Source organism: Actinotalea soli, from assembly GCF_017565425.1.
GTDB classification, from domain to species: Bacteria; Actinomycetota; Actinomycetes; order Actinomycetales; family Cellulomonadaceae; genus Actinotalea; species Actinotalea soli.
The window spans coordinates 1-57,250 of record NZ_JAGEMK010000003.1; the positions used below are offsets into that span (position 1 = coordinate 1).

Here is a 57,250-nt window from a genome sequence, read left to right on the forward strand (position 1 = left end):
GCGGCCGCCGGGGCGGCGGGGGCCGGGGCCGAGGGCGTGGGTGCCGACGGGACCGGGGTCGACGGCGCGGGGGCCGCCGGGGTGGGCTCCTGCGGCGCGGCGGGAGCTGGCGTCGCCGCCTGCTCGGGCGCGGCGGGGGCGCTCGGACGGGCCGCGGGCTTGCGCGCGGCGGGCTTCTTGGGGGACGCCTCGGCGGCCGGCGCGGAGCCGACCGGGTAGGCGTCACGCAGCTTGCGGACGACGGGCGGCTCGATGGTCGACGATGCCGACCGGACGAACTCCCCCATCTCGTTGAGCTTGGCCATGATGGCCTTGCTCTCGACCCCGAGCTCCTTTGCGAGCTCGTAGACGCGGACCTTTGCCACAACTCTCCTGTCTCGGCCCGCCCGGACAGGGTGGACCGTCGTTAGTGCTGGGTACTCATCGCCGGGTACTCATCGGGTGCCCATCGGCTTCCAACCCGCTTTCCTTCTCGATGAACGACGGACAGGCACGGTCAGTCGACCGGGCCTTCCTCGACGTACTGCCGGACGGCGGCGATGTCGAGCGGACCTGCGCGCAGGGCACGCGGGAGAGCACGACGCCGTTCGGCGAGGTCGAGGCACTGCGGGTCGGGGTGCAACCAGGCTCCCCGACCAGGACGGTCACGGCCCGGGTCCACCACGGCGAGATCTCTCTCCCCGAGGACGACACGGACGACCCGCAGCAGGGCGGACCGCTGGCCGCGTTCCCGGCACCCCACGCACGTGCGCACGGGACCCTCGGGAGGATCCGTGACGAAGCCGGTGTCGGCCGCGCCCTGTGGTGCACGTTCTGGGGGCCGGACGCGCGGTCCAGCCCCAGAGAGTCTAGCGCCCTTGGTCACGGCGTGGGACCGGAAGGCTCCTCGGTCCCGCCCTCCGGGGTCCTCGCGGCCTCGGTCGGGGCGTCCTCGGCACCGGGGGTGTCGGGCCGGATGTCGATCCGCCAGCCGGTCAGCTTGGCGGCCAGCCGGGCGTTCTGGCCCTCCTTGCCGATCGCGAGGGAGAGCTGGAAGTCGGGCACCACCACGCGCGCGGCCCGGGCTGCGGCGTCGACCACCGTGACCGAGGTCACGTGGGCCGGCGAGAGGGCGTGGGCCACCATCTGGGCGGGGTCGTCGCTGTGGTCGACGATGTCGATCTTCTCGCCGTGCAGCTCGGCCATGACCGCGCGGACCCGCGAGCCCATCGGACCGATGCAGGCCCCCTTGGCGTTGAGCCCCGCGACCGAGGTCCGGACGGCGATCTTCGTCCGGTGCCCGGCCTCGCGGGCGATCGCGGTGATCTCGACCGACCCGTCGGCGACCTCGGGGACCTCGAGCTCGAAGAGCTTGCGGACCAGTCCCGGGTGGGTGCGAGACAGCGTGATCGACGGGCCCTTCGCCCCCCGCGAGACGTCCAGGACGTACGCCCGCAGCCGTTCGCCGTGCACGTACCTCTCGGTCGGCACCTGCTCGTGCGCCGGCAGGACAGCCTCCGTGCCCCGGACCGCCACGAGGACGGTCCGCGGGTCCCGACCCTGCTGGATGACCCCGGCGAGGACCTCGCCCTCGGTGCCCCGGAAGGCACCGAGCACCTGCTCGTCCTCGGCATCGCGCAAGCGCTGGACGATGACCTGGCGCGCGGTCGCCGTGGCGACCCGACCGAACCCCTCGGGGGTGTGGTCGAACTCGGGCCCCGTGCTCGGCGTGTCAGGGGTGACCTGGCCCTCCTCCGCCGGAGGCTGCTCGACCGGCTCGCGGGCCCACACGGTCACGTGGCCCGACCGTCGGTCGATCTCGACCCTCGCCTCGGTCAACGCCCCCGGCGTGCGGTGGTAGGCCGACAGCAGCGCCTGCTCGATCGCTGACAGGAGCGTGTCGAGGCTGACGTCCCGCTCGTGCTCGACCAGACGCAGCGCGGTCATGTCGATGTCCATCAGGCGTCGCCCTCCTCGTCGTCCTCGGCCCGTCGGAGCTCGACGCGGACCTCACCCCGGACCACGTGGTCCAGGGGTACCTGCTGGGTGCTGCCGGTGCCGGTCTCGAGGACCAGCCCGTCCTCGCCCGCGTCGAGGAGTCGCCCCTCGAGGGTCGACCCGTCCCGCGTGGTGAGAGCGACGAGTCGGGTCCGGGCCCGACGGAAGTGACGCAGCTCGGTGAGCGGACGGTCGGTGCCCGGGGTGGAGACCTCGAGGACGTGCTCGCCCCGCACGGGGTCGGCGGCATCCATCGCGGCCGAGACCGCGCGGGAGACCTCTCCGAGCGTGTCGAGGTCGAGGCTGCCGACGGCGTGCTCGTCCAGGTCGAGGACCACGCGGACGACGGAGCGCCGTCCGGCGGAGCTGACCGTGACCTCCTCGAGGTGCAGGCCCGCTGTCTCGACGACCGGCCGGACCACCTCGCGGACTCGATCTGCTGGACCAGAGCCTGCGGACGTGACCATGTTCGCCTCCCGTGGGTCGGTGCGGGCTACCCGACGTGGATACGACCCTCTTGACTTGTCGCGGCCCAGCCTAACGACTCTCGCGGCCCCCGGCGTGGCAGGATCGCCCGCGATGCCCCCTGCACAGCGCCCGCAGAGCCCCACGTCGCCCTCCCCCGGCCCCGGGCTGCGTCTGGGCGCCCTCCTGGCCGTCGGGCTCCTGCTGGCAGGTTGCGGCCTGCGCCTGGAGACCCCGCACCCGGATCCCCTCGAGCCCGACGCCGTCGAGACCGTGCGGCAGCGCACGACGGCGGACGCCGTGGCCCTCGGCGCCCTCGCGCGGCGGACGGACCCCGAGGGCGAGGCTGCGGCGGAGACCGCGCTCGAGCAGGTCGTCGAGGACTCCCAGGCCCATGTCGAGGCCCTCGGCGGCGTCTACGACCCAGGCCCCGGCTACGCGCCGACGGCCCTGCCCCCGGGAGGCGTCGACCAGGACGGGGCCGTGGACCAGGACGGCACCGGGGCGCAGAACGGGACCGAGGGGGGCGGTGACACGGAGGACGCCGAGGACGTCGAGGACGTACCCGAGGCTCTCCCCGGCACCCTCGAGGACCTGACGGCGCTGCTGTCCCAGACAGCCGCGACCGCACGCGCCGACGTCCTCGAGGTCGAGGACGGTGACCTCGCGCGGCTCCTCGCGTCGATCGCGACCTCACGTCTGCTGCTGGCCGAGGCCCTGGCCGGGGCGGCGCCCGCGGCCGACGGCCCGCCCCCTGGCGCCGAGGAGCTCGAGCCGTTCGCCGTCCCCGAGGAGCTGCCCTCGGGGCTCACCGCCGCCGACGTGACGGTCCTGGTCCGCTCCGAGGACGCCGCCGGCTACGCCTGGGAGGTCCTCGCGGCACGGTCGAGCGAGGCGGCACGCAGCACAGCAGCCCGTCGGGCAGCGCTGCACCGGGAGCGGGCCGAGGCCTGGGCCCAGGCCGGGGCCCTGAGCGGGACGGGCATCGACCCACGCCGCAACGTCTACGCGCTGCCGGAGACCCTCACCGCGACCGAGGACCTCACCGCGGCCCGGGCTGCGCTCGGGCAGGTCGAGGAGGGGCTGAGCCGGACCTACGCGACCCTGGTGGCCACCGTGGGCCTCGAGGACCGCCCGGCGATGCTCGCCGGGCTCACCGACGCCGCGCGGGCGTCCACCGCCGCCGGCACGACGGCGCCGACCTTCCCGGGCCTGGACGGGTCCGAGGCCTGACCCGGCGCGCTCGGTCGCCGGGTCAGGGCGCCAGCAGACCCGCGACGAGCTCCGCCACGTGACCGGCGGCCTCACCGACGGGGACCTGGACCGCCTCGGGACGGCCCTCCTGGGGGACGGCGGCGTCCGCACCACGTCGCAGCCGCACCTCGACCACTCCCTCGGCCAGCCCGCGTCCGACGACGACGACCACGGGGGCGCCGAGCAGCTCGGCGTCGGCGAACTTGACCCCCGGCGAGACCTTCGGCCGGTCGTCGACGAGCACCTCGACCCCACGGCCGTCGAGGTCCGCCGCGAGCTCCTCGCACGCGGCGAAGACCGCGGGGTCCTTGCCCGTCGCGACCAGGTGCACGTGCACCGGGGCCACCTGGGCGGGCCACGCGAGCCCGGCCTCGTCGTGGTTGGTCTCGGCGAGGGCGGCGACCGCACGCGAGACACCGATCCCGTACGAGCCCATCGTCACCGTCACGGCCTTGCCGTTCTCGTTGAGCACCTTCAGCCCGAGGGACTCCGCGTACTTGCGCCCGAGCGCGAAGATGTGGCCGATCTCGATGCCGCGGGCCAGCTCGAGAGGTCCGGAGCCGTCAGGGGCCGGGTCACCGGCCCGCACCGTGGCGGCCTCGATGGTGCCGTCACCGACGAAGTCGCGGCCCGCGACGAGGTCGAAGACGTGCTTGCCGGGCGCGTCGGCCCCGGTGATCCACCGTGTCCCCGCGACCACGCGCGGGTCGAGCAGGTAGCGCACGGCGTCCTCGCGGCCGGTGTTCGTCCGCCCGAGGACCCCGGGGCCGATGTAGCCCTTGACCAGCTCAGGTCGCGTCGCGAAGTCGGCGTCGCCCGCGGCGCTCACGGCGGCCGGCGCCACGGCCGCCTCGAGTCGCTTGAGGTCGACGTCGCGGTCCCCCGGGACGCCGACCACCACGACCTCGTGCTCGCCGTCCGGGTGGTCGAGGACCACGACGACGTTCTTGAGGGTGTCAGCCGCGGACCACGCCCGGTCCGGTCGGGGGAAGCGCTCGTTCGCGACAGCCACGAGGGTGTCGATGGTGGGCGTGTCCGGGGTGTCCTCGACGTGGGCAGCAGGGGCGTCGTCGACCGGCAGGGCGTCGGGCACCGGGGTGGTGACCGCCTCGACGTTGGCCGCATACCCGCCGGCCGAGCGGACGAAGGTGTCCTCGCCGATGGCGGTCGGCATGAGGAACTCCTCGCTGTGCGAACCGCCCATCGCCCCCGAGGTCGCCGACACGATCACGAAGTCGATCCCCAGGCGCGTGAAGATGCGCTGGTACGCCTCACGCTGACGCTGGTACGCACGCTCGAGCCCGGCGTCGTCGACGTCGAAGGAGTACGCGTCCTTCATGATGAACTCGCGGCCACGGAGCAGACCGGCACGCGGACGGGCCTCGTCGCGGTACTTGGTCTGGATCTGGTAGAGCGCGAGCGGCAGGTCCTTGTACGACGAGTACAGGTCCTTGACGAGGAGGGTGAACATCTCCTCGTGGGTCGGGGCGAGGAGGTAGTCCGCGTCCTTGCGGTCCTTGAGGCGGAAGAGGTTCGGGCCGTACTCGGTCCAGCGACCGGTGGCCTCGTAGGGCTCGCGCGGGAGCAGCGCGGGGAAGTGGACCTCCTGCGCGTCGATCGCCGCCATCTCCTCGCGCACGACGCGCTCGACCTTGGCCAGCACGCGGAGCCCGAGGGGCAGCCACGAGTAGACCCCCGGGGCCGCGCGGCGGATGTAGCCCGCCCGGACGAGGAGGCGGTGGCTGGGGACCTCGGCGTCGGCCGGGTCCTCGCGCAGGGTCCGCACGAACAAGGTCGACATCCGCAGCAGCATGAGGGCCAGCCTACTGGCGGGCCAGGCCCCTCCTGACGCCGCGGGGTGTCGCGCGCGACCGTCCTGGTCCACCATGGACGCGTGCCCGAGCTGCCCGAGGTCGAGGCGCTCAGCCGGTTCCTCGGCGAGCGCACCGCAGGGCGTGCCGTGGCCGGGGTCGAGGTCGTGGCGATCAGTGCTCTCAAGACGTTCTCCCCCGCGCCCGAGGACCTCGTCGGCCGGCCGGTGCTCGACGTCGGACGCCACGGCAAGTGGATCGACCTGAGGACGGGCCCCGAGGCCGCGCCCGTCCACCTGGTCACCCACCTCTCCCGCGCAGGATGGCTGCGGTGGTACGACGAGCTGCCCACGACCCCGGCCCGCCCGGGGAGGTCGGCCCTGGCCCTGCGCGTCCGGCTCGACGACGGATCGGGGTTCGCCCTGACCGAGGCCGGGACGCGCAAGCGGCTCGCGGTCCACCTGGTGACCGACCCCGGCGAGGTGGCGGCGATCGCCTCCCTCGGCGTGGACCCCCTCGGGCCGGAGTTCACCGTCGAGCGCCTCACCGAGCTCGCGGCGGCCCGCAACCAGCAGGTCAAGGGTCTGCTGCGCGACCAGTCGCAGATCGCGGGCATCGGGAACGCCTACTCCGACGAGATCCTGCACACGGCGCGGACGAGCCCCTTCGCACTGACCCGATCCCTCGACCGGACGGACCTCGAGCGACTGCACACCGCGACGCTCGAGGTGCTGCGCCAGGCCGTCGAGGCCTCTGCGGGGCGACCGGCGACCGAGCTCAAGGACGCCAAGCGCCGCGGGATGCACGTCCACGGACGGGCCGGGGAGGCCTGCCCGGTGTGCGGCGACACCGTGCGGGAGGTCGCCTTCGCCGACCGCTCCCTGCAGTACTGCCCGACGTGCCAGACCGGCGGCAAGCCGCTCGCGGACCGGCGGATGTCGCGCCTGCTGCGGTGAGCCGCGACGCGGGCCCGGCGGCCAGGGCGCTCGGTCTCAGAAGAGGACGGTCGCGTAGGTGCCGACCTGCTCGAAGCCGACCCGGCGGTAGGTCGCCAGCGCCCGCTCGTTGTAGCGGTTCACGTAGAGGGAGACGGTAGGCGTCGCAGCCAGCGCCGCCGCCACCACGGCCGCCATGCCGGGGGCGGCGAGGCCGCGCCCTCGCAGCGAGGGGGCCACCCAGACCCCCTGGACCTGGGCCACGGCGCGGGTGACGGCCCCGAGCTCGGCCTTGAACGCGACCTCGGGACCCAGGTCCCCGTGCATCATCCGCAGGTAGGACCGCCGGTCTCGGACCAGGGACCGGACCCGGGCCTCGTAGGCGCCGGGGGCTCCGGTCAGCGGCGAGTACCCGACCTCCTCGACGAACATCTCGACGCAGGCAGGCAGGAGCACCCCGAGCTCGTCCGGGGCCGTCAGCCGCACCTGCGGGTCGGGCTCGACCGCGGGCGGAGCCGAGATGGCGAGGGAGGGCTGGTCGGCCCGGACCTCGCGGGCGGGTCCCCAGCTCGCGCTGAGCCGCTCCCACAGGCCCAGGACTGCCCCCGCCTCCCCGACGATCGAGGAGCAGCGCCGTCCCTGACGCAGGGCCGTCGCCGCGAACGCGTCGAGGGCCGCAGCGTCCTCCGGGGAGCACACCGGCACCAGGTTGGCCCCCGCCCAGCACAGCGCCTCGAGCCGGCCCTCGCGCTCGACCCCCCACAACGCGCTCCCGCCGCGGGTACCGCCGCCGGCTAGGAGTGACTCGATCCGGGAGGCGGCGAGCACCGAGGCCACGGGGTCCCGCTCGCACAACCGGGCGGCCGCGCGCAGGTCGACGTCCGTCACGACCGACCTCGCGGCTCCTACGGCGCTCCGGCGTCCCATGGGGCGATTGTGCACCACGGCCGACCAGCGCGGGCTCACCCCTCGCCCTGCCCTCGCGGTCAGCTGACCGAGATGACCGGGGCCCCGCCCTCGGCGGGCTCCATGGTCTCGGCCAGACGCATGGCCTCCTCGATCAGGGTCTCCACGATCTGCGACTCCGGGACCGTCTTGATGACCTCGCCCTTGACGAAGATCTGCCCCTTGCCGTTGCCCGAGGCGACGCCGAGGTCGGCCTCGCGGGCCTCCCCGGGGCCGTTGACGACGCAGCCCATGACGGCGACCCGCAGGGGCACCTCCATGCCCTCGAGGCCCGCGGTCACGCGCTCGGCGAGGGAGTAGACGTCGACCTGCGCCCTGCCGCAGGAGGGGCACGAGACGATCTCGAGCTTGCGGGGCCGCAGGTTGAGGGACTGCAGGATCTGGATGCCCACCTTGACCTCCTCGACCGGCGGGGCCGAGAGGGAGACCCGGATGGTGTCGCCGATGCCCTGGCTCAGCAGCGCGCCGAAGGCCGTCGCGGACTTGATGGTGCCCTGGAAGGCCGGGCCTGCCTCGGTCACCCCGAGGTGTAGGGGCCAGTCCCCCCGCTGCGAGAGCATCTCGTACGCCCGGACCATGATGACGGGGTCGTTGTGCTTGACCGAGATCTTGAAGTCGTGGAAGTCGTGCTCCTCGAAGAGGGAAGCCTCCCAGACGGCCGACTCGACCAGGGCCTCAGGGGTCGCCTTGCCGTACTTCTCGAGGAGACGCTTGTCGAGGGAGCCGGCGTTGACGCCGATCCGGATCGAGACCCCGGCCTCGCGGGCGGCCTTGGCGATCGCTCCGACCTGGTCGTCGAACTTCCGGATGTTGCCCGGGTTCACGCGCACCGCGGCGCACCCGGCGTCGATCGCGGCGAAGACGTACTTCGGCTGGAAGTGGATGTCGGCGATGACCGGGATCTGCGACTTCCTCGCGATGATCGGCAGCGCCGCGGCGTCCTCCTCGGTCGGGCACGCGACGCGGACGATGTCGCAGCCCGAGGCGGTGAGCTCGGCGATCTGCTGGAGGGTCGCGTTGATGTCCGTCGTCTTGGTGGTCGTCATCGACTGCACGGAGACAGGGGCGTCTCCGCCGACGTCCACCGAGCCGACCTTGATCTTGCGGGTCGGTCGTCGGGGGGCCAGGACGGGCGGTGGGGCTTCTGGCATTCCGAGGCTGATGGGGAGGCTCACCGGTCCAGTATCCCCCGCGGGCGGCCTCGTGCCGAACCGTCAGAGGGTGATCGGCCGCACGAGGTCGGCGTAGAGCAGCACCACCCCCACCACGATGAGCGCGATGAAGACGCCGTAGGCGAGCGGCATCATCCGCGCGACGTCCGAGGGAGCAGGTCGGGACCGTCCTCGCAGCCGGGCGACCTGCCGCCGGGCCCCCTCCCACAGGGCCCCCGCGACGTGACCGCCGTCGAGCGGCAGCAGCGGGATGAGGTTGAAGGCGAAGAGCGCGATGTTCAGGGCCGCCACGAGCGAGACGAGACTCACCATCCGGTCGGCGACGCTGACGCCCTCGGCGGCGGCGACCTCGCCGGCGAAACGTCCGACCCCTACCGGGCCCACCACCCCGCTCGCGTCGCGCTCGCCGTCGCCGACCACCGCGCCGACGATGCCGACCAGCTGCACCGGCAGGGTCACGATCGCCCCGAGGGTCTGCCAGGTGGCGTCCCCGACCGCGGGCAGCACGGCCGAGGCCGGCTGCCGCTCGCGGGCGGTCGCAGGGGTCAGCCCGACGAAGGGGGTCTCGCGCAGGACGGGATCACCGTCCGCGTCGAGCACCAGAGCGCCCTCCTCGTCGAAGACCGGACGCTCGGCCAGCACGGGGTCGATCTGGAGGACCACCTCGGCACCGTCCCGCTCGACCACGAGCTGGGTCGGCGACCCTCCCCCGGCACGCACGGCCTGCTGGAAGTCCGCCCAGGTCGGCGTGGGGGTCCCGGCGAAGGTCAGCAGCTCGTCGCCGGGCTCGAGCCCCGCGGCTGCTGCCGGGGCCGGTGGGTCGCTCTCCGTGCAGACCCGGTCCGCCGGCGCATCGGCGGGCAGGACGCAGGCCGAGACGCTCGAGACCGTCGTGCTCGCCCCGGCAGGCAGGCCGTACCCCATCAGCACGGCGCCCAGCAGGACCACCGCGATGAGCAGGTTCATCAACGGCCCGCCCAGCATGACCACGACCTTCTTGGGGGTGCTCAGGCGGTAGAACGCCCGGTGCTCCTCGCCCGGGTGGATCTCCTCGGCCGAGGCCGCGCGGACCTCGCTGACGAGCTCGCCCACCCGCCCCGCACGGGGCCGGGCACCCACGACCTCCGCGGGCGGGAACATGCCGACCAGGCGGACGTACCCGCCCAGCGGGATCGCCTTGAGGCCGTACTCGGTCTCGCCACGGGTCCGGGACCACAGCGTCGGGCCGAAACCGACCATGTAGGCGCTCACACGCACCCCGAAGCGCTTGGCGGGCACCATGTGCCCGACCTCGTGCAGCGCGATCGAGACGAGCAGCCCGAGCAGCATGACGACCAGGCCGAGCGCGTAGGCCATGACTTCCCGTCCCTCCACCGCGAACCCCTCGCGGACTGGGCTCCATCTTCCCCCGGCGGACCGGGTGCTCGTGCCGATGCCTCCTGACCTGCCGACGGCCCTCAGACCGGAGAGGTCGTCACCCTGTCCCGCCCGCCGACCTTGGCGTGGTACATGAGGGCGTCGACCCGGGTGAGCACCGCGACGGCGGGCTCGGCCGGGTGCAGGGCCACGACGCCGAAGCTGGCCGTGATGCGGGTGCCCACCGCGAGGCCGACCTCCTCCGGCAGCACCTCGCGCAACCGTTCGGCCACCTGGACGGCGCGGTCGTGGCTGGTCCCGGGGGCCACGATGACGAACTCCTCGCCGCCCACGCGGGCCACGAGGTCCCCCTGGCGCACGACACGGCTCGCGACCTCCGCGACGGTCGTCAGGACCTGGTCCCCGACCGCGTGACCGTGCTCGTCGTTGACCTGCTTGAAGTGGTCGAGGTCGAAGTACAGGACGGCCACCGGGTGCGCCGGGCTGACGTGCTGGGCCTGGAAGGTGAGCTCCTCGACCAGGCGGCGACGGTTCGCCACCCCGGTCAGCGGGTCGAGGTAGGCCATGTCGCGCATCTCGTGCGCCTCGGCCGTCGCCTGCTGGGCCACCGCGAGGGCGAGGCCGAGCCGGGCCTTGGCGCGGGCCAGCACGTGGAGGAGCAGCGCGACGATGCACAGGTACACCGCGTACCGGAGCAGGTCCACGAGGTACGCGTCGCCACCGTCGACCGACAGCAGGGCGATCGCCCCGCAGACGGTCACCACCGCGATCACGGTGGCGGCGTTGACCAGCGCCCGACGCGTGTCGTGGACGAGGTACCCGACGAGCACGAAGATGACCAGGCCCATGAACGTGGTCGGGAAGAGGCTCGCCCACCCCGCCGCGGCGTCCGGGGCCGAGCGCAGGCGGTAGACCATGACGACGACCCAGACCGCCTGGATCAAGGCCAGGGTGAGCCTCGAGAAGGCCACCGCGCGCGTGGGTCGGCGCATCAGCACCCACGCGTACACCGCGAGGTAGACGACGAGCGGCGGGTAGACCCGGCCGACGAGCGGGTCGGTGGGCCCGGTCACGACGATCACGGCCACGATGGTCGGCAGGCCGAGGAGCAGACCGATCACGAGCACCTTGCGGAGCAGGTCCGTGAGGTTCTCCTGGTAGATCGCGTCGAGCCGCGGGTCCGACGGGCCGACGACGGGCACAGGGCCCGGCCCGGTGCTCCGTCCACGCTCCGTCACGGGCCGAAACTAGACCCTTTGGCACGATTCGTCGACACCCGTCCGGGTGACCCACGACGGGCCGGACCGGGGGGCTCGTTGCGCCGCGGGGCCTCGCCGGGGAGCATCGCGTCATGACGTCCCCTCGCAGCGCCCCAGGCCTCGACGCGACCTCCACCGCGATCATCGACCAGCTCCGCCAGGACGGGCGCAGGCCCTACGCGGCGATCGGCAAGGCCGTCGGGCTCTCCGAGGCGGCCGTCCGGCAGCGGGTCCAGCGCCTGGTCGAGTCGGGGGTCGTGCAGGTCGTGGCCGTGACCGACCCGGCCCGCCTCGGCTTCGCCCGGCAGGCGATGATCGGCATCAAGGCCGAGGGGGATCTCGAACCCCTGGGTGACGCCCTCGCGAGGACCCCCGAGGTCGACGACGTGGTGGTCACCGCGGGGGCCTTCGACCTGCTGGTGACGGTGGTGTGCGTGGACGACGAGCACCTGCTCGAGGTGCTCAACCAGCGGATCCGCACCCTGCCCGGCGTGCGCACCACCGAGACCTTCGTGCACCTCAAGCAGCGGACCGGCCTGCACGACTGGAGGTCGCGCCCCACGGGTCCCGGAGCTGTCAGCGACGGCTGAGCACCTGCTCGGCCCGCTCCCGCGCCCAGCTCTCGGCCGCGAGCACCTCCTCGAGGGTCAGGTCACCAGCCACCTGGGGATCGTGCTCGCCGAGCACCCGCTCGACCGTGTCCACGACGTCGAGGAAGGCGATCCGTCCGGCCAGGAAGGCCGCGACGCACTCCTCGTTCGCCGCGTTGTAGACGGCCGGGTGGGTCGCCGAGGCCGCGACGGCCTCGCGGGCGAGACGCAGCGCCGGGAAGACGGCGTCGTCGAGAGGCTCGAAGGTCCAGCTCGTCGCGAGGTCCCAGGCGCAGGGGGGCGTGACCGGGGCCAGGCGCTCGGGCCAGGACAGCCCGAGCGCGATGGGCAGGCGCATGTCGGGCGGAGAGGCCTGCGCGATGGTCGATCCGTCCACGAACTCGACCATCGAGTGCACGACCGACTGCGGGTGGACGACGACCGTGATGTCCTCGACCGGGACGTCGAACAGCAGGTGCGCCTCGATGAGCTCGAGGCCCTTGTTCATCAGCGTCGAGGAGTTGATCGTCACGACAGGCCCCATCGACCAGGTCGGGTGGGCCAGCGCCTCCTGGGGCCCGACCTTCCTGAGGTCCTCCCGAGCCCATCCTCGGAAGGGTCCGCCGGAGGCGGTCAGGATCAGCCGACGCACCTCGGGCCGACTCCCGGACCGCAGGCACTGGGCGATGGCCGAGTGCTCGGAGTCGACCGGCACCACCTGGTCGGGGCGCTGCTGGGCACGACGCACCAGGGCCCCGCCGACCACGAGAGACTCCTTGTTGGCCAGGGCCAGGCTGCTGCCGGCCTCGAGGGCAGCCAACGTCGGGCCGAGCCCCACCGAACCAGTGATGCCGTTGAGCACGACGTCGGCACCACGTCCGGCGAGCTCGCTCGCCGCCTCCGGACCGGTGAGCAGCTCGACCCCGACGTGGGGCAGGCCCCGTGCGGCCGCGAGGTGCGTGACCTGCTCCAGCACGGCGATCCCTGCGGTGACGTCCGCGACGGCGACGGTCTGCGCGCCGGTCTCGAGCACCTGCTCGGCGACCAGCCGAGGGTGACCGCCCCCCGCAGCGAGACCCGTGACCCGGAAGCGGTCCGGGTGCTGACGCACCACGTCGAGAGCTTGGGTCCCGATCGATCCGGTCGAGCCGAGGACGGTCACGCTGCGCTGTGTCACCGGCCCATTCTCGCCGACGTCACCCGGCCCCGGGCGCCCCGACGCGCGAGCGACGGGTCTGCTGCGCCCCTCACTCGACCCCGAGAAGCACCTCAACGGCACGGTCGCAGAAGGCGTCGACCGAGGCCTCCGCGTAGGCGTGACGACCCGAGCGACGCCCGAAGGTCGCGTGGCGCACCTCGTCCGAGGCGAGGGTCTGCCCGTTGTCGAAGTAGTCGACGAGCCGGTGGCACAGGTCGTCGACGTCGTCGGGGTCGTACCCCTGCTCGCCCCGCCGGGCAGGGGCGAACCGCTCGCCGTCGGGCCGGGTCAGGCGCGGGTACAGGCTGCGGGCCTGGGTGGCGAGGTGCTCCATCCACGCCTGCTGACCGTGGGTCGCCACGAACTCGGTGCGCTGACGAGCCACGAGGGCACGCTCGAGCCGGTCCATCGCGCCGTCCACCGCCGAGGTCACGTACCCCCCACGCACCAGGTCGAAGGCCGTCTGGCGGACGTCCCGGCCCGTCATGGGCTCGGTCCGATCGCCGTCGTACACCCGCCGCGCATGCTCGAAGAAGGTGTCGACCTGGTCCGGGTCGTAGCCGGTCTGCAGCCGACCGACGGTCCGGAACATCTGCGTCATGGGGTCTCCTCCGCCGCGAGCTGCCCGCAGGCACCGTCGATGTCGCTGCCGCGCGTGTCCCGCACCGTCGTGGGGATCCCGTGGCCGCGCAGCCGAGCCACGAACTCGTCCTCGACCTCGCGCTCGCTCGCCGTCCAGATCGAGCCGGGGGTCGGGTTGAGCGGGATGGGGTTGACGTGCACCCAGCCACGTCCCCGCGCCGTGAGCTTCTCGCCGAGCAGGTCGGCGCGCCACGCGTGGTCGTTCATGTCCTTGATGAGCGCGTACTCGATGCTCACGCGGCGGCCGGTGACCTCGAAGTAGCCCCGGGCCGCGTCGAGGGTCTCGTCCACCGACCACCGCGTGTTGATCGGGACCAGCTCGTTGCGCAGCTCGTCGTCAGGGGCGTGCAGGGACAGGGCGAGGGTCACGGGGATGCCCTCGCCGGCGAGCCGTCGCATCGCGGGCACGAGCCCGACCGTCGACACGGTGACGTTGCGTGCCGAGATGCCGAGCCCCTCCGGGGCGGGGGCGACGAACCGACGCACGGCGTTGAGCACCGTCCGGTAGTTGGCGAGGGGTTCGCCCATGCCCATGAAGACGACGTTCGAGAGCCGCCCGGGGCCGCCCGCGATCTCGCCGTCGGCCAAGGACCGGGCAGCGGACCGTACCTGCTCGACGACCTCGGCGGTCGAGAGGTTCCGGGTCAGGCCGAGCTGCCCTGTCGCGCAGAACGGGCAGGCCATGCCGCACCCCGCCTGGCTCGAGACGCACAGGGTCGCGCGGCCGGGATAGCGCATGAGCACCGACTCGACCTTCACCCCGTCGTACAGGTGCCACAGGGTCTTGACCGTCGTGCCAGCGTCGGCCTCGAGGGTGCGCACCGGCGTCAGCAGCGGAGGGAAGAGCCCCGCGACGAGCGCGTCCCGGGATGCCTGGGGCAGGTCCGTCATCTCGGCGGCGTCGACGCTGAGATGGCTGTAATAGTGCGTCGCGAGCTGCTTGGCGCGGAAGGGCTTCTCCCCGAGCTCCGTGACGGCGGCGACCTGCTCCTCGGGGGCGAGGTCGGCGAAGTGACGCGGCGGCTTGCCGCGCTTCGTGGGTGTGGACGTCAGAGCCAACGGGACGCGGCCCGGGGGCAGCTCGTCGGCAGGTCTCACCTCAACCATGGCACTGGAACCCTTCCATGCGTCTCAGTCCCCCACGACGGGCAGGGCGACGAGCAGCACGAGGTAGACGAGAGGGGCGGTCAGGAGCATCGAGTCGAGCCGGTCGAGGACGCCGCCGTGGCCGGGGAGCAGGCTTCCCATGTCCTTGAGCTCGAGGTCACGCTTGATCAGGGACTCCGCAAGGTCCCCGAGGGTGGCGGTGAGGACGGCAGCCACACCGATCGCCACACCCACGAGCGGCGAGGCCTGGAAGGCCCAGACCATGCCCACGGCCCCGATCACCGAGGCCAGCAGGAGCGACCCGGCCAGCCCCTCCCAGGACTTCTTGGGGCTGACCGACGGAGCGAGTGGGTGCCGGCCCGCGAGGACCCCGGCCACGTAGCCGCCCACGTCGTTCGAGACGGCGAGCAGGATGAAGAGCCCGACCCGGCGCGCTCCGTCAGGCTCGGCGAGCATGAGCATCACGAAGCCACCCATGAACGGCACGTACGCGGCCGCGAAGGTCGCCGCCGCCGCGTCGCGCAGCGCGGCAGGACCGCTGCCGTCCAGCACCCGCCAGACGACCACGCCCCCCGCCGTGAGCATGAAGGCCACGACGAGGGCCTCCGAGCCGGCCGTGTACGAGGACACGAGGATCCCGACCGTCCCGACCAGGAGGGGCAGCACAGGCAGGTGGATCCCCCGGCGGCGGAAGGCCTGCGCGAGCTCCCACAGGGCAGCGCCGCACGCCAGGACGGCGAGCAGGAGGAAGAGCTCCTTGCGCCACAGCAGCGACCCCGCGACCACCGCGAGGAGCGCGAGACCGACCGCGATGGCGATCGGGAGGTTGCGTCCGGCCCGCGGCGCCCCAGCGGGGCCGCGGGTCGCGGCGTCGGATCCGGCGAGCTCAGTCATTCAGACCTCGAGAAGCTCGCTCTCCTTGGCGGCGAGCACCTGGTCGACCATCTCGACGTGGCGCTTCGTCACCGCCTCGAGCTCCTTCTCGGCCCGCGCCCCCTCGTCCTCCCCTGCCTCACCGTCCCGGACGATGCGGTCGAGCTCCTCCTTGGCGCGACGACGCACGTTGCGGATGGAGACGCGGGCGTCCTCGGCCTTGTGCCGGGCGAGCTTGACGTAGTCCCGGCGGCGCTCCTCGGTCAGCTGGGGCAGCACCACCCGGATGATCTTGCCGTCGTTGCTCGGGTTCACGCCGAGGTCGGAGTCCCGCAGGGCCCGCTCGATGCCACCCAGGGACCCCTGGTCGAAGGGGGTGATCAGGATCGTGCGCGCCTCGGGGGTCGTGAAGGAGGCGAGCTGCTGGAGCGGGGTCGGCGCACCGTAGTACTCCACGGTCACCTTGGTGAACATCGCGGGATTCGCACGCCCGGTCCGGATCGTCGCGAAGTCCTCCTTGGCGACCTCGATCGCCTTGTCCATCTTCTCCTCGGCCTCGAGGAGGGTGTCGTCGATCACCCGCTGCTCCTTCGTCTCGTCGGCTCACGCACCTGGCGCGCGGGCCGTGGTGCCCGTGCCCAGGGTTCTTGCTCGTCCGGCCTGCCCGTCGGAGCTGCTCAGCCCTCGCTGAGCAGCGTCCCGATCCTCTCACCTCGGAGGGCACGGGTGACGTTGCCCGCCGCTCCCATGCCGAACACCCGCATGCGGACCCGGTTGTCGCGGCACAGGCTCAGGGCGGTGGCATCCATGACCTCGAGCCCGCCGACGAGCGCGTCGGTGTACGTCAGCTCGTCGAGGCGGACGGCCTCGGGTGAGGTGCGCGGGTCCGCCGTGTAGACGCCGTCGACACCGTTCTTCCCCATGACGACCTCGTCGCAGTGGGTCTCGAGGGCGCGCTGGACGGCCACGGTGTCGGTCGAGAAGAAGGGCATCCCGGCCCCGGCGCCGAAGATCACGACGCGGCCCTTCTCGAGGTGACGGATCGCCCGCAGGGGGATGTAGGGCTCGGCGACCTGGCCCATCGTGATGGCGGTCTGGACCCGGGTGCTCACCCCGGCCTGCTCGAGGAAGTCCTGCAGGGCCAGGCAGTTCATCACGGTACCGAGCATGCCCATGTAGTCGGCGCGGGCCCGGTCCAGGCCCCGCTGCGAGAGCTCGGCCCCCCGGAAGAAGTTGCCCCCGCCGACGACGATCGCGACCTGCACGCCCTCGCGGACCGCCTCGGCGATCTCCCCCGCCACGCGCTGCACCACGTCGGGGGCGAGCCCGACACCGCCTCCCCCGAAGGTCTCCCCCGACAGCTTGAGCAGCACCCGGCGGGGCGAGCCCGCCTCGCTCCCCTGGTCCCCCGACTCGACGGTCACGTCCTGCCCCACGGTTCCTCCAGTGTCAGGTGCACCGGGGCGCGCCCCCGGTCCGGTGCTGATGCGCGACGGCGGCCCAGGCCCACGACAGGCCCGGGCCGCCGGCGCGGCACGTCTGGTTCAGGCGCCGACGCGGAAGCGTGCGAAGGCGGTGAGGGTGCCCCCGGCCTCCTCGACGACCTTGCCGACGGTCTTCTTGTTGTCCTTGGCGAAGGCCTGGTCGACCAGGACGCTCTCCTTGAAGAAGCCCGTCAGACGCCCCTCGATGATCTTGGGCAGGGCGGCCTCGGGCTTGCCCTCGTTGCGCGAGGTCTCCTCGGCGATCCGGCGCTCGGACTCGACCGTCTCGGACGGGACGTCCTCGCGGGTCAGGTACGACGGCGAGAACGCGGCGACGTGCATCGCGACGTCCTTGGCGACCTCGGCGGCCGCGGAGTCCGTGCCGACCAGCACGCCGACCTGCGGGGGCAGGTCCTTGTTGACCTTGTGCAGGTACACGGTGACCTTCTCGGCAGAGATCCGCGCCACCCGGCGCAGCACGAGCTTCTCCCCGAGGGTGGCGGCAGTCTCGTCGATCGTGCGCTGCACGCTCGTGCCGTCGACCTCGGAGGCCAGCACGGCGGCGACGTCCTCGGTCCCGGCCGCGACGGCGGCCGCGAGCACCTTGTCCGCGAGCTCGACGAAGGTCGCGTTCTTCGCGACGAAGTCGGTCTCGGAGTTGAGCTCGATGAGCACCCCGGTCTGGCCGGCGGCGTCGTCCGCCACGTGGGCGGCGACCAGGCCGTCCGAGGCCGCGCGACCCTCGCGCTTGCTCACGCCCTTGAGTCCCTTGACGCGGATGATCTCGAGAGCCTTCTCGGCGTTGCCGTCGGCCTCGTCGAGGGCCTTCTTGACGTCGAGCATGCCCGCGCCGGTGCGCTCACGGAGCGCCTTGATGTCTGCGGCGGTGTAGTTCGCCATCCCAGATGTCCTTGTCTGTCGCACGGTCGGTCCGCGGGCCCACGGAGGGCCCGCGGTCCGGGGTCAGTTGGCGGGCTTGTCCGCCGCGGCGGGCTCGGCGACACCCTCGGTCGCTGCGGCAGGAGCGGCGTCCTGACCGGTCGCGGGGGCCTCGACCGCAGGGGCCTCGGTCTCGGCGACCTCGGCGGCCGGGCTCTCGGCGACCTCAGCCTCGGGCTGAGCAGCGGCGGGGGCCTCGGCAGCAGGGGCGGCGGTCTCGGGCTCGGCCTGAGCGGTGCCCTCGGTCGCAGCAGCGTCCTTGCCCGTGAGCAGCTCCTGCTCCCACTCGGCGAGCGGCTCGGCCGGGGTCTCGGCGCTGCCCTCGCTGGCCGCGGACCTGCCCGAGTGCCGAGCGATGAGCCCCTCGGCGGCGGCGTCGGCGATCACGCGGGTGAGCAGGGTGACGGCACGGATCGCGTCGTCGTTGCCCGGGATCTGGTAGTCGACCAGGTCGGGGTCGCAGTTGGTGTCCAGGATCGCCACGACGGGGATCCCGAGCTTGCGCGCCTCGTCGACCGCGAGGTGCTCCTTGTTCGTGTCGACGATCCACACGGCCGAGGGGACCTTGGCCATGTCACGGATGCCGCCGAGGGTGCGCGAGAGCTTGTCCTTCTCGCGGCGCATGATGAGGAGCTCCTTCTTGGTGAAGGCGCTGCCCGCGACGTCGTCGAAGTCGATCTCCTCGAGCTCCTTGAGGCGCTGGAGCCGCTTGTTGACCGTCTGGAAGTTGGTGAGCATGCCACCGAGCCAACGCTGGTTGACGTAGGGCATGCCGACGCGGGCGGCCTGCTCGGCCACCGGCTCCTGGGCCTGCTTCTTGGTGCCGACGAAGAGGATGGTCCCGCCGTGGGCGACGGTCTCCTTGACGAACTCGTAGGCCCGGTCGATGTACGACAGCGACTGCTGCAGGTCGACGATGTAGATGCCGTTGCGCTCGGTGAAGATGAACCGCTTCATCTTCGGGTTCCAGCGACGGGTCTGGTGCCCGAAGTGGACTCCGCTCTCGAGCAGCTGGCGCATGGTCACGACGGCCATGGCACGTCCTTCCGGCGCGACCCGCGGGGCCGCGCGCACTGTGCAGGCGGGCATCAGGTCATCCCTGGAGCCCGCATCCGGTTGTCGACGCCGATCGGTTGACCGGACGTCCCTGGTGCCATGCGGGACCGACGCCGGACCCACGAGGAGACCGGACCGCTGTCGGCACACGCCCCCGGGCCGCCGGCTGGACCGGCTGGATCGGGGATGGATGGCACGCGATGTCACCCGGCGGACCGGGCGCAACGAGCATCCTACCTGACCCGTGCCGCACGGCTGGCCGTCGGACCCCAGGCACGTCCCCAGGCCGGCGAGCTCCTCACGCGTCCCCAGGCGGGAGGGTCCCGGGCAGGGCGACCGGGCGGACCAGGGTCAACCTTGCGCCATGACGACGTGGAGACCCCGCCGATGCCCCACGGGCCTCGCGCAGCCGACGCCCCCGTCCCTCGCCGAGCAGGCCTGCCGTCGCCCGCACGGCCCGAGGACCCTGACGACGGGGCTGCTCGCCGGCGCGCTCCTGGTGAGCGGCGCCGCCCCGGTCCACGGCGACCCCCCGGGCCCCGGCCACGGCGGCGTGCCCGCTGCGGCCCGCTCGACCTCCTCGGCAGCGCCGGCAGCAGCAGCGGAGTCGTCCACCTACCGGGCCCCGGTCGACGGGACCGTCGTGCGCCTCTTCGACCCACCTCCGGTCCGCTGGGCCGCAGGCCACCGTGGGGTGGACCTGGCGGCGGGCCCCGGCGACGCCGTGATGTCCCCGTCCGACGGCGTGGTCACCTTCGCGGGGCGGGTGGTCGACCGCGGGGTGCTCACCGTGACGCACCCGGACGGTCGCCGGTCGAGCTTCGAGCCCGTGGTGGCCGTGGTGGTGGTCGGGCAGGTGGTCGCCGCGGGCGAGGTGGTGGCGACGGTGGCTCCGGACCCGGTGCACTGCGCCTCCACGTGCCTGCACTGGGGCGTCCGCGAGGGAGACGAGTACGTCGACCCGCTCTCGTTGCTGCCGGGGGCCGAGCCCGTGGTCCTGCTGCGATGAGGCTCGCCTGCTGTCCTCACACCGGTGAGGAGCGGACCTGCTCCCGCCTCAGGCGCGTTCGCTCTCCTGGAGGGCGGTGCGCAGCCGGAGCATCGCCGCGGTGTGCATCTGCGAGATCCTGGACTCGGTGACGCCCAGCACACGGCCGATCTCGGCGAGGGTCATGCCCTCGTAGTAGTAGAGGACCAGGACGATCTTCTCGCGCTCGCCGAGGCGCTCGATCGCGCGGGCGAGCAGGAGCTTGGTCTCCTGGGCCTCGACCGATCCCGCGGGGTCCACCGCGCCCGGGTCCTCGAGCGTGTCGATGAGCGACAGGGAGTCCCCCCGCTCGGCCCCCGCGCCGATGAGCTCGTCGAGGGCCGCGACGTTCACCGTCGAGAGCTGGGTGAACACCGCACGGAGCTCGGTCACGCCGATCTCGAGCCGGTTCGCGACCTCCTGCTCGGACGGAGCACGGCGCAGCTCACCCTCGAGCTCGGCGTAGGCACGGTCGACCGCGCGGGCCTTGGTGCGCACCGACCGTGGGATCCAGTCGATGGCGCGCAGCTCGTCGATGATCGCGCCGCGCACGCGGGCGCTCGCGTAGGTCTCGAACTTGACCGCGCGATCCGTCTCGTACTTCTCGATCGCGTCGATCAGACCGAACATGCCGTAGGAGACCAGGTCCGCCTGCTCGACGGTGTTCGGCAGGCCCGCACCGACGCGGGCCGCGACCATCGTGACCAGGGGGGCGTAGTGCAGGATCAGCCGCTCCCGGGCCCCCCGGTCTCCGCTCTCCTTGAAGACCGCCCACAGCGAGTCGACGGTGGTGGCGTCCTCGGGGGCGCCCGCCAGGTAGGGGCGGGGGACGACGCGTCCGCCGGTACGGGCGGTACCGGTGGTGTCCGGGCTCTCGGTCCGGGCCTGGGCTGACATAGACATCCCTCAGGCTCTGGGGTGGGCTTGGAGGTACGAGCTTCTCAGGCGATCGGCACTCACGTGCGTGTACCGCTGCGTGGTGGCGAGGGTCGCGTGGCCGAGCATCTCCTGCACGCTACGCAGGTCCGAGCCGCCGTGCAGCAGATGCGTGGCAGCGGTGTGTCGCAGCGCGTGGGGAGCCACGTCCTCCACGCCCGCAGCCCGTGCGGCACGGTGGACCAGCTCGCGGACCTGGCGCTGGTCGGCACGGCCACCTCGACGACCGAGGACCAGGGCAGGGCCGGAGGTCGCGACCGCCAGAGCCGGACGACCACGGGTGAGCCAGCTCTCCAGGGCGCGGGCAGCCGGGACGCCGTACGGGACGACGCGGTCCTTGCCCCCCTTGCCGAGCACGCGCAGGAGGCGGTCACGCTGGTCGACGTCGTCGACGTCCGCACCCACGAGCTCTCCCACGCGGACGCCCGTCGCGTACAGGAGCTCGAGCACCGCGTGGTCCCGCAGAGCGAGCGGGTCACCGTCCGAGGCCCGCTCCCGAGCGATGTCGAGGAGGGTCGATATGGCACCGAGGTTCAGGGCCGAGGGCAGGTTCTCGCCGGGCTGCGCCGTCACCAGTCGAGCAGCGGGGTCCTTCGGGAGAGCGCCCTCGACGGTCACCCAGGCGTAGAAGCACCGGATGGCCGCGCCGCGGCGGGCGACGGTCGCGCGGCTCAGCCGCGCACCGACCATGGTCCCGAGCCACGCCCTCAGCAGGCCCAGGTCCACCTCGGCCCAGGAGACGCCGCGACGACGGGCGAAACCGAGCACGTGGCGAAGGTCCCCGAGGTAGGCCCGGACCGTGTGCGGCGAGAGTCCGCGGTCGGCTTCGAGGTGCACCTCGAAGGCCGCCACGACCTCGTCCTCGGTCATGGCGGCGGACACCGCCGCGGCCAGCTGCATGCGTCTACCGTGGCCTGTCTGACCGGCTGCGACAAGGCGAGACATGCAGACTTCACCCACAACCGGCGAAGTCCACCCGCTGGGCGCGCCGCTTTGTCCGCATCTGTCACGATCCGCGCGCAGGGCTTCTCCGCCGGCGCCACCCGGGCCCGTCCCGCTCGGCGAGACCGGCGAGCTCGAGGTGACCGACCTCGGCGAGGACCTCGTGCTCGGCGAGACCGGCCGCCCGGGCGAGGTGCGCCAGCTCGCCACCTCGACGCAGCGGCAGCGCGTCGAGGACCAGCCGTCCCTCGGCGGTCAAGCCGTCGACCTCCCGTGCCTCGTGGGTCCTCACCGCCGGCCCGGCCGCAGCGGGCCCGACCAGCTCGATCACCTCGGCCGCATCGGTCACGCAGACGGCACGGCCCTCGCGCAGGAGCCGGTGGCACCCGGCCGAGGCGGCCGAGGTCACGGGACCCGGCACGGCACCGACAGGACGGAGCAGCTCAGCGGCGTGCCCCGCGGTGCTGAGGGCACCGGACCGCCACGCGGCTTCGACCACGACGGTCGCCCCGCCCAGGGCCGCGATGACCCGGTTGCGCTGCAGGAACCTGCTGCGGCTCGGGACGGATCCCGGTGGCACCTCGCTCACGACCGCCCCGTGCTCCACCAGGGCTGCCAGGAGGCGGGCGTTGCCCGCCGGGTAGAGCCGGTCGACCCCTCCGGCGAGCACGGCGACGGTCGGTCCGCCGGTCGCGAGAGCGCCCCGGTGAGCCATCGCGTCGATGCCGTAGGCCCCGCCCGAGAGGATCGTCCATCCCGCCGTCGAGAGGCCCGCGGCCAGCTCGCCGGCGACGTGGTCACCGTAGGCCGTGCTCGCCCGGGCCCCCACCAGGGCCACCGAGGGAGCGGTCAGTGCGTCGAGATCGGTCCGGCCCCGCACCCACAGGCACATCGGCCCGCTCGGCCCCAGGTCTCCCACGCGGCCTGGCCACCCGGGTCCCTCGGGGATCAGGACGGCGCCCCCGAGGGCGTCGACCCGGCGCAGCTCGCGGGCCGGGTCCACGGTCGCGAGCCGGGGCGCCCACCGCCCGACGGCGACCCCGAGCCGTCGGCGCGACGCCGGGGTGCCCACCAGGCCGTCGAGACCGCCCGCGGCGACCGGTGCCCCCGCGGCCCCCTCTGCGGCGACCGAGCGCAGCCACGCGAGCGCCTCGACGGGCCCCAGGCTCGCGACCAGGGCCCCGGCGACGACGTCCCCCGGCTCGACCAGGCGGCTCCACGCGGCCCGTGCGAGCCGCACCTCCTCGAGACCGGTCACGGCACGGCACCGCGGGTGCGCAGGGCGAGGGCCTGGCCGACCTCGAGCCGCCCCGGCCTGTCCCGACCGGCGAGGTCGGCCAGCGTCCACGCCACCCGCAGGACGCGGTCCGCCCCTCGCAACGAGAGGGTGCCCCGGTCCAGGGCTCGGTCGAGGTCTGCCTGGGCGTCGATCCCGTCACCGTGGGTCCGCAGCCAGCTCCCCGAGACCTCTGCGTTGGTCGCCCACGGGGTTCCCTGCAGCCGCGCCGGGCCCGGGCCCGGGCCTCGGCCACCCGCGCTGCCACGGTCGCGGTGCCCTCGGCCTCCGGTGCGGCACGGTCGACCCTGGGTACCGGCAGCACCTCGATCTGGAGGTCCACGCGGTCCAGGAGCGGCCCGGAGAGCCTCGAGAAGTACCGGCGACGGGCCATCGGAGCACAGGTGCAGTCCAGGCCCTTGCCGACCGCGCGACCGCACGGGCACGGGTTGGCCGCGAGCACGAGCTGGAAACGCGCGGGGAAGCGGGCCGAGCCCGCCGAGCGGTGGATCACCAGCTCGCCGTGCTCGAGGGGCTGGCGCAGCGTCTGCAGGACCCGGGTGCCGAACTCCGGGGCCTCGTCGAGGAAGAGGACGCCTCGGTGGGCCCGTGAGGCGGCACCTGGTCGAGGCAGGCCCGACCCCCCGCCGATGATGGCGGCGGCCGTGGCCGTGTGGTGCGGGTCCTCGAAAGGAGGCCGTCGCACGAGCCCGTCGACGGGCCGGAAGGTCCCCGCGAGGGAGTGGACCGCCGTGACCTCGACGGCCTCCTGCTCCGCGAGGTCCGGAAGGAGGCCGGGCAGACGGGCCGCGAGCATCGTCTTGCCCGCGCCGGGCGGCCCGACCATCAGGAGATGGTGGCCTCCCGCCGCCGCGACCTCGAGGCCCCACCGAGCCTGGCCCTGGCCGATCACCTCGGCCAGGTCGACCGCGGGGGTGGGTGCCGGCGGGTCCTCGTGGGCTGCCACGGGTCCCAGCGGGCCAGGGTCGGCCGACTCGGCCCCGTAGGCGAGGGCGACCTCCGCGAGGCACGAGGCCGCCACCACCTCGGCCCCGGGCACGAGTCGTGCCTCGTCGGCATTGGCCGACGGGACCACGACTCGGCACCGACCGGCAGCGACCGCGGCGGCGACGGCCGGCAGCACCCCGCGCACGGGCCGCAGCCGGCCGTCGAGGCCGAGCTCACCCAGGTGCACCGCCCGCTGGGCGGCCTCGGGGTCGCACGCCCCCGCCCCCGCCAAGGTCGCCACCGCGATCGCGAGGTCGAACCCGGCTCCCGCCTTGGGGAGTGCAGCCGGCGACAGGTTCACGGTGATCCGCCGCTGGGGCCAGCCCAGGCCCGAGGAGGTCATCGCGGCGCGCACCCGGTCCCGCGCCTCGGAGAGCGACGCGTCGGGCAGACCCACGAGCGTGAACCCGGGCACCGAGGCGGCGAGGTGCGCCTCGACCTCGATCAGGTGGCCGGAGAGCCCGACGAGGGACACCGCTGTCGTGCGCCCCAGGCCCATCAGAGCACCCCGGTCAGGTGCTCGACGCGGGCTGCCCCGCGACGCGAGGCCCACACGGCCACGACGTCGACCCGGATGCTCGCGGGGCGCTCGTCGTGGCTCGTGACCCATTGGGCGGCGAGGCGGCGCAGTCGCGCGAGCTTGGCCGGGGTGACGGCCTCGGCCGGGTGCCCGAACCCCTCCCCCGTCCGTGTCTTGACCTCGACCACCACGAGCTCCTCGCCGTCGAGGGCGACGATGTCGATCTCCCCCGACGGCCCGCGCCAGTTCCGGTCCAGGACGGTCCACCCGGCCTCGACCAGGTGCGCTGCCGCGACCTTCTCCCCGTACCGCCCCACGGCGTCCTTGGCCCTCACGTGACCACCTCCCGGGCCACACGCTGCCCGCGGTGCGCCGTCGAGCCGCGTCAGGGTCCGCCAGGCTGTGGACGGACCCGGGTCCGCGAGCCCTGTGGGCCCCCGCGGGAGGACCGCAGGCCCCGGGGCGGGCCCTGGGCCCGCGCCGGTCAGCGGCGGAAGCCGCCGCCCTCGGGGAGGTCGAGGTCAGCCTTGGCGAGCTCCTCGACGTTGACGTCCTTGAAGGTCACCACCCGGACCGACTTCACGAAGCGCGCGGACCGGTACACGTCCCAGACCCACGCGTCGTTGAGGCCCACCTCGAAGTAGACCTCCCCGGCCGCCGACCGCACCTGCAGGTCCACCTGGTTGGCGAGGTAGAACCGCCGCTCGGTCTCCACGACGTAGGAGAACAGGCCCACGACGTCGCGGTACTCGCGGTAGAGGGCGAGCTCCATGTCGGTCTCGTAGTTCTCCAGGTCCTCCGCGCTCACGCCTCCATCATGGACCATGCCGGACCCGTCCCCGTCGTCGGCTCGTCCACCGGCAGCCGCCAGCTGCGACGGTGCAGCACCGACGGGCCGTGCTCACGTAGGGCGCGGACGTGGTCGGCCGAGCCGTAGCCCTTGTTCCCGCCCCACCCGTACTCCGGGTGGTCCTCCGCCACCCTCGCCATGAGCGCGTCGCGCTCGCACTTGGCGAGCACGCTCGCCGCGGCCACCGACGCGCACGCCAGGTCGGCCTTGATCCGGGTCCGCACCGCCGGACCGGGCCGCGTCGGGTCGAGCCCTGGGCGGTCGAGCGGTGTGCAGTCACGCACCGTGGTGTCGGGCAGCGTGCGGTCGGGCGGCGTGCCGTCACGCCGACCGGGCGCGACTGACGTCGCCCCGGGGAGGAGGGTGAGGGTCCCGTCGAGCAGGTCCGGCTGGGCGGGGAGGCTCAGCCAGTCGTGCGACCCGTCGAGCAGGACGAGGTCGACGGGGACCTCGAGCTGGGCGAGCGCCCGGCGGCCGGCCAGGCGCAGGGCGGCGATGATCCCGAGCGCGTCGATCTCCTCGGGCTGGGCATGACCGACAGCCCGGGCCAGGCCCCAGCGCCCGAGGGCGGGCAGCAGCCGGGTGCGCGCCGCGGGGCTCAGGAGCTTGGAGTCAGCGACCCCGGGCGGGCAGGCGCGCGTCGTGAGGTCGACCGCGACGACGCCCACGCTCACCGGTCCGGCCAGTGCCCCCCGCCCGACCTCGTCCATCCCTGCGACGACGCGGGCGCCGCCGCGGAGCAAGGCCCGCTCGTGACGCAGGTCGGGACGGCGACGTGTCACGGGACCTCCGCGAAGGTCTCTCCGGGGTTGCGCAGCAGGGTCCAGCGGTCGGCTGGCCAGACCGTCACGAAGGCGACGCCCACGACGTTGTCGAGCGGGACGCTCCCGCCGCCAGGGTCTCCCTGCTTGTAGCGCGAGTCCTGGGAGTTCTGCCGGTTGTCGCCCATGACCCACAGGCCACCCGCCGGCACGGTCAGCGAGAACTCCATCTCGCTGGGTTCCGAGCCGGCCGCGAGGTACGGCTCGTCGATCGCGACCCCGTTGACGAGGAGCCGCCCGTCGGCGTCGCAGCACTCGACGGTGTCCCCGGGCAGCGCGACGACCCGCTTGATGAGGTGCTCCCCCGAGTCCTGGGGCAGCAGGCCGATGAAGGTCAGCCCCTCGGTGAGCGCCTCGCGCCACGCCGGCTGGGGTGCGGTGGGCTGGGTGGGTAGCCAGCCCCCCGGGTCCTTGAAGACGACGACGTCGCCGCGGCTCACGTCGAGGGGTCCCGGCGCGAGCTTGGTCACGAGCACCCGGTCGCCGACCGCGAGGGTGTCCTCCATCGAGCTGCTCGGGATGAAGAAGGCCTGCACCAGGAAGGTCTTGATGATCAGGGAGAGCACGAGGGCGCTCACGACGATGACGAGGGACTCCCGCAACCAGGCCCCCGCCCCACCTCGCGGGCGGCTCCGCCCGTGCCGCGCCGGCGCCCCGTCCTCCCGGTCGGTGCCCTCCGCGCCGGTGGGGCCGGGCAGGCCCGGCTGGTGCGCACGGCCCAGACCGGGGGTCGGGGCCGGGGTGCTGGAGGGGCTCGTCACGGGACAACTCTGCCATGCCGGGGCTCCCTGCCCCGAGCGCCGGGCCCGGGGACGACGACGGGCGGCCACCCGGAGGTGACCGCCCGTCTGCCGAGACGTGAGCTGCTCAGCCCTTCTTGGGGGCAGGCGTCTCGCGCTTCTCCTTGATCTTGGCCTTCTTGCCGCGGAGCTTGCGGAGGTAGTACAGCTTCGCGCGGCGGACGTCACCGCGGGTCACGACCTCGATGGACTCCAGGGTCGGGGAGTGCACCGGGAAGGTGCGCTCGACACCCACGCCGAAGCTGACCTTGCGGATGGTGAAGGTCTCGCGGACGCCGCCGCCCTGCCGGGCGATCACGACGCCCTGGAACGCCTGCACGCGAGAGCGGCTGCCCTCGACGACGTTGACGTTGACCTTCAGGGTGTCCCCGGGACGGAAGTCCGGGACGTCCGAGCGCAGCGATGCTGCGTCGACCGAGTCCAAAATGTGCATGGTGGTCACTTCCCCGCCCTGCCACAGGTCAGGCGCGTCATCACGGGCAGCAGAGCTGCCTCGCCGGATCGGGTACGGGTGCGTCAACGCTCGAGAGCTGCCGTGACCGCCTCCCCTGTGGCAGAGACGCGGCGACGCACACCAGCAGGTCAGTCTGCCACACCCCCGGGCGGGGACACGACTCGCAGGCCTTCGTCGCCGACCTCCCAGCCCAGCTCGGCGAGGATGTCGCGGTCCCGGCGGTCCAGGTCCTCGACGGCCAGCCGCTCGATGAGGTCGGGACGTCGCCGCGCCGTCCGCTCGAGGGCCTGGTCCCGGCGCCAGCGCTCGATCCGGGCGTGATGCCCCGAGAGCAGCACCTCGGGGACCTCGTGCCCGCGCCACTCCGGCGGACGCGTGTACACCGGGTACTCGAGGGTGCCTGCGGCACCGTGCGACTCCTCGACGAGCGAGGCCGGGTTGCCCACCATCCCCGGCAGCAGCCGCGCCACGGCCTCGACCAGCACCAGGGCGGCGACCTCGCCGCCGTTGAGCACGTAGTCACCCAGCGAGAGCTCGGTCACGGCCACGCCGCGACCGCGGTAGTGCTCGGCGACCCGGGCGTCGATCCCCTCGTAGCGCCCGCAGGCCACCACGACGTGCGGCACGGTCGCCAGTCGCTCGGCCGTGCGCTGGTCCAGAGGGAGGCCCGACGGGGTCGGCACCACGAGCTCGACCTCTCCCGGATGCGCCTGCGCGCCGCCGAGCACGTCGTCGAGGGCCTCCCCCCAGACGTCGGGCCGCATGACCATCCCCGCACCCCCACCGAGGGGGCTGTCGTCGACCGTGCGGTGGCGGTCGTGCGCCCAGTCCCGCAGGTCGTGGACCCGCAGGTCCAGGAGCCCGGTCCGGCGGGCCTTGCCCACCAGGGACAGCTCGAGCGGCGCGAGGTACTCGGGGAAGATCGAGACGACGTCGATCCGCACGTCAGCCCTCGTCCGTCGGGCCGGTCCCGGGCCGAGCCTCCTCAGCCGGTCCGTCGGCTGCGAGCAGGCCCTGCGGCGGGTCGAGCACGACACGTCCCCCGGGGACGTCGACCACCGGGACGATGGCCCGCACGAACGGGACCAGCGTGCGCTGACCGCCCGTCTCGAGGACCACCAGTGCGTCCTGGGCCGGGAGGTGCTCGAGCCCCACGACCTCGCCGACCACCGTGCCGTCGGTCCGTTCGGCCCGCAGCCCCGCGAGCTCGTGGGGGTACCACGCGTCCTCCTCGTCGGACTCCTCGACCTCGACGACGAGCTCGACCCCGCGCAGGGCCTCCGCGGCCGAACGGTCCTCGACCTGCGCGAACGACACGTACCAGCGGCCCGACAGGTCCCGGGTGCGCTCGACGGTGAGCGGGCCCGCTGAGGCCGGCCGGGTGCGAAGGACCGCCCCGACGGCGAAGCGCTCGGCCGGGGTGTCGGTCCGCACGTCCAGGCCGACCTCCCCGCGCAGGCCGTGCGCGCGGCCGACGGTGGCGACGGTGAGCTCCATGAGGTCCTCTCGAGGTCCCGGGGCACCGGGGATCAGGGGTGGGGCGGACGACGAAGGCCCGGGCCCCAGGGTAGGGGACCGGGCCTTCGAGGGGTCGTGCTCAGCGGCGGTCGACGTCCACGACGTCGACCCGCACCGAGCCGTCCGGGGACATCGCGTTGACCACGGTGCGCAGGGCACGTGCGGTCCGGCCGCTGCGGCCGATCACCCTGCCGAGGTCCTCGGGGTGGACCCGGACCTCGAGGAGCTCCCCGCGACGCAGCGAGCGCGCACTCACCTGGACGTCGTCCGGGTGGTCCACGATGCCGCGGACGAGGTGCTCCAGGGCGTCGGCGAGCATCAGGCCTGCTCCTCCGCGGAGTCGTCGGACTCGGCCTCGGGCGCGGCGGCCGCGGCCTTGTCAGCGGCGGCCTTCTGCTCCGACGCCTTGGCCTTGGCCTTCTCGGCGGCCTCGGCAGCGGCGGCGATCGCCGCAGCGGCACCGGCCTCGCCCGAGGACTCCTTGACCCGCAGGGTGCCCTCGGTGCCCGGGAGGCCCTTGAACTTCTGCCAGTCGCCCGTGATCTTGAGCAGGGCGGTGACCTGCTCGGAGGGCTGTGCACCGACGCCGAGCCAGTACTGCGCCCGGTCCGAGTCGATCTCGATGAACGAGGGCTCCTCGGTGGGGTGGTACTTGCCGATCTCCTCGATCGCACGACCGTCCCGCTTGGTGCGCGAGTCGGCGACGACGATGCGGTAGTACGGCGCTCGGATCTTGCCGAGGCGCTTCAGACGGATCTTGACGGCCACTGTGGTGGTCTCTCCTGGTTCTGCTGGGGCGGTCACCGCGCGCCGTCCTGTGGGGTAGGCGAGGCGAGGCGACCTGAGGACACGGCGTCGTCCGGTAGAGGGGCCGAGCGCGCCGGGTACAGCGGGCCATTCTGCCAGATGCTGAGGCCTGCGTCGCACCACCCCTCGCACGGCCCGGTCGGGGCCGGTCAGGGCCGGTCGCTCACCGTCCCCGTCCCGCGACGACGGCACCACCGAGCACCACCGCGGAGGGCTCCTCGAGCACGGCGACGTCGCGGCGAGGATCCCGCGGGTAGACCACCAGGTCGGCCGGAGCGCCCTCGACGAGCGCCGGCACGCCGAGGTACTCCCGGGCGCGCCAGCTGGCCATCGCCACTACCTCGGCGGCCGGGACGCCGGCCGCGACCAGCTCGGCCGCCTCGGCCGGGAGCCTGCCGTGGGCGATGGTGCCCCCCGCATCCGTCCCGACGAGCAGCCGGACCCCCGCCTCGTGCAGGGCACGGACGTGCTCGTAGCGGCGTTCGTGCATCGCGCGCATCCGCGCCGCGAAGCGCGGGTAGCGAGGGTCTGCCTGGGCCGCGATCTCGGCGAACCTCTCCACCTGGAGCAGGGTCGGCACGACCGGGACCCCCCGACGAGCGACCTCGGCCGTGAGCTCAGGGGTCAACCCGGTGCCGTGCTCGAGGCAGTCCACGCCGGCCGCGAGGAGGGCCGGCAGGGCCTCGGTCGAGAAGACGTGCGCCGTCACCCGGGCACCGGCCTCGTGGGCAGCGGCGACGGCCTCGGCCAGGAGGTCGTCGGGCCAGAGCGGACGCAGGTCCCCCTCGGCTCCCAGGTCGCGGTCGATCCAGTCGGCGACCAGCTTGACCCACCCGTCGCCGCGTCGGGCCTCCTCGGCAGCCGCGGCAGGCAGGTCCCGCACGTCCTGGAGCTCTCGGCCGTAGTGCCGCAGGTAGCGCTTCGGGCGGGCCAGGTGACGGCCCGCCCGCAGCAGCCGGGGCAGGTCGGGGCGTCCGTCGACCCAGCGCGTGTCCGCAGGGGATCCCGCGTCGCGCACGAGCAGGGTGCCGGCGTCGCGGTCCGCCACGGCCTGCTGCTCGGCGGTGGCCCGGTCGACCGGCCCCGACTCCCCCAGACCGATGTGGCAGTGCACGTCGACCAGCCCGGGAACCGCCCAGCCCTCGAGGACATCGGGGGCTGCTGCGCGCCGACCCCGGGGAGGCTCGAACGTGACGCGCCCGTCGAGGACCCAGAGGTCCTCGACCTCGCTGCCGTCGCCGAGCAGGACCCGGCCACGGACGTGCAGCGGCCGCCCACCGGTCGGGTCGGCCTCAGGGCGGGGTTCGCGCACCGTGATCACCAGGAGAGGTCGAGGTCAGCGTCCGAGGAACTTGTCGAACCCCGGGGGCAGGTCGAGGGCAGCGGGGTCCGGCTCGGCCGGCTTGCCACCCCCGAGCCCGAAGGCCGACCCGGCCGGACCCGCAGGAGCCTGGCCGGCCGCGCGCAGGGCCGCCTCCTTCTCCTGCTGAGCCCGCTTGGCCGGGTTGCCCGACTTGCCCTTGCGCCCCTTCTTGGGCTGCGGGGCGGAGCGACCCCGGGACTTCTTGCCTCCCATGCCGGGCAGCGAGCCCATGCCGGGCGGCATCCCTGGCACTCCCCCGCCCCGGGCCATCTGCTTCATCATCTTCTGCGCCCCGGCGAACCGCTCGAGCAGCTGGTTCACGTCGGTCGCGGTGGTGCCCGAACCCCGCGCGATGCGGGCTCGTCGAGACCCGTTGATGATCTTGGGGCTCCGGCGCTCGGCGGGGGTCATCGAGCGGACGATGGCCTCGATGCGGTCGACCTCACGCTCGTCGAAGTTCTCGATGGCCTCACGCATCTGGCCCATGCCCGGCATCATGCCGAGCATCTTCTTCATCGAGCCCATCTGCTTGAGGCCCTGCATCTGGGTGAGGAAGTCCTCGAGGGTGAAGTCCTCACCGCTCGCGAGCTTGCCCGCCATGGCCTCGGTCTGCTCGGCGTCGAAGGCACGCTCGGCCTGCTCGATGAGCGAGAGCACGTCGCCCATGTCGAGGATGCGCGAGGCCATCCGGTCCGGGTGGAAGACCTCGAAGTCGGTGAGCTTCTCACCGGTCGAGGCGAACATGATCGGGCGGCCGGTCACGCTCGCGACCGAGAGGGCCGCGCCACCACGGGCGTCGCCGTCGAGCTTGGACAGCACGACCCCTGTGAACCCGACACCGTCCGCGAAGGCCTGCGCCGTGACGACGGCGTCCTGGCCGATCATCGCGTCGATCACGAAGAGGATCTCGTCAGGCCGGACGGCGTCGCGGATGTCCGCGGCCTGCTGCATCATCTCCGCGTCGACGCCGAGACGCCCTGCGGTGTCGACGATGAGCACGTCGTGCTGGCGGTTCCGGGCGGTGGCGAGGCCCTCGCGGGCGACGGCGACGGGGTCCGCCGCCGGGGCGATCTCGACCCCGCCCTCGCTGCTCTCCTGGGCCCCCGGGTGGGGCGCGAAGACCGGGACGCCAGCCCGCTCCCCGACCACCTGGAGCTGGGTCACCGCGTTGGGTCGCTGGAGGTCGGCGGCGACCAGCAGCGGGGTGTGGCCCTGCTCGCGCAGATGCCGGGCCAGCTTGCCCGCGAGGGTCGTCTTGCCCGCACCCTGCAGACCCGCGAGGAGGATCACCGTGGGCGGGGTCTTCGCGAAGGCCAGCGGTCGCTGCTCCCCGCCGAGGACGGTGACGAGCTCCTCGTTGACGATCTTGACGACCTGCTGAGCGGGGTTGAGGGCCCCCGAGACCTCGACCGAGAGGGCACGCTCGCGCACCCGTCCTGTGAAGCCGCGGACCACGCTCACCGCGACGTCGGCGTCGAGCAGGGCACGACGGATCTCGCGCACGGTGGCGTCGATGTCCGCCTCGGACAGGCGACCGCGGCTGCGCAGGTTCTTGAAGGTCGCGGTCAGACGGTCGGACAGCGTGGCGAACACGAAGGGGACCTCACCAGGCGCTAGGCGTGCAGGGGCGCTCCAGCCTACCCGTCGTGCCCCTCCTCGCCCGGCACGACGTCCTCCCCCGCTGCGGGACGCACCGTGCCGTCCGCTGCCGGACGCGGGGTCGGCACCTCAGCACGTGGGGATGGCGCCCCCTCCTCGAGGGCGCGCCGGGCGCGGCCGGTGAGGTCGTCGACGAGCCGCGCCCGCCACGGCGTCCAGGCCGTCGGGCCGGCCGCCGAGGCGTCGGCCTCGGTGAGCTGGCGGAGCAGGTCGAGCATGTCGGCGCGGTGGTCGACGGCCGCCAGCAGCGCCGCGACGGTCGCGGGGTCCTCGGGGTCACGCTGCGTGGCCAGCTCCGCGAGGGTGAGGTGGTGGCGCACGAGCAGGGTCACGTCCCGCACCTCGGCCTCCTCGACCCCCATCCGCTCGAGGACGACCGGCGCGATGGCGGCACCCTCGACGCTGTGGTCGGTGGCCCCGGCCCGCTTGCCGATGTCGTGCAGCAGCGCGGCGAGGAGCAGGGTCTGCCCGCTGCTCCCCGGAGCTCGACGCCCCCGACCGGCCCTGGCCACGGTCTCGATCAGGTGGCGGTCCACCGTGTGGCGGTGGATCGGGGAGCGTTGCGGCCGGTTGCGCACCCCGGTCCACTCCGGGATCCAGCGGGTCACGACCCCGGCGAGGTCGAGGGTCTCCCAGACCGGGATCTGTGCCGGACCGGCCCCGAGGAGCTGCAGCAGGTGGGCTCGTGCCCCGACCGGCCAGGGCACGGGGAGCTCGGGGGTCCTCGCGAGGCTGTCGATCGTGACCGGTGAGAGCGGCAGACCTGTCCGGGCCGCTGCCGCCGCCGCTCGCAGGCTCAGCAGCGGCTCGTCCTCGGGACGGACGCCGGCCGCGAGCACGAGCTCGCCGTCGTGCTCGACGAGACCGTCCCCGACCGACCGGAGCCGGGGGGCGGTCCGGCGGCCCCGCACGAGCACCGGGCGGCGCAGGGACGGGCGGGCGAGGGCCTGGCGGGCGTGCCGCACCGTGGTGTCCAGGGAGTAGGAGATCGTCCGTCCGGCCTCGGCCAGCCCCGCGAGGAGGTCGTCGGCGTCCCCGACGCCGAGGCGCTCAGCGACCTCCTCCTGGTCCGCGCGCAGCAGGCGGTTGGTCGAGCGACGGGTGACGACCTGCAGGGCGTCGCGCACGTCGAGCAGGTGCGCGTAGGCCTCGTCGAGACGGCCGTGCGGGCGGTCGGTGAGCCAGGTGGCCGCGAGGGCGAAGACCACGACGGCGTCGCGGATCCCGCCCCGGGCCTCCTTGAGGTCCGGCTCGACGAGGTAGGCCAGCTCCCCGGAGCGCTCCGCGCGCGTCTTGGTCGTGGCGAGCAGCTCGGGGAGCCGTCGCCGGGCCGCCGAGCGCCAGTCGGTCAGCAGGGCGGTCCGGGCCCGGTGCACGACCGTGCGGTCCCCCGCCAGGTGCCGCAGGTCGAGCAGCCCGACCGCGGCGGGCAGGTCCGCCGAGGCCACCCTGCGGCACTGCGACAGCGACCTGACCGAGTGGTCGAGGTCGAGCCCGGCGTCCCAGATCGGGTACCAGAGCCGCTCGGCCACCCGCGCCACCGTCGCGTCGTCGTGGGTGCGCCCGTCGTGGACGAGCAGGAGGTCGAGGTCGCTCGCCGGCGAGGCGTCCGAGCGCCCGAGGCTCCCGACCGCACCGAGGGCGAGCCCGTCGGTGGTGGTGAGGTCCGCCACGACGTCGTGCCAGAGCTCAGCGAGCCGGCGCGAGGCCAGCTGGGAGAGCGCGGTACGTCGGACGGTGCCGTCGCTCCCAGGGCCGGTCATGCGGGCCGCGAGGTCGAGCCGGTCGACCCGGAGGTCCCGGACCCCCCTGCGGGAGTCCGGGACCTCGGGGTCTGGTTCGGCGACCACCGGCCCGAGCGGTCCGTGCTGCATGGTGCCCCCTCGAGCCGTCGTGCTGGTGATGGCGCCCAGGGGCGCCGGGTGATGCCTAGAGCGCTGCCGAGCCGTGCTCGCCGGTGCGCACCCGCGCCACGTCGTCCACGGGCACGGTCCACACCTTGCCGTCACCGATCTTGCCGGTCTGCGCCGCACCGACGATCACGTCGGTCACGCTCGCCGCGTCCTCGTCGTCGACCAGGACCTCGACCCGCACCTTGGGGATCAGGTCGACCGTGTACTCGGCCCCCCGGTACACCTCGGTGTGGCCACGCTGACGGCCGTAGCCGCTCGCCTCGCTCACGGTCATCCCACGGATGCCCGCAGCCTCCAGGGCCGACTTCACGTCGTCCAGCCGGTGCGGCTGGATCACTCCCGTGACCAGCTTCATGCCTTCACCTCCGTCGTCTTGCGAGCCCCACCGAGGGTCTCGTAGCCCGCCTCGCCGTGCACGGCGAGGTCGATGCCGCTGACCTCGGACTCCTCGCTGACCCGCCACCCGAGGGTGGCCTTGAGGCCGAGGGCGATCACCAGGGTGACCACGGCGGAGAGCGCCATGGCAACCGCGGCGATGATGATCTGGACCAGCGTGAGCTCGAAGCCCCCGCCGTAGAACAGGCCGCCGTCAGTCGCGAGGAACCCGATGAGGATGGTGCCCACGAGACCACCGACGAGGTGGACGCCGACGACGTCGAGCGAGTCGTCGTAGCCGAACTTGTACTTGAGGCCCACCGCCAGGGCGCAGAGCGCACCGGCGACCAGCCCGAGGACGATCGAGCCGACCGGGCTCAGCGAGCCGGCTGCCGGGGTGATCGCCACGAGACCGGCGACGATGCCCGAGGCCGCTCCGAGGGAGGTGGCGTGACCGTCGCGGATCTTCTCCGTGACGAGCCAGCCCAGGATGGCCGCGCAGGCCGCCGTGGTCGTGTTGACCCAGGCGAGGCCCGCGACGCCGTCGGCTCCGTAGGCCGAGCCGGCGTTGAACCCGAACCAGCCGAACCAGAGCAGACCGGCACCGAGCATGACGAACGGGAGGTTGTGCGGCCGCATCGGCTCCCTGCCGAAGCCCTTGCGCTTGCCGACGACGAGCGCCAGCACGAGGGCCGCGACGCCGGCGTTGATGTGGACCACGGTGCCACCGGCGAAGTCCACCGGCTCGGCGATGCCGGCGAACGGGCCGTCACCGCTCAGCAGGCCGCCGCTCCACACCATGTGCGCCATGGGGAAGAACGCGAAGGTCACCCAGAGCCCCGCGAAGACGAGCCAGGTGCCGAACTTCACGCGCTCGGCGAGGGCGCCGCTGATCAGGGCCACGGTGATGATCGCGAAGGTGGCCTGGAAGCCGACGTCGACGATGATCGGCAGCCCGCCGTCGATGACGGCCTCTCCGTTCTCGTCGAAGACCCCACCGCCTCCGAGCCCGAACTGCTCGAACGGGTTCGCGAAGAACCCGCCGACGCTCTCCGAGCCGTAGGACATCGACCAGCCCCAGAGCACGTAGATGACGCCCACGACGCCCATCGCGCCGAAGGACATCATCATCATGTTGAGCACGGCCTTGCCGCGCACCATCCCACCGTAGAAGAACGCCAGTCCTGGCGTCATGAGCAGCACGAAGGATGCCGAGACCAGCATCCACGCCGTGAGGCCCGAGTCCAACTCAGCCATAGAGATCGCCTCTCCCCTCGCCAGCCGGGCGGCTGGTCGGGGACAACCTTCCCGAGCCGCTGTTTCCTCGCGGCTCGGGGGCGGTTACGGCTCGGTGACAAGACCGTCGGTGATGTGAACGGGAGGTTTCGGTCGGCCGAGACCGTTCCGGGGGGTGGACGGTCGGCCTGCCAGGTGGACGACGTGAGGGGCCGTCGTCCCGGCGGGGAGCCGGCCCTGGACGCCCCGGGGCGAGGCCCTCAGGCCTCGAGCAGGCCGTCCACGAACGCCTCGGGCTCGAAGGGCGCGAGGTCGTCGGGCCCCTCACCGAGCCCGACGAGCTTGACCGGCACCCCGAGCTCGCGCTGCACGGCCACCACGATGCCACCCTTCGCCGTGCCGTCGAGCTTGGTCAGGACGATGCCCGTCACCCCGGCGACCTCGGCGAAGACCCGGGCCTGGTTGAGGCCGTTCTGGCCCGTCGTCGCATCGAGGACCAGCAGCACCTCGCTCACCGGGGCCGACCGGGACAGCACCCGGGTGATCTTCCCGAGCTCGTCCATGAGGCCGGCCTTGTTCTGGAGCCGACCCGCCGTGTCGACCAGGACGACGTCGACCGCGTCCTCCCGACCGCGGCGCACCGCGTCGAAGGCCACCGCTGCAGGGTCTCCCCCGTCGCGCTCGGCCCGGACGGTCGGGACCCCGACCCGTGCGCCCCAGGTCTGGAGCTGGTCGGCAGCGGCCGCGCGGAACGTGTCGGCGGCCCCCAGGACGACCGAGCTGCCCTCGGCGACGAGGACGCGGGCGAGCTTGCCGACCGTCGTCGTCTTGCCGGTGCCGTTGACCCCGACCACCAGGACCACGGCCGGGTGCGGAGCCCCCTCCGCGTCGGTCACGGGGGTGGTGCTGAGGGAGCGGTCGAGGGTCGGGTCGACGAGGGCCAGCAGCTGGCTGCGCAGCAAGTCCCGGACCGCGCCGGGCTCACGGACGCCCAGCACGCGGACCCGCTCACGGAGCTGGTCCACGAGCTCCCCGGTCGGCCCGGCCCCGACGTCGGCCAGGAGCAGGGTCTCCTCGATCTCGTCCCAGTCGTCCTCGCTGAGGTGGTCCCGGGACAGGACGGTGAGCAGGCGGGAGCCCAGCGGGGAGCCCGAGCGGGCGAGCCGCTCACGGAGCCTGGCCATGCGCCCGGCGACCGGCTCGGGGCTCTCGAGGGACGGGGCCTCGGGGGCTCTCGGCGCCTCGGGCTCGACCGTCTGGGTGGGGGTCGGGGTCGACGGGTCCGGAAGGGTCGGCTCCTGGGTACCGCCCGGGCGCCGCGACCGGCGGCTCCGGACTCCGAGGTAGCCCAGCCCCGCCAGGAGCAGGGCGGGCAGGCCGACGAGGAGGAGATCGCTGAGCTCGTTCACCGCAGCAGTCTCTCAGTCATCGACCGGCGGCGTCAGCGACGGACGGCGTGACCCGACTCCCGCAGGGCCTTCGAGGCCCGCTCGACCGGGACCAGCAGGTCACGGGTCGAGAGGTAGGCCTGCTGCGTCGGGACCTCGCCGTACCCCAGGGAGAAGAGGTCGTCGAGGGATCCGGCATCGGCGGCCTCGTCGTCGGACTCCTCGCGCATGGTCGCGACCAGACCGGGTCGGGGGTGCTCGGCGTCGCGACGCAGCCCCGCCCGGAGGTCGCGCAGGAACTGGCGCGGACCGCCGCCGTCCACGCCGAGCGCGCCCGCGATCGCCATCACGAGGACGGCGGCGAGAAGGGCGAGAACGGTCCAGACGACGACGGGTGCCATGTCTCCAGTATCGGCACCCGTCGACCCGTTCCGTAGGCGGCCCACAGGGCCGGCCATGATCGCCACAGGATCTCCACACGGGGAGGGTGACCGGACCTCAGGCCGGGCTGTCCTCACGCAGGCGCTGGCTGATGACGGTGGTGACACCGTCGCCGCGCATGGTCACCCCGTACAGCGCGTCGGCGATCTCCATGGTGCGCTTCTGGTGCGTCACGACGATGAGCTGGCTGTCCTCCTGGAGCTCCCGGAAGATCTCCAGCAGTCGACCCAGGTTCGTGTCGTCGAGGGCTGCCTCGACCTCGTCCATGACGTAGAACGGGCTGGGCCGCGCCTTGAAGATCGCCACGAGGAGGGCGACCGCGGTGAGCGAGCGCTCCCCGCCCGAGAGCAGCGAGAGGCGCTTCACCTTCTTGCCTGCCGGACGGGCCTCGACCTCGATGCCCGTCGTCAGCATGTCCCCCGGCTCGGTGAGGACCAGGCGCCCCTCGCCCCCGGGGAAGAGGCGGCCGAAGACGCGCTCGAACTGCACCGCGGTGTCCCGGTACGCCTCGGCGAAGACCTGCTCGACCCGCTCGTCGATCTCCCGGACGATCTGGAGCAGGTCGGTGCGAGACCGCTTGAGGTCCGCGAGCTGGGTGGTCAGGAAGGTGTGGCGCTCCTCGAGGGCCGCGAACTCCTCGAGGGCCAGGGGGTTGACCCGGCCGAGGAGCGCGAGGGCTCGTTCGGCAGCGCGGAGCCGCTTCTCCTGCTCGGCGCGCACGTAGGGCACGGTCCGTGGGGCCGGCTCGGCGTCGACCGCCTCGCCCTCCCCGTCCGCCCCGGCACGGCCGGTCTCGGACGTTCCGGGCCCGGGGACGTCGATCACGGGGACGGGCCGGTCCGGGCCGAACTCCTCGACGAGCACCTGCGGGTCCAGACCGAGCTCCTCGACCGAGCGGGTCTGGAGCTGCTCGATGCGCAGGGCCTGCTGGGCCCGGGCCACCTCGTCCCGGTGCGCGACGTCGGTCAGCTCGCCGAGCTCGGTGGCCCAGCGCTCGGCCTCGGCCCGTACCGTGACGAGCTCGGCGTCCCGAGCGGCGCGCTCCCGCTCGGCAGCCTCCCGCTCCTCGGCCGCCCGCCGCAGCGACTCCTCGAGGGCCACGAGGGCCCGGTCGGCCCCGAGGCGCACGGCCTCGGCCCGGCGAGCCTGCTCGGCCCGCTGCCGGGCACGCTCGGACGCGCGCTGCTGGGCCTCCCGCTCGGCGGCGGCCGCCCGCTCGAGGGACTGCGCCCGCCCGGCCAGGGCCCGCGCACGCTCCTCGCTGGTCCGCAGGGTCAGTCGGGCCTCGGTCTCGCGGGACCGCGCGGCCGCGGCCTGAGCCGCGGCCTGGTCCCGCTCGGCGGTCGCCGTCTCGATCTGGTCGTCGGACTCGGCCGGGTCGGCCTCGGCACGCTCGAGCCGGTCCGCGAGGTCGGCCAGCTCGGTCTGATCGGTGCCCTGGCGCTCGGCCGCCGCGGCGAGGGCCTTCTCGGCCCGTTCGGCCTCGGCACGGGCCGACCTCGCTGCGGAGCCGAGGTGCCCGAGCTGCTCGGCGACCGCCGCGAGAGCGGCGTCCGACTCGTGCAGCCGTTCGAGGGTCGCCTCGTGCCGGGCCCGGGCCTCGGTCTCGGCGGCCTCGGCCGAGGCGAGCTCGAACCTCGTCCGCTCGCCCTGGGAGACCGCGGCGGCCAGGCGCGAGCGCGCGTCGTCGAGGGCGCTCTGCAGCTCGAGGGCGCTGGGGCCGCCGGCCGAGCCGCCGGCTGCGCGCACGGCCCCCAGGACGTCCCCCGCCGAGGTCACGGCGGTCAGCTCGGGGCGCGCGGCGACCAGGGCCCGGGCGCGGGCGAGGTCCTCGACGACGACGACCCCGGCGAGCAGCCGCGCGACCGCGGTGCCGAGGGCCGCGCTCGGGTGGACAAGGTCGACAGCGGGTACCGCCCCCGGGGGCAGCCCGGTGGGCGGCTCAGGGGCCTGGTCGCCCGCGCGGCCGGCGACGACCAGGCCCGCACGACCTGCGTCGTCGGTGCGCAGGCGGCGCAGGGCGTCGACCGCGGCGTCCACCGACTCGACGACCACGGCCTCGGCGGCGACCCCCAGGGCTGCGGCGACCGCCTCCTCGTGCCCGGCCTCGACCCCGACGAGGGCGGCGACCGAGCCGAGCACCCCGGCGAGGTCCTCGGCCGCGAGCAGGGCCCCGGCGCCGTCCTTGCGGACCAGGCTCATCTCGAGGGCCTCGACCTTGGCGCTCCAGGTCGCGCGGTCCCGGTCGGCGACCTGGGCGGCCTCGCGCAGCGCGACCAGACGCGCCTGGGCCTGCTCGAGGGCCTCGACCGCACGTTCGTGCTCGGCGTCGAGCCCCTCCTCGCCCTCCTCGGCCCCGGCCACCTGGGCCTCGAGAGCCGCGAACTCGACGTTGGCCTCGTGCCCGCGGCGCTCGGCCTCGGCGAGGTTCTCCCGGAGCCGGCCGATCTCGGCCTCGGTGGCCTCGAGCCGACTCCGGCGGGCAGCGACCTGACCGGCCAGCCGGGCGAGCCCCTCGCGGCGGTCCGCGACCGCCCGCTGCAGGTCGGCGACCCGACGCTCGGCCTCCCGGGCGGTGGTCTCGAGCTCGGTGCGCTGGGTGACCGCGGCCGTGACCGCGGCCTGGGCGAGCTCGACCTCGGTCACGAGCTCGGCCTCGGCGGCCCTGGCGCGCTGGGCCTGGGCCTCGAGGTCCGCCGGGTCGCGGCCCGAGGACTCCTCGACCGCAGAGCCCAGCAGGCGGAGCCGTTCGGAGGCCAGGGTGGACACGCCCCGGAGCCGCTCGCGCACCGAGGAGAGCCGGTACCAGACCTCGCTCGCCTCGGAGAGCTCCGGGGCCGCCGCCGCGGCTGCCGCCTCGAGGGCCGCGAGCCGCGTCCGCGCGGCTGCCAGGCCCTGCTCGACCTCGGCCCGTCGCTCGCGCAGGGCGCTCTCGTCGGCGAGCTCCTGCTCGAGGGTCGCGCTGAGCTGGGCCAGGTCGTCGGCCAGCAGCCGGGCGCGGGCGTCCCGCAGGTCGGCCTGGACGGTCTGGGCGCGGCGCGCGACCTGGGCCTGCTTGCCGAGGGGACCGAGCTGACGGCGGATCTCGGAGGTCAGGTCGGTGAGCCGGGTGAGGTTGGCCTGCATCGCGTCGAGCTTGCGGAGCGCCTTGTCCTTGCGCTTGCGGTGCTTGAGGACCCCGGCGGCCTCCTCGATGAAGCCGCGACGGTCCTCGGGGGTCGCCCGCAGCACCTGGTCGAGCTGCCCCTGCCCGACGATGACGTGCATCTCACGGCCGAGCCCCGAGTCCGAGAGCAGGTCCTGGATGTCCAGGAGCCGGCACGAGGACCCGTTGATCGCGTACTCCGAGCCCCCGCTGCGGAACAGGGTCCGCGAGATGGTGACCTCGGTGTAGTCGATCGGCAGGGCGCCGTCGGTGTTGTCGATCGTGAGGCTGACCTCGGCGCGGCCCAGGGGCGGACGCCCCGAGGTGCCCGCAAAGATGACGTCCTCCATCTTGCCGCCCCGCAGGGACTTGGCCCCCTGCTCCCCCATCACCCAGGACAACGCGTCGACCACGTTGGACTTGCCCGAGCCGTTGGGCCCGACGACGCAGGTGACCCCGGGCTCGAACCTCAAGGTCGTCGCCGAGGCGAAGGACTTGAAGCCCCGCAGGGTCAGCGTCTTGAGGTGCACGGGGCAGAGCCTAGGAGGCGGCGGGGGCCAGCTCCGGGAACCACAGCCCGATCTCGCGGGCGGCGGACTCGGTCGAGTCCGACCCGTGGACGAGGTTCTGGGTCACGGCCAGGCCCCAGTCCCGCCCGAGGTCGCCACGGATGGTGCCCGGGGCTGCGGTGGTCGGGTCGGTCGTGCCCGCCAGGCTCCGGAAGCCCTCGATGGCCCGGTGGCCCTCGACGACCACGGCGGCGACCGGGCCCGAGCCCATGAACTCGACCAGGGGCGCGTAGAAGGGCTTGCCCTCGTGCTCGGCGTAGTGGGCGCCCAGCAGGTCGTCGTCGGCGGTGCGCAGGTCGAGGGCGACCAGCGTGTACCCCTTGGCCTCGATGCGACGCAGGACCTCTCCCACCAGGCCGCGGCGGACGCCGTCGGGCTTGACCAGGACGAGGGTGCGCTCAGCTGCAGTCATGGGGCAACCCTAGCGGGGAGTCTCAGGAGCCCGTGACCAGCTGTCCGCGCTCGCGTCGCTCACGGTCGATGCGTCCCCCGAGGCGCAGGGCCACGACCCACAGCACCACGAAGATCCCGCCGACCACGAACATCATGGGCAGGGCGAGGCCGGTGAGCAGCACGGCCACCTGCAGCACGGACCCGACGACGTACCCCCCGGGCCACCGGAGCATCCCCGCGGCGAGGACCAGGGACAGGACGAGCGCCCCGCCGACCCCCCACAGGACGGACCCGGGGGCGAGCCGCAGGCCGTAGCCGGTCAGCGTCGCGAAGACCACGACGAAGGCCTCGAGCACCAGGATCGTCGACGCGAACTGGTGGCGCGCCGAGCGCAGCGGGCGCGGTGCGCCGTCCTCGGGCTCGCCGACCGGCCCGGTCTGCTCGGGTCCGGGCTGCCCAGGTCCGGTCTGCTCAGCGCTCACCCTGCCAGGCTACCGGCGCGGGGCCCCGTCCTCGGCCGAGGGGACCCCCGGGGCATCTCCCTCCGCCACGATTACCACTCCTCCAGGCTCCTGCGTGGCGGAGGCTGCAGCCGCGGAAGGAGCACCCGCGGCCTCGGCGACCACCTCGGCCGCGGCGGGGGCGGCAGAGACCGCCTCGCCCCGAGCCACCATCCCGGCGACGTCGGACAGCGGCACCTCGCGCAGGAGCAGCGTCAGCCCGAAGCCCACCGCCACGAGGGGCACGAGATACCAGAAGGCGGGAGCGAGGGCGTCGGCGAAGGCGTTCACCACGCCGTCGCGCACCTCGTCGGGGAGCTCGGCCACCAGGGCCGGGGTCAGCGAGGTCGCCCCCTCCCCCGCGCCGGTCGCGCCTGCGGGGAACAGCGGCTCGAGGCGCTCGGTCAGCCGGCCCGTGAAGATGGTGCTGAACAGCGCGACGCCCACGGCGGCGCCGATCTCCCGGAAGAAGTTGTTCGCGCTCGTCGCGGTGCCGATCTCGTGGGGGTCGACCGAGTTCTGCACTGCCAGCACGATGGTCTGCATGACCAGTCCCAGGCCGGCCCCGAGGACGAAGATCATCATGCCGAAGAGCAGCATCGAGATGTCGCCGGTGAGCCGGGTCAGCCAGACCAGGCCCAGGGTCGCCACGGCCATGCCGACGATCGGGTAGCGCCGGTAGCGACCCGTGCGGGTGATCGCGAACCCCGAGGCGATGGCCGTGATCATGACCCCGACCATCATCGGGAGCATGAGGAACCCGGACTGGGTGACCCCTGCCCCGGTGGCCATCTGCAGGAAGGTCGGCAGGAAGGTCAGTGCCGCGAACATGCCCGAGCCGATGATGAACCCGATGGTCGTGGCGATCGCGAAGGTGCGGTTGCGGAACAGGTGCAGAGGCAGGAGGGGCTCCTGCGCGCGCTGCTCCACCCGGACGAAGGCCACGGCGGCGAGCACGGTGCCGATGACGAGGGCCAGCAGCCGGGGGTCGGACCAGTCGTAGCCGCCGTCGGCCGCGTCGCTGAAGCTCTCCCAGGAGGTCGCGAGCACGAGGCCCGAGGTCGCGAGGACCATGAGGACGATCCCGGCGAGGTCGATCGTGCGTCCTGAGCGGTGGCTCGGCAGTCGCAGCGCGAACCAGGCGACCGCGAACGCCCCGATCCCGATCGGCACGTTGATCCAGAAGGCCCAGCGCCACGTCAGGTGGTCGGTGAAGAACCCGCCGAGGAGCGGACCGACGACGGCCGCGATGCCGAACAGGGCACCCATCGGCCCCATGTACCTGCCACGCTCCTTGGCCGGCACGATGTCGGCGATGATCGCCTGCGAGAGGATCATCAGACCGCCGCCACCCAGCCCCTGGACCGCTCGCCAGATCACGAGCTCGGTGAAGGAGCCCGCGAGGGCGGCCCCGACCGAGGCCAGGGTGAACAGGCCGATGGCCGCGAGGAACGGGTACCGACGACCCCACAGGTCGCCGAACTTCCCGTACAGGGGCATGACGACCGCGACCGCGAGGATGTACGCCGTCACGAGCCAGCCCTGGTGCTCGACCCCGTCGAGCTCACCGACGATCGTCGGCATGGCGGTGCCCAGGATCGACTGGTCCAGGGAGGACAGGAACATGCTGGCCATGAGCGCCCCGAAGATCACCCAGACGGTGCGGGGGGTCAGGACGACGAGGGGCGCGCCCTCGGCGCGGGTGGGGGTGGCGGACACGGGAGACCTCGATCGGCGAGCGGGTGGCGCCGACGTCGACGGACGCAGGCGTGGGTGCGGGAGGGCTCGGCGCTGAGCCGACGCCGGAGGACGTTGCGGCGGGACTGACCCGCTCGAGTCGAGACGGCGAGCCCGGGCCCGCCCGGTCGGTCAGTCGTCGCGGATGAGGTCACGCAGCTCGGCGAGCACCTGAGGGACCGCGTCGCGGACCTCGCCGTGGCCGCCGTCGGCGTCCCAGCGGACGTAGGCCGCCCGCGTGAGGGTGAGCACCACCAGGGTGAGCATCTCCGCCCGGGGGCTCCCGGGGTCGGTACCGAGGCGCTCGCCCACGACGGCCGCGACCTGCTGGTGGTGCTGCTCCATCTGCATCACCTGCCGCCCCAGCAGGCGGGGCTCGGAGCGGGCGATCTCCATCGCGAGGGCGACCCGGCGGCGCCCGATCCCCTGACGGCCCACCAGCCCCGTGACCAGGTGCCCGAGGTCGGACGAGAGCCGGCCCGTGGGGCCGCCCGTCGCGAAGGCCTGCGCGACGTCGGCGTCGAGGGCCCACGGGCCGTGGCCGAGCACGGCGCCGTCCTTGGAGTCGAAGTAGTTGAAGAAGGTGCGCGTCGAGACCCCCGCCTCGGCGCAGATGGCATCCACCGTCACACCGTCCAGACCGTGCTCCTGGACCAGGCGCTGCGCCGCGTCGATCAGCGCCTCGCGGCGCGCCTGCTTCTTGCGCTCGCGCAGCCCCGGAGCGGGGTCGCGCTCCTCGGACTCCGGGGCACGGGGATCATCCTTCACGCCATGCATCTTTGCATTGACTGCAGAATTGCACCAGGTGCAGCTCGTGTGACCTGCGCCTCGTGAGGCGTCGTGCGTGACCTACGCCTCGCCGAAGCCCTCGGCCACCTGAGCCACCACGGCGCGGACCGCCGCCTGGGCGCCGGGTCCGTGGGCCACCACCGTCAGCTCCTGCCCCCCGGTGGCTCCGAGCCGCATCAGCTCCAGGACGCTCGCCGCATTGACCCCGTCGACGGTCACCGGGACGCCGAGCTCGGCCACGGCACGCGCGAGCAGGGCCGCAGGCCGGGCGTGCAGACCCAGCGGGTTGCGCAGGGTGACCGTCGCGTGGGCGCTCTCACCGGTGGAGTCCGCCCGGGTCCCGGCCTCGCCAGGAGCAGGCACGCGGTCGTCCTGGCTGGCAGGGTCCTGCGCGGGGGCCGGGGCGAACAGCCTCCCCGCCTCGACGGCCGCGCGCTCGACGGCGTCGAGATCGCCACCCTGCTGGGCCTCGACGGCCGCCGCGACGGCCCCCTCGACGAAGGGGGCAGTCGGCACCCGCACCCGGGCGGCGACCTCCTCGTCGAGCATCTCGAGCACCATCTCCGCCGTGAGCACGGCCGAGCCGAGGTCGGTGAGCAGCACCACCCCGGCCCCGGCCTCGGTCGCGGACGAGACAGCCTCGAGCACCCGGTCAGGGCTCGTCCCGACGCCCCCCTCGAAGCCCCCCGCCGGCAGCACGGTCACGTCGGGGGCCATCTGCCGCGCGATCTCGGCGACCCCCTCGGCGGCGGCCTGCGAGTGCGAGACCAGGACGAGAGCCGGCCTCATGCGCGGGGCCCTTCCGCCGCGGCCTCGTGCGCGGCACGCAGGAGGAGGGCCGAGGACGCCGCTCCAGGGTCGCGGTGCCCGGCGCTGCGCTCTCCGAGGTAGCTGGCCCGGCCCTTGGTCGCGACCATGGGGTCCGTCGCCACCGCCCCGGCCTCGGCCGCGACCGCCGCGGCGTCGAGCACCTCGAGGGGCGAGTCCCCCCGTGCGGCGGCCTCCTGCGCCGCGGCGACCGCCGGGGACCAGGCGTCGACCATGGTCTTCTCGCCCGTCGTCGCCTTGCCCCGGGCCACGACCCCCTCGAGGCCCGCCTCGAGCAGGGCGACGACGGCGTCGCTGCCGAGCTCCGTCAGGCCGGTCACCTTGGCTGCCCGCAGGTAGGCCGTGCCGTAGAGCGGTCCCGCCGCCCCGCCCACCGTCGACATGAGGGTGGTCGCGACGACCTTGAGCACCTCGCCCACCTCGGTCGGCGGAGTCTCGAGCCCGTCGAGACGGCTGACGACAGCCGTGAAGCCACGGTGCAGGTTCTCCCCGTGGTCACCGTCCCCGATCTGCCGGTCGAGCTCGATCAGCTCGACCCGGTGCTCGGCGACGACCTCGGCCGACCGCCGCACCCACTGCAGCGCCCACGTCACGTCCAGAGTCATGGTCCTCCTTCGTCCGTCGGCAGCAGCCTGCCACTCGCCAGCCCTCCGCGGGGGCCGGGAGGGCTCGGAGAGCGAGGTCGTGATCAGATCGTGCTCACCAGCGCAGCGCCGCGGTGCGGACGGGGGCGTCCCACAAGGAGGTCGTCTCGGCATCCAGGCGGAGCACCGTGACCGAGGCCCCCTGCATCTCGAGGGAGGTCACGTAGTTCCCCACCAGCGATCGCGCCACGGTGACCCCTCGCGCCTCGAGAAGCTGACGAGCCCGCCGGTACACGACGTAGAGCTCGGAGGCAGGGGTGCCTCCCATGCCGTTGACCAGGAGCAGCACCTGCTCACCGCCCCCCAGGCCGAGGTCGTCCATGACCGGGGTGGTCAGCTGCTCGGTGATCTCGTCGGCCGGGGCCATCGGGACGCGGCGTCGCCCGGGCTCGCCGTGGATGCCGATGCCGATCTCGATCTCGTCCTCGGTCAGGTCGAAGCTCGGGGTGCCCGCGTGCGGCACGGTGCACGCGCTCAGGGCGACCCCCATCGAGCGGACGTTGGCCGCGACCCGCTCGGCCACCGCGGCGACCCCCGCGAGGTCGTCCCCCCGCTCGGCCGCGGCTCCCGCGATCTTCTCGACCGCGAGCGTCCCGGCGACGCCACGGCGCCCGGCCGTGTAGAGCGAGTCCTCGACGGCGACGTCGTCGTTGACGAGCACCGTGCGGACCTCGACCCCCTCGGCGTCGGCGAGCTCGGCGGCGGTCTCGAAGTTGAGCACGTCGCCCGTGTAGTTCTTGACGATGTGCAGCACCCCGCGGCCGCCGTCGACCGCGAGGGTCGCGGGGGCGATCGAGTCCGGGGTGGGCGAGGTGAACATCGCACCCGGGACGGCCGCGTCGAGCATGCCCAGGCCCACGTAGCCGGCGTGCAGGGGCTCGTGGCCGCTGCCCCCGCCGCTCACCAGCCCGACCTTCCCCTGGATCGGTGCGCCGGCACGGACCACGTAGAGCGGGTCGGTGCGGACGGTCACCAGATCGGCATGGGCGAGGCCGAAGCCCTCGACGGACTCGTCGACGACACGGGCCGGGTCGTTGATCAGCTTCTTCACGCTGCACACCCCTTCACGGACCGGCAGGACGGGGCGACGGTGCCCGCAGCCCTGCAGAGGTGCCCTGGTCGGGACCGGGCCCGACGGCCCTCACCCCCGGGATCAGCATCCGGGGGCCGGAGAACGCACGTCAAGGCAGGGCCCGTGCACATCCGTGCACGAGCAGGACCGCCGGCCTCGCCCGCCCGCGCTGCCCTCCCCTGAGGTCCCCGTCAGCGGTGGCCGAAGAGGATCCTCGCCTCGGCCGCCATCGTGACGGAGCCCGTCACGAGCACCCCTGCCCCGGTCGGCGAGCCCTCGGTGCCCCCCTCGGCGATCTCCACGGCCCGACCGATCGCCTCGTCGAGCCGCTCGGCCACGTGCACCCGGTCCTCCCCGAAGACCTCGACCGCGATCTCGGCCAGGTCGTCGACGTCCTGCGCGCGGGACGAGCTCGACCGGGTCACCACGACCTCGGCCAGGAGCGGCTCGAGCCCGGCGAGGATCTGCTCGGCGTCCTTGTCCTCGAGCACGCCGACCACGCCGACGAGGCGCTCGAAGGTGAACGCCTCCTCGACCGCGACCACGAGGGCCTCGACCCCCGCCGGGTTGTGCGCGGCGTCGACCAGCACGGCTGGCGAGGTGCGGACGAGCTCGAGACGGCCCGGGGAGTCCATGCCGGCGAAGGCGGTCTCGACCACCTCGGCGCCCAGGGCGCCGCTGCCGCGCAGCACGGCCTCGGTCGCGGCGAGGGCGAGCAGCGCGTTGTGCCCCTGGTGCGCGCCGTGCAGCGGCAGGAAGATGTCGGTGTAGAGCCCTCCGACGGTGCGCAGCGCGAGCATCTGGCCCCCCACGGCGACGGCCCGCTGGGCGACCTCGAGCTCGACGCCCTCCCGCACGACCCGCACCCCGCGCTCGGCCGCGGCGGCGAGCACGACGCCGTCGACCTCCTCCCGCTGGGCGGCCATGACCAGGGTGGCCCCCTCCTTGAGGATCCCGGCCTTCTCCCCCGCGATGTCCGTGATCTCGTGCCCCAGCCACCGCTCGTGGTCGTGGGCGATCGGGGTGATGACCGCGACCTCGGCCTCGACGACGTTGGTCGCGTCCCAGGTGCCCCCGAGGCCGACCTCGATCACCGCGACCTCGACCGGGGCGTCGGCGAAGGCCGCGAAGGCCATCACCGTGAGCACCTCGAAGAAGCTCAGCCGCGGCCCCCCGGCGGCCTGCGAGCGCTGGTCGACCATGTGCACGTAGGGCGCGACGTCCTGCCAGAGCTCGACGAACCGCTCGGCGGTGACGGGCTCGCCGTCGATCGCGATGCGCTCGGTCACGCTGGTCAGGTGCGGGCTGGTGAACCGGCCCGTGCGCAGCCCGTGCTCGCGGAGCAGGCGCTCGACCATGCGGGCGGTCGAGGTCTTGCCGTTGGTCCCGGTCACGTGGACCACGCGGAAGGACCGCTGGGGGTCGCCCAGCAGGTCGCAGACCTCGCGGACCCGGTCGAGGGTGGGCTCGAAGTCGTGCTCGGGCGAGCGGTCGAGGATCCCGGCGTAGACCTCGCGCAGGGCCTCGTCCTCGCCGCTCACGCGTCGCCCTCCGCACGCTCGACCGCGGCGGTCGCGACCCACTCTGGCCCGGTCCCCGGGGCCGGGGAGCCGGCCGTGACCTCGAGCGCGGTCGCGAGGGTCTCCCGGCAGATCATCTCGCGGTGGGCCTCGACGGCCTCGAGGCGGTCGGCCGGGACCTGGAGGTGCAAACGGACCCGGTCGGTGACCTGCAGCCCCGAGGCCTTGCGCTCGTCCTGGACCACCCGCACGACGTCGCGCGCGAAGCCCTCGGCGCGCAGGGCGTCGTCGAGGGCCGTGTCCAGCAGGACCACCCCGCCCGAGGAGAGGACCGCCGCGACCTGGTCGGCCGGGGCGTCCTCCGCGACGACGGTGGTGAGCTCGTACTCGGAGGGCTCGAGGGCCACCGGGCCCTCGGGGGTGTCGACCACGACGCCCTCCCCCTCCTGACGCCAGTCCCCCGCCCTGGCGGCGCGGATCACGGCCTGGACGCCCTTGCCGAGCCGCGGCCCGGCGGCCCGGGCGTTGACGGCGAGCCGGGAGGTGACGCCGAGCTCGGCGGGTCCGACCTCGGCGAGGTCGACCAGGGTCAGGTGCTTGATGTTGAGCTCACCCGTGATGAGCCCCTGGTAGGGCTCGACCCCTGCCGGGTCCGGCAGGGCGACGGCGAGCTCGCTGAGCGGCTGGCGGACCCGCAGCCGGTTGGCCTTGCGCAGCCCGAGGGTGACCGAGCAGATCTCGCGGACCTGGTCCATCGCCGCGACGAGACCGGCGTCCGCCACGAGGACGCGCCCGAGCTCGGTCTCCCCGTCGGCGTCGGCCAGGACCGGCCAGTCGGTCAGGTGGACGCTGCGGCCGCCCGTCAGACCGCGCCAGATCTCCTCGCTGAGCAGCGGGGCGAGGGGGGCCATGACCCGGGTGAGCACCTCGAGGGCCGTCGCGAGGGTCGAGAACGCGGCCTGGTCCTCGTCCCAGAACCGCTGGCGTGAGGTGCGGACGTACCAGTTGGTCAGGACGTCGAGGTGCTCGCGCACCGACTCGCAGGCGGCGGGCACGTCGTAGGCGTCGAGCTGGGCCGTGGCGCGCTCGACCAGGGACCGCGTGCGCGCGAGGAGGTACCTGTCCATCGCGGGCAGCTCGGCCACCCGCTCGGCCGTGAGAGGCTCAGCGACCAGGCCCCGCCCCTCGCGGGCGGCACCCGCGTAGAGGGTGAAGAAGTACCAGGTGCTCCACAGGGGCAGCAGCACCTGACGCACCTCGTCGCGGATCCCCTCCTCGGTGACCACGAGGTTCCCGCCGCGCAGGATCGGCGAGGCCATGAGGAACCAGCGCATCGCGTCCGAGCCGTCGCGCTCGAAGACCTCGTTGACATCGGGGTAGTTGCGCAGGGACTTGCTCATCTTCCGGCCGTCCGAGCCCAGCACGATCCCGTGCGAGACCGAGGTCCGGAAGGCCGGTCGGTCGAAGATCGCCGTCGCGAGCACGTGCAGGGTGTAGAACCAGCCCCGGGTCTGGCCGATGTACTCGGTGATGAAGTCGCCCGGGTAGTGGTGCTCGAACCAGTCGGCGTTCTCGAACGGGTAGTGCACCTGGGCGAAGGGCATCGACCCCGAGTCGAACCACACGTCGAGCACGTCGGGGATCCGACGCATGGTCGAGGCGCCCGAGGGGTCGTCGGGGTTGGGCCGGGTCAGCTCGTCGATGAAGGGCCGGTGCAGGTCGGTCACCTGGACGCCGAAGTCGGCCTCGAGCTCGGCGATCGAGCCGTAGACGTCGATGCGCGGGTGGGCAGGGTCGTCGCTGACCCAGACCGGGATCGGGGTCCCCCAGTAGCGGTTGCGCGAGATCGACCAGTCACGGGCCCCGGAGAGCCACTTGCCGAACTGCCCCTCCTGGATGTGGTCCGGGACCCAGGTGATCTGCTCGTTGAGCTCGACCATGCGGTCGCGGAACTCGGTCACGCGCACGAACCAGCTCGAGACCGCCTTGTAGATGAGGGGGTTCCGGCACCGCCAGCAGTGCGGGTAGGAGTGGTCGTACGTCTCGTGCCGCACGACGACGGCGCGCTGGGCCTGGGCCACGGCGGCGAGCGGGCCCGTCCCGGCCTTGAGGTCGGCGATCACCTGGGGGTTGGCCTCGAAGACCTGCCGCCCGGCGTAGTCACGGACCTCGGCCGTGAACCGTCCCTTGCTGTCGACCGGCACCACCGGGGTGATGCCTGCCTCGGCGCACACGGCCATGTCGTCCTCGCCGAACGCGGGGGCCAGGTGGACCAGACCGGTGCCGTCCTCGGTCGTGACGAAGTCCGCCAGGAGCACCTGGTGAGCGTTCGGACGGCCCTCGAAGTACCCGAAGGGCGGGGTGTAACGGCGCCCCGCGAGCTCGGCCCCGCGGACCGTCGTGAGCACCTGGGGGTCCTCACCGAGCTCCCGGGCGTAGGAGGCGAGCCGTGATGCGGCCAGCAGCACGCGCTCCCCGGCCAGGGCCGACCCCTCACCCGGGGCCACCACCACGTACTCGATCTCGGGGCCGACGGCGAGGGCCAGGTTGGAGGGCAGGGTCCACGGCGTCGTGGTCCACAGGAGGGCCAGCTCACCGGTCTCGAGCCGGAGGCCGACGGTCAGGGCGGGGTCCTGGCGCGAGGCGTAGACGTCGTCGTCCATGCGCAGCTCGTGGTTCGACAGCGGGGTCTCGTCCCGCCAGCAGTAGGGCAGCACCCGGTAGCCCTCGTAGGCGAGCCCCTTGTCGTAGAGCTGCTTGAAGGCCCAGATCACCGATTCCATGTAGGTGACGTCGAGGGTCTTGTAGTCGTGCTCGAAGTCGACCCAGCGAGCCTGGCGGGTGACGTACTCCTGCCACTCGTCGGTGTAGCGGAGCACCGACTCCCGGCAGGTCGTGTTGAAGGCCTCGATGCCCATCTCGTCGATCTGGGACTTGTCGGTGATGCCCAGCACCCGCTCGGCCTCGAGCTCGGCGGGCAGGCCGTGGGTGTCCCAGCCGAAGCGACGCTCGACGCGGCGCCCGCGCTGGGTCTGGAACCTGCCGACGACGTCCTTGGCGTAGCCCGTGAGCAGGTGCCCGTAGTGCGGAAGCCCGTTGGCGAAGGGCGGACCGTCGTAGAACACGAACTCGTTGGCACCGTGCTCGCCGGCCTCACGCTGGTCGATCGAGGCCTGGAACGTCCCGTCGGTGCGCCAGTACGCGAGCACCTCGTCCTCGAGGGCGGGCAGGTCCGGGGAGGCAGGGACGCCGCCGGGCCCGTCGGTGCTCGGGCGGTGCAGGGGGTAGGCCATCGGGGGCTCCTGGTGCTCACGGTACGGTCGTCACGGTGCTGGCTGTGCTGCATCGTGCGAGGACGACGACCCGGTCCGAGGACCGGAGCACCGCGGTACCACCCCGCTTGCCGGCTCCCCGTGCCGGGGACCGACCGCTCGTCGGCGGGCTGTCACGGGCCCACCCGTCCGGTTCTACTGGGGGCCGCGTCCTGAGACCGCGTCCCTGTTCCTCCGGAGGCTCGCCGGTGATGGCCGGGTCGACGCCTGTGCCGGTGATGATACCCGCCCGAGGCTCACCGAGCGCCACACGGGGCCCGGTGCCATCCTGTCCGCCATGACTCACTCCGCACGTTCCGCCGCCGCCGAGGCGGGCGACCACCCCGTCGTCGAGAAGGGCGCCCGCCTCGGGTACGCCGCCAACGGGGTGCTCCACCTCGTCCTGGGATGGCTCGCCCTGCAGCTGGCCCTCGGGAGCTCGAGCGGCGACGCCGACCAGTCCGGGGCCCTCGCCCAGCTCGGCTCGACGGCGATCGGGTCTGTCCTGCTGTGGCTGATCGTGGTCGGCTTCGTCCTGCTGGCCCTGTGGCAGCTGAGCGAGGTCGCGGTGCGCGACAGCGCAGGAGACCGGGTCAAGGCCGGGGCCAAGGCCGTCGTCTACGCCGTGCTCGCGGTGACGGCGTTCCGCAGCGTCCAGGGCTCGGGGTCCGGCTCGAGCGGCGACGAGCAGACGACGAGCCTGACGGCGACCCTCATGGAGCAGCCCTTCGGCCGGGTGCTGGTGGGCCTGGTCGGTCTCGGGATCATCGCCGTCGGGGTCTACCACGTCGTCAAGGGCTGGAAGAAGAAGTTCCTCGAGGACCTGCAGCGCCACCCCGGGACGTGGGGCGAGCGCGCGGGCCGCGCCGGCTACGTGGCCAAGGGCATCGCGCTCGCGGTGGTCGGCGGGCTCTTCGGCTGGGCTGCCGTGACCCACGACCCCGAGGAGGCCCAGGGGCTGGACGGCGCGCTGCAGACCATCCTCGAGGCCCCCTTCGGCCAGGTCCTCCTGGTGCTCGTCGCCCTCGGGCTGGCGGCGTACGGGGTCTACTCGTTCTTCCGCGCGCGCTACGGGAAGGTCTGAGCCCGCTCCCTGCATCACCGCGTCCTGCGTCACCGCGCGAGGGCGGCGGTCACGACGCGCGGGACCCCGGCGGGACCGAGGTTGGCCCCGCCCCGGTACCGGGCCCCGTGGTGGGTGTCCGGCAGGCGCGCCCGCCCGGGACCGAAGAGCCGCTCGCGCAGGGTCGACTCCTCGTACCGCGTGCGGTAGAGACCTCGGCGCTGCAGCTCGGGAACGACGAGCTCGACGAAGTCCTCGAGGGTGCCCGGGGTGAGGAACTGGCGCAGGTTGAAGCCGTCGAGATCGGTCTCGCGCACCCAGCCCTCGATCTCGTCGACCACCTCGCTCGGTGTCCCGATCGCGAAGAAGGGCGGCCGGTCGAAGCGGGTGACCTCGCGCAGGGCGTCGGCCACGGTCCCCTCGGCCCGGAAGAAGCGCGTGCGGCTGGTCCGGTCCCGGCCCGCGGCCGCCTCCTGGGCCAGCACCTCGCTCATGAGGGCGTCCCGGGGATAGGCCGCGAGGTCGATGCCCCCACCACCGGCATGGGCCAGGTACCCCTCGGCCCGGGACAGGCGCTCGAACTCCTCGGCCTTGCGCTCGGCCTCGGCGCGGGTGCGTCCGACGATCACCACCGCCATGGCGTAGGTCTTGACGTCGGTCGGCTCGCGGCCCTCGAGGACCGCGAGCCGACGCAGGTCGGCCACGTTCTGCCGGTAGGACTCGAGGTCGTAGCCCCCGACGAAGACGCCCTCGGCGTGCTTGGCCGCGAAGGCCTTGCCGGTGGACGAGCTGCCTGCCTGGAAGATCACCGGGGTGCGCTGGGCCGAGGGCTGCGCCAGGTGCGGGCCGGCGACCGAGAAGTGCTCGCCGACGTGGTCGATGTACCGCACCTTGGCAGGGTCGGTGTAGACGTGGTTCTCGCGGTCCTGGACCACGGCGTCGTCGTCCCAGGAGCCTTCCCACAGCTTGTAGAGGACGTCGAGGTACTCGTCGGCGATCGCGTACCGGGTGTCGTGCTCGACCTCCCCCGGCAGGCCGAAGTTGCGAGCCGCGTTGGGCAGGTAGGAGGTCACCACGTTCCACCCGAACCGGCCCTTGGTCAGGTGGTCCAGGGTGCTGGCGCGACGGGCGAAGGCGAAGGGCGGCTCGTAGGTGGTCGAGAAGGTCGCCGCGAAGCCGAGGTGACGGGTCGCGGCGGCCATCGCGGGGATGACCAGGAGGGGGTCGTTGCTGGGGATCTGCACGGCCTCCTGCAAGGCCGTCTCGGGACCGGCCCGGTACCCGTCGTAGGTGCCGATGACGTCGGCCAGGAAGATCGCGTCGAGCAGGCCCTCCTCGGCGAGCCGGGCCTGGTCGACCCAGAAGTCGAGGTCGTTGAAGCGGTGCCGGGAGTTCTCCGGGTGGACCCACAGGCCGTGCGAGATGTGCCCGACGCAGGCCATCTCGAACAGGTTGAAGCCGATGGGTCGGGGGTCGCGCGAGGTCGGTGCCATGGTGCTCTCGTCTCCGTACGTTCGGTGGGTCAGCGGGGGTCGTGGGCCTCGCGGCGAGGTCCTGGCGCGCCGGGCAGCGCGGGCAGGGCGGACAGCAGGCGACGGGTGTACTCGTGCCGCGGGGCGGTGAGGACCTCCTCGGTCGCCCCCTCCTCGACCACGTGCCCGTCCTTCATCACCAGGACGCGGTCGCTGAGGTGGTGGATCACCCCCAGGTCGTGGGAGATGAACAGGTAGGCGACCCCGAGGCTGCGCTGCAGGTCGGTCAGCAGGTCCAGCACCTGGGCCTGCACCGAGACGTCGAGGGCGGAGACAGGCTCGTCGCACACGACGACGTCGGGCCGGGGAGCGAGGGCACGGGCGATCGCCACGCGCTGCCGCTGCCCCCCGGACAGGCGCAAGGGGTGCCGTGCGAGGTGCTCGGCTCCCAGGCCCACCTGCTCGAGGAGCTCGACGGACCGCGCCCGGACGGCGGCGGGGCCCCGCGGCGGCTCGAGGTCGGTCGCCGCGGCGTCGGCCAGGACCCTGGCCACGTCCCAGCGTGGGTCGAAGGAGCTCAGCGGGTCCTGGTAGACGACCCCGACCCGACGGCGGCGCGGCCGTCGCTCGGCAGGGCTCGCCGCGCTCCACGGCGCCCCGTCGAGCAGCACCTCCCCGCCGTCGGGCTCGAGCAGGGCCAGGGCCAGCCGGGCCGTGGTCGTCTTGCCCGACCCTGACTCCCCGACGATGCCGAGGGTCTCCCCCGCGGCGAGCTCGAAGGAGACGCCGTCCACCACGGTGCGCTCGACGCCGTCCGGACCGCGGAACCTCTTGACGAGGTCCGTGGCCGTCAGCACGGGTCGCTCCTCGACGGTGGGGCCGGGAGCAGGGGCGGGGGTCGCGCGCAGCCGGGCGCCCGGCGTCGAGGGCGCCAGCCGCGCTCCCCGGGTGGCCGCCGAGGGGACGGCGTCGAGCAGCGACCGGGTGTAGGGGTGGGCCGGGCGCCGCAGCACCTCCTCGGTCAGGCCGTGCTCGAGGACCTCGCCGTCCCGCATCACGCAGACCTCGTCGGCCAGGCGCGCGACGACCGACAGGTCGTGGCTGATGAGGAGGACGGCCGTGCCACGGCGCTTGGAGGCGGCGAGCAGGTCGAGCACCTGGGCCTGGACGGTCACGTCGAGGGCGGTGGTCGGCTCGTCGGCGATCACCAGCCGGGGGTCCAGGGCGAGGGCCGAGGCGATGAGGGCCCGCTGGCGCAGCCCTCCCGAGAGCTCGTCCGACCGCTGCCGCGCGCGGAGCCCGGGCTCGGGGACGCCGACCTCCTCGAGCACCTCGAGCACGCGAGCCGCACGCTCGGACCGCGATCCCCACCGGTGCAGCCGCAACGGCTCGGCGATCTCGGCCCCCACGGTGCGGAAGGGGTCCAGGGAGACCAGCGCGTCCTGCAGGACCATGCCGATCCGGCGACCACGCACCCGACGCCAGGCGCGCTCGCCCAGCCCGAGCAGGTCCGCCCCGTCGAGCTCGAGCCGGTCGGCCCGCACGTGGGACCCGCGTCCGGTGAGGCCGACCAGGGTGCGGGCCGTGACGCTCTTGCCCGAGCCGGACTCTCCGACCACGGCGAGGCAGCGCCCGGGCGAGAGCTCGAAGGACACCCCGCGGACCACCTCGGTCCGCTCGGCTCCCCGCCCGAAGCCGACCCGCAGGTTCTCGACCCGCAGCATCGGGGTCCCGCGCCGCTCAGGCAGGGTCCTCGTCCCAGGGGCTG

General features: G+C 73.6%; 53 protein-coding genes and 1 pseudogene (1 of these 54 cut by a window edge). 5 read left to right on the plus strand and 49 right to left on the minus strand.

Features of this window, described 5'->3' with window-relative positions; translation table 11 throughout:
* The 4 genes from J4G33_RS06900 to rimP all read right to left on the minus strand — a co-directional run.
* A partial coding sequence (locus J4G33_RS06900; protein WP_208055227.1) for a translation initiation factor IF-2 N-terminal domain-containing protein occupies positions 1 to 365 on the minus strand: 365 nt, incomplete at its 3' end.
* Between the two features lie 131 nt (positions 366 to 496).
* Complete coding sequence (locus J4G33_RS17070; protein WP_307793787.1) at positions 497 to 754, minus strand: YlxR family protein; 258 nt, start codon at positions 752 to 754, stop codon at positions 497 to 499.
* A gap of 107 nt (positions 755 to 861) precedes the next feature.
* On the minus strand, positions 862 to 1,938 hold the full coding sequence (nusA, locus tag J4G33_RS06910; protein WP_208055229.1) for a transcription termination factor NusA: 1,077 nt from the start codon (positions 1,936 to 1,938) through the stop codon (positions 862 to 864).
* Positions 1,938 to 2,399, minus strand: a complete 462-nt coding sequence (rimP, locus tag J4G33_RS06915; RefSeq protein WP_307793788.1) for a ribosome maturation factor RimP — start codon at positions 2,397 to 2,399, stop codon at positions 1,938 to 1,940. The genes nusA and rimP overlap by 1 nt, the downstream gene beginning before the upstream one ends.
* 157 nt (positions 2,400 to 2,556) lie before the next feature.
* Between rimP and J4G33_RS06920 the strand changes: the two genes are divergently transcribed.
* On the plus strand, positions 2,557 to 3,675 hold the full coding sequence (locus tag J4G33_RS06920) for a DUF4439 domain-containing protein (protein ID WP_208055231.1): 1,119 nt from the start codon (positions 2,557 to 2,559) through the stop codon (positions 3,673 to 3,675).
* Between the two features lie 22 nt (positions 3,676 to 3,697).
* Here J4G33_RS06920 and J4G33_RS06925 read toward each other — a convergent pair whose 3' ends face one another.
* Positions 3,698 to 5,509 carry a proline--tRNA ligase gene (locus tag J4G33_RS06925; RefSeq protein ID WP_208055232.1) on the minus strand — a complete coding sequence of 604 codons (1,812 nt, stop codon included), beginning with the start codon at positions 5,507 to 5,509 and terminating at the stop codon, positions 3,698 to 3,700.
* 81 nt (positions 5,510 to 5,590) lie between these two features.
* Here J4G33_RS06925 and J4G33_RS06930 point away from each other — a divergent pair, with 81 nt between their 5' ends.
* Positions 5,591 to 6,463 (plus strand): Fpg/Nei family DNA glycosylase, encoded by an 873-nt coding sequence (locus J4G33_RS06930; protein WP_208055233.1) that lies wholly within the window; start codon positions 5,591 to 5,593, stop codon positions 6,461 to 6,463.
* Positions 6,464 to 6,499: 36 nt separating this feature from the next.
* Here J4G33_RS06930 and J4G33_RS06935 read toward each other — a convergent pair whose 3' ends face one another.
* From J4G33_RS06935 to J4G33_RS17750, 4 genes are all read right to left on the minus strand, one after another.
* Entirely contained in the window at positions 6,500 to 7,369 is an 870-nt protein-coding gene (locus tag J4G33_RS06935; RefSeq protein WP_208055234.1) for a GNAT family N-acetyltransferase, read from the minus strand.
* Positions 7,370 to 7,428: 59 nt separating this feature from the next.
* The gene (ispG, locus tag J4G33_RS06940; RefSeq protein ID WP_208055235.1) at positions 7,429 to 8,583 is read right to left on the minus strand and encodes a flavodoxin-dependent (E)-4-hydroxy-3-methylbut-2-enyl-diphosphate synthase; all 1,155 of its coding nucleotides are present in this window, start codon (positions 8,581 to 8,583) and stop codon (positions 7,429 to 7,431) included.
* 39 nt (positions 8,584 to 8,622) lie between these two features.
* Positions 8,623 to 9,954 carry a M50 family metallopeptidase gene (locus tag J4G33_RS06945; RefSeq protein ID WP_307793789.1) on the minus strand — a complete coding sequence of 444 codons (1,332 nt, stop codon included), beginning with the start codon at positions 9,952 to 9,954 and terminating at the stop codon, positions 8,623 to 8,625.
* An 83-nt stretch (positions 9,955 to 10,037) separates the two neighbouring features.
* Positions 10,038 to 11,195 (minus strand): GGDEF domain-containing protein, encoded by a 1,158-nt coding sequence (locus tag J4G33_RS17750; protein WP_208055236.1) that lies wholly within the window; start codon positions 11,193 to 11,195, stop codon positions 10,038 to 10,040.
* A gap of 113 nt (positions 11,196 to 11,308) precedes the next feature.
* Between J4G33_RS17750 and J4G33_RS06955 the strand changes: the two genes are divergently transcribed.
* Entirely contained in the window at positions 11,309 to 11,806 is a 498-nt protein-coding gene (locus tag J4G33_RS06955) for an Lrp/AsnC family transcriptional regulator (protein WP_208055237.1), read from the plus strand.
* Here the strand turns inward: J4G33_RS06955 and dxr are convergent.
* From dxr to rpsB, 8 genes are all read right to left on the minus strand, one after another.
* A complete protein-coding gene (gene dxr, locus J4G33_RS06960; RefSeq protein WP_208055238.1) occupies positions 11,793 to 12,983 on the minus strand; it encodes a 1-deoxy-D-xylulose-5-phosphate reductoisomerase in 1,191 nt (396 codons plus the stop codon). The genes J4G33_RS06955 and dxr overlap by 14 nt on opposite strands.
* Positions 12,984 to 13,053: 70 nt before the next feature.
* The gene (locus J4G33_RS06965; RefSeq protein WP_208055239.1) at positions 13,054 to 13,605 is read right to left on the minus strand and encodes a DivIVA domain-containing protein; all 552 of its coding nucleotides are present in this window, start codon (positions 13,603 to 13,605) and stop codon (positions 13,054 to 13,056) included.
* Entirely contained in the window at positions 13,602 to 14,753 is a 1,152-nt protein-coding gene (rlmN, locus tag J4G33_RS06970) for a dual-specificity RNA methyltransferase RlmN (protein WP_208055240.1), read from the minus strand. Before rlmN ends, J4G33_RS06965 begins: the two co-directional genes overlap by 4 nt.
* A 24-nt stretch (positions 14,754 to 14,777) precedes the next feature.
* On the minus strand, positions 14,778 to 15,647 hold the full coding sequence (locus J4G33_RS06975) for a phosphatidate cytidylyltransferase (protein WP_208055241.1): 870 nt from the start codon (positions 15,645 to 15,647) through the stop codon (positions 14,778 to 14,780).
* Positions 15,648 to 16,205, minus strand: a complete 558-nt coding sequence (gene frr / locus J4G33_RS06980) for a ribosome recycling factor (protein ID WP_208055242.1) — start codon at positions 16,203 to 16,205, stop codon at positions 15,648 to 15,650.
* Between the two features lie 98 nt (positions 16,206 to 16,303).
* Positions 16,304 to 17,062 (minus strand): UMP kinase, encoded by a 759-nt coding sequence (gene pyrH / locus J4G33_RS06985; RefSeq protein WP_307793790.1) that lies wholly within the window; start codon positions 17,060 to 17,062, stop codon positions 16,304 to 16,306.
* 108 nt (positions 17,063 to 17,170) lie between these two features.
* On the minus strand, positions 17,171 to 18,010 hold the full coding sequence (gene tsf / locus J4G33_RS06990) for a translation elongation factor Ts (protein WP_208055243.1): 840 nt from the start codon (positions 18,008 to 18,010) through the stop codon (positions 17,171 to 17,173).
* A 63-nt stretch (positions 18,011 to 18,073) separates the two neighbouring features.
* Complete coding sequence (gene rpsB / locus J4G33_RS06995) at positions 18,074 to 19,084, minus strand: 30S ribosomal protein S2 (RefSeq protein WP_208055244.1); 1,011 nt, start codon at positions 19,082 to 19,084, stop codon at positions 18,074 to 18,076.
* A gap of 385 nt (positions 19,085 to 19,469) precedes the next feature.
* On the opposite strand from rpsB, the gene J4G33_RS07000 reads away from it, so the two are divergent.
* Positions 19,470 to 20,114, plus strand: a complete 645-nt coding sequence (locus J4G33_RS07000; RefSeq protein ID WP_208055245.1) for a M23 family metallopeptidase — start codon at positions 19,470 to 19,472, stop codon at positions 20,112 to 20,114.
* Positions 20,115 to 20,162: 48 nt separating this feature from the next.
* Here the strand turns inward: J4G33_RS07000 and whiG are convergent, their stop codons facing one another.
* From whiG to ileS, 30 genes and pseudogenes are all read right to left on the minus strand, one after another.
* Positions 20,163 to 21,035, minus strand: a complete 873-nt coding sequence (gene whiG, locus J4G33_RS07005; RefSeq protein ID WP_243758764.1) for an RNA polymerase sigma factor WhiG — start codon at positions 21,033 to 21,035, stop codon at positions 20,163 to 20,165.
* 3 nt (positions 21,036 to 21,038) lie between these two features.
* Positions 21,039 to 21,968 (minus strand): tyrosine recombinase XerC, encoded by a 930-nt coding sequence (locus J4G33_RS07010; protein ID WP_208055246.1) that lies wholly within the window; start codon positions 21,966 to 21,968, stop codon positions 21,039 to 21,041.
* A 106-nt stretch (positions 21,969 to 22,074) separates the two neighbouring features.
* The gene (gene dprA / locus J4G33_RS07015; protein ID WP_208055247.1) at positions 22,075 to 23,268 is read right to left on the minus strand and encodes a DNA-processing protein DprA; all 1,194 of its coding nucleotides are present in this window, start codon (positions 23,266 to 23,268) and stop codon (positions 22,075 to 22,077) included.
* Positions 23,265 to 24,793, minus strand: a pseudogene (locus J4G33_RS07020) (YifB family Mg chelatase-like AAA ATPase). Before J4G33_RS07020 ends, dprA begins: the two are co-directional and overlap by 4 nt.
* Complete coding sequence (locus J4G33_RS07025) at positions 24,793 to 25,149, minus strand: YraN family protein (RefSeq protein WP_208055248.1); 357 nt, start codon at positions 25,147 to 25,149, stop codon at positions 24,793 to 24,795. The pseudogene J4G33_RS07020 and the gene J4G33_RS07025 overlap by 1 nt, the downstream one beginning before the upstream one ends.
* Positions 25,150 to 25,298: 149 nt before the next feature.
* The gene (locus tag J4G33_RS07030; RefSeq protein ID WP_208055249.1) at positions 25,299 to 25,622 is read right to left on the minus strand and encodes a DUF2469 domain-containing protein; all 324 of its coding nucleotides are present in this window, start codon (positions 25,620 to 25,622) and stop codon (positions 25,299 to 25,301) included.
* Entirely contained in the window at positions 25,619 to 26,446 is an 828-nt protein-coding gene (locus J4G33_RS07035) for a ribonuclease HII (RefSeq protein WP_372435032.1), read from the minus strand. Before J4G33_RS07035 ends, J4G33_RS07030 begins: the two co-directional genes overlap by 4 nt.
* Positions 26,443 to 27,246, minus strand: coding sequence for a signal peptidase I (gene lepB / locus J4G33_RS07040; protein ID WP_307793791.1), 804 nt, complete (start codon positions 27,244 to 27,246; stop codon positions 26,443 to 26,445). Before lepB ends, J4G33_RS07035 begins: the two co-directional genes overlap by 4 nt.
* Positions 27,247 to 27,352: 106 nt before the next feature.
* The gene (gene rplS / locus J4G33_RS07045; protein WP_208055610.1) at positions 27,353 to 27,718 is read right to left on the minus strand and encodes a 50S ribosomal protein L19; all 366 of its coding nucleotides are present in this window, start codon (positions 27,716 to 27,718) and stop codon (positions 27,353 to 27,355) included.
* 149 nt (positions 27,719 to 27,867) lie between these two features.
* A complete protein-coding gene (gene trmD, locus J4G33_RS07050) occupies positions 27,868 to 28,683 on the minus strand; it encodes a tRNA (guanosine(37)-N1)-methyltransferase TrmD (protein ID WP_208055250.1) in 816 nt (271 codons plus the stop codon).
* 1 nt (position 28,684) lies between these two features.
* Complete coding sequence (rimM, locus tag J4G33_RS07055; protein ID WP_208055251.1) at positions 28,685 to 29,236, minus strand: ribosome maturation factor RimM; 552 nt, start codon at positions 29,234 to 29,236, stop codon at positions 28,685 to 28,687.
* Positions 29,237 to 29,336: 100 nt separating this feature from the next.
* Positions 29,337 to 29,576, minus strand: a complete 240-nt coding sequence (locus J4G33_RS07060) for an RNA-binding protein (protein ID WP_208055252.1) — start codon at positions 29,574 to 29,576, stop codon at positions 29,337 to 29,339.
* On the minus strand, positions 29,576 to 30,025 hold the full coding sequence (gene rpsP / locus J4G33_RS07065) for a 30S ribosomal protein S16 (RefSeq protein WP_208055253.1): 450 nt from the start codon (positions 30,023 to 30,025) through the stop codon (positions 29,576 to 29,578). Before rpsP ends, J4G33_RS07060 begins: the two co-directional genes overlap by 1 nt.
* Before the next feature lie 202 nt (positions 30,026 to 30,227).
* Entirely contained in the window at positions 30,228 to 31,376 is a 1,149-nt protein-coding gene (locus J4G33_RS07070) for an amidohydrolase family protein (protein WP_208055254.1), read from the minus strand.
* 24 nt (positions 31,377 to 31,400) lie between these two features.
* Positions 31,401 to 33,020, minus strand: a complete 1,620-nt coding sequence (gene ffh, locus J4G33_RS07075; RefSeq protein ID WP_208055255.1) for a signal recognition particle protein — start codon at positions 33,018 to 33,020, stop codon at positions 31,401 to 31,403.
* Positions 33,021 to 33,064: 44 nt separating this feature from the next.
* Positions 33,065 to 34,960 (minus strand): [protein-PII] uridylyltransferase, encoded by a 1,896-nt coding sequence (locus J4G33_RS07080; RefSeq protein WP_208055256.1) that lies wholly within the window; start codon positions 34,958 to 34,960, stop codon positions 33,065 to 33,067.
* Between the two features lie 55 nt (positions 34,961 to 35,015).
* Positions 35,016 to 35,354: a P-II family nitrogen regulator gene (locus J4G33_RS07085; RefSeq protein ID WP_208055257.1), complete on the minus strand. Its 339-nt coding sequence runs from the start codon at positions 35,352 to 35,354 to the stop codon at positions 35,016 to 35,018.
* The gene (locus J4G33_RS07090) at positions 35,351 to 36,631 is read right to left on the minus strand and encodes an ammonium transporter (RefSeq protein WP_208055258.1); all 1,281 of its coding nucleotides are present in this window, start codon (positions 36,629 to 36,631) and stop codon (positions 35,351 to 35,353) included. The genes J4G33_RS07085 and J4G33_RS07090 overlap by 4 nt, the downstream gene beginning before the upstream one ends.
* A 239-nt stretch (positions 36,632 to 36,870) precedes the next feature.
* Positions 36,871 to 38,019 (minus strand): signal recognition particle-docking protein FtsY, encoded by a 1,149-nt coding sequence (gene ftsY, locus J4G33_RS07095; RefSeq protein WP_208055259.1) that lies wholly within the window; start codon positions 38,017 to 38,019, stop codon positions 36,871 to 36,873.
* 32 nt (positions 38,020 to 38,051) lie between these two features.
* The gene (locus J4G33_RS07100; RefSeq protein WP_208055260.1) at positions 38,052 to 38,399 is read right to left on the minus strand and encodes a hypothetical protein; all 348 of its coding nucleotides are present in this window, start codon (positions 38,397 to 38,399) and stop codon (positions 38,052 to 38,054) included.
* Between the two features lie 97 nt (positions 38,400 to 38,496).
* Positions 38,497 to 42,114: a chromosome segregation protein SMC gene (gene smc, locus J4G33_RS07105; RefSeq protein ID WP_208055261.1), complete on the minus strand. Its 3,618-nt coding sequence runs from the start codon at positions 42,112 to 42,114 to the stop codon at positions 38,497 to 38,499.
* Positions 42,115 to 42,124: 10 nt separating this feature from the next.
* Entirely contained in the window at positions 42,125 to 42,565 is a 441-nt protein-coding gene (gene ndk, locus J4G33_RS07110; protein WP_208055262.1) for a nucleoside-diphosphate kinase, read from the minus strand.
* A gap of 22 nt (positions 42,566 to 42,587) precedes the next feature.
* On the minus strand, positions 42,588 to 43,028 hold the full coding sequence (locus J4G33_RS07115) for a DUF4233 domain-containing protein (protein WP_307793792.1): 441 nt from the start codon (positions 43,026 to 43,028) through the stop codon (positions 42,588 to 42,590).
* 9 nt (positions 43,029 to 43,037) lie between these two features.
* Positions 43,038 to 44,765 carry an MDR family MFS transporter gene (locus J4G33_RS07120; protein WP_307793793.1) on the minus strand — a complete coding sequence of 576 codons (1,728 nt, stop codon included), beginning with the start codon at positions 44,763 to 44,765 and terminating at the stop codon, positions 43,038 to 43,040.
* Between the two features lie 150 nt (positions 44,766 to 44,915).
* A complete protein-coding gene (locus J4G33_RS07125) occupies positions 44,916 to 45,551 on the minus strand; it encodes a TetR/AcrR family transcriptional regulator (protein ID WP_208055263.1) in 636 nt (211 codons plus the stop codon).
* Between the two features lie 81 nt (positions 45,552 to 45,632).
* On the minus strand, positions 45,633 to 46,361 hold the full coding sequence (gene dhaM, locus J4G33_RS07130; protein WP_208055264.1) for a dihydroxyacetone kinase phosphoryl donor subunit DhaM: 729 nt from the start codon (positions 46,359 to 46,361) through the stop codon (positions 45,633 to 45,635).
* Positions 46,358 to 47,005, minus strand: a complete 648-nt coding sequence (dhaL, locus tag J4G33_RS07135; RefSeq protein ID WP_208055265.1) for a dihydroxyacetone kinase subunit DhaL — start codon at positions 47,003 to 47,005, stop codon at positions 46,358 to 46,360. Before dhaL ends, dhaM begins: the two co-directional genes overlap by 4 nt.
* 94 nt (positions 47,006 to 47,099) lie before the next feature.
* Positions 47,100 to 48,095: a dihydroxyacetone kinase subunit DhaK gene (gene dhaK, locus J4G33_RS07140; RefSeq protein ID WP_208055266.1), complete on the minus strand. Its 996-nt coding sequence runs from the start codon at positions 48,093 to 48,095 to the stop codon at positions 47,100 to 47,102.
* A gap of 212 nt (positions 48,096 to 48,307) precedes the next feature.
* Complete coding sequence (locus tag J4G33_RS07145; protein WP_307793794.1) at positions 48,308 to 49,657, minus strand: bifunctional folylpolyglutamate synthase/dihydrofolate synthase; 1,350 nt, start codon at positions 49,655 to 49,657, stop codon at positions 48,308 to 48,310.
* A complete protein-coding gene (ileS, locus tag J4G33_RS07150) occupies positions 49,654 to 52,929 on the minus strand; it encodes an isoleucine--tRNA ligase (RefSeq protein WP_208055268.1) in 3,276 nt (1,091 codons plus the stop codon). The genes J4G33_RS07145 and ileS overlap by 4 nt, the downstream gene beginning before the upstream one ends.
* A gap of 316 nt (positions 52,930 to 53,245) precedes the next feature.
* Here ileS and J4G33_RS07155 point away from each other — a divergent pair, with 316 nt between their 5' ends.
* Positions 53,246 to 54,031 (plus strand): DUF1206 domain-containing protein, encoded by a 786-nt coding sequence (locus J4G33_RS07155; protein ID WP_208055269.1) that lies wholly within the window; start codon positions 53,246 to 53,248, stop codon positions 54,029 to 54,031.
* A 29-nt stretch (positions 54,032 to 54,060) separates the two neighbouring features.
* Here the strand turns inward: J4G33_RS07155 and J4G33_RS07160 are convergent, their stop codons facing one another.
* Both J4G33_RS07160 and J4G33_RS07165 read right to left on the minus strand, forming a co-directional pair.
* A complete protein-coding gene (locus J4G33_RS07160) occupies positions 54,061 to 55,503 on the minus strand; it encodes an LLM class flavin-dependent oxidoreductase (protein WP_208055270.1) in 1,443 nt (480 codons plus the stop codon).
* Positions 55,504 to 55,532: 29 nt separating this feature from the next.
* A protein-coding gene (locus J4G33_RS07165) for a dipeptide ABC transporter ATP-binding protein (protein ID WP_208055271.1) crosses the window boundary here: on the minus strand, positions 55,533 to 57,250 show its 3' portion. It continues 22 nt past the right edge of the window; 1,718 of the gene's 1,740 nt are visible here — the last part of the coding sequence; the start codon falls outside the window, past its right edge — the gene reads right to left on this strand; it ends in the stop codon at positions 55,533 to 55,535.

What these genes read in the sequence shown, in the direction of transcription:
- nusA (WP_208055229.1), bottom strand. Translation starts at nt 1,938, where the DNA reads ATGGACATCGACATGACCGCGCTGCGTCTGGTCGAGCACGAGCGGGAC.
- J4G33_RS06920 (WP_208055231.1), top strand. Translation starts at nt 2,557, where the DNA reads ATGCCCCCTGCACAGCGCCCGCAGAGCCCCACGTCGCCCTCCCCCGGC.
- J4G33_RS06925 (WP_208055232.1), bottom strand. Translation starts at nt 5,509, where the DNA reads ATGCTGCTGCGGATGTCGACCTTGTTCGTGCGGACCCTGCGCGAGGAC.
- J4G33_RS06935 (WP_208055234.1), bottom strand. Translation starts at nt 7,369, where the DNA reads ATGGGACGCCGGAGCGCCGTAGGAGCCGCGAGGTCGGTCGTGACGGAC.
- J4G33_RS06955 (WP_208055237.1), top strand. Translation starts at nt 11,309, where the DNA reads ATGACGTCCCCTCGCAGCGCCCCAGGCCTCGACGCGACCTCCACCGCG.
- J4G33_RS06965 (WP_208055239.1), bottom strand. Translation starts at nt 13,605, where the DNA reads ATGACGCAGATGTTCCGGACCGTCGGTCGGCTGCAGACCGGCTACGAC.
- rlmN (WP_208055240.1), bottom strand. Translation starts at nt 14,753, where the DNA reads ATGGTTGAGGTGAGACCTGCCGACGAGCTGCCCCCGGGCCGCGTCCCG.
- J4G33_RS06975 (WP_208055241.1), bottom strand. Translation starts at nt 15,647, where the DNA reads ATGACTGAGCTCGCCGGATCCGACGCCGCGACCCGCGGCCCCGCTGGG.
- tsf (WP_208055243.1), bottom strand. Translation starts at nt 18,010, where the DNA reads ATGGCGAACTACACCGCCGCAGACATCAAGGCGCTCCGTGAGCGCACC.
- rpsB (WP_208055244.1), bottom strand. Translation starts at nt 19,084, where the DNA reads ATGGCCGTCGTGACCATGCGCCAGCTGCTCGAGAGCGGAGTCCACTTC.
- J4G33_RS07000 (WP_208055245.1), top strand. Translation starts at nt 19,470, where the DNA reads ATGACGACGTGGAGACCCCGCCGATGCCCCACGGGCCTCGCGCAGCCG.
- whiG (WP_243758764.1), bottom strand. Translation starts at nt 21,035, where the DNA reads ATGTCTATGTCAGCCCAGGCCCGGACCGAGAGCCCGGACACCACCGGT.
- J4G33_RS07010 (WP_208055246.1), bottom strand. Translation starts at nt 21,968, where the DNA reads ATGCAGCTGGCCGCGGCGGTGTCCGCCGCCATGACCGAGGACGAGGTC.
- rplS (WP_208055610.1), bottom strand. Translation starts at nt 27,718, where the DNA reads ATGCACATTTTGGACTCGGTCGACGCAGCATCGCTGCGCTCGGACGTC.
- rimM (WP_208055251.1), bottom strand. Translation starts at nt 29,236, where the DNA reads ATGGAGCTCACCGTCGCCACCGTCGGCCGCGCGCACGGCCTGCGCGGG.
- J4G33_RS07060 (WP_208055252.1), bottom strand. Translation starts at nt 29,576, where the DNA reads ATGCTCGCCGACGCCCTGGAGCACCTCGTCCGCGGCATCGTGGACCAC.
- J4G33_RS07080 (WP_208055256.1), bottom strand. Translation starts at nt 34,960, where the DNA reads ATGCAGCACGGACCGCTCGGGCCGGTGGTCGCCGAACCAGACCCCGAG.
- J4G33_RS07085 (WP_208055257.1), bottom strand. Translation starts at nt 35,354, where the DNA reads ATGAAGCTGGTCACGGGAGTGATCCAGCCGCACCGGCTGGACGACGTG.
- J4G33_RS07090 (WP_208055258.1), bottom strand. Translation starts at nt 36,631, where the DNA reads ATGGCTGAGTTGGACTCGGGCCTCACGGCGTGGATGCTGGTCTCGGCA.
- J4G33_RS07100 (WP_208055260.1), bottom strand. Translation starts at nt 38,399, where the DNA reads ATGGCACCCGTCGTCGTCTGGACCGTTCTCGCCCTTCTCGCCGCCGTC.
- ndk (WP_208055262.1), bottom strand. Translation starts at nt 42,565, where the DNA reads ATGACTGCAGCTGAGCGCACCCTCGTCCTGGTCAAGCCCGACGGCGTC.
- dhaM (WP_208055264.1), bottom strand. Translation starts at nt 46,361, where the DNA reads ATGAGGCCGGCTCTCGTCCTGGTCTCGCACTCGCAGGCCGCCGCCGAG.
- dhaL (WP_208055265.1), bottom strand. Translation starts at nt 47,005, where the DNA reads ATGACTCTGGACGTGACGTGGGCGCTGCAGTGGGTGCGGCGGTCGGCC.
- ileS (WP_208055268.1), bottom strand. Translation starts at nt 52,929, where the DNA reads ATGGCCTACCCCCTGCACCGCCCGAGCACCGACGGGCCCGGCGGCGTC.
- J4G33_RS07155 (WP_208055269.1), top strand. Translation starts at nt 53,246, where the DNA reads ATGACTCACTCCGCACGTTCCGCCGCCGCCGAGGCGGGCGACCACCCC.
- J4G33_RS07160 (WP_208055270.1), bottom strand. Translation starts at nt 55,503, where the DNA reads ATGGCACCGACCTCGCGCGACCCCCGACCCATCGGCTTCAACCTGTTC.